The following is a 56558-nucleotide window of genomic DNA, read 5'->3' as shown; positions in this document are numbered from 1 at the left end:
CCCTTGGGGGCCTTGAGGCCGGCCGGGACCTGGTCCCAGTGCTTGGGCTGGTAGGGCTGCAGCACCCCGGCCTTGTCGGCCTGGATGCCGAAGGTCACCCCGTAGTAGACGACGTCGGCCACCGGGGCTTCGCGTTCGGCCACCAACTGGGCCAGCGACTGGCCGGAATTCTTGTTGTCCTGGGGGACTTCGATGCCGGTGTCGGCGGCGATGGCCTTGAGCTGGGCGCCCCAGTCGGCCCACTCCAGCGGGCAGTTGTAGCAGATGGCGGTTTCGGCGGCCTGGGCGCTGGCCAGGCCACAGGCCAGGACCAGGCCGGCCAGGAGGCGACGCACGGGGAAGAGTGATTTCATCGGTAGGGCTCCTTCAAGGGGCCGGCACTGGTGCCGGGACGGACGAGGCAGGGCAGACACTGCTGGTGGGTGGCACTGCCGGCGATCAGCGCCAGCAATTCGGTGACGAGCACGGCGCCCAGGCTCTGCAAGGGCTGCATGACGCTGCACAGGCTGGGTTCGAGGCGGGCGCCCATGGCGATGCCGTCGAAGCCCACCACCGAGAGGTCGGCGGGCACGGGCACCCCGTGGCGCTGCAGTTCGGCGATGACGCTGATGGCCAGCAGATCGTTGGTGCAGAGCAGGGCGGTCGGGGCGTGGCGCTCCAGTAGCGGCGCCAGCTCCGCCCAGTCGGCGTCGGTGTGACTGGCCAGTTCCAGGCGCGGCAGCGTCGGCAGACCGGCGGCGGCCATGGCCTGGCAATAGCCGGCGAACCGGCGCTCGCTGCGATCCGATTGCTGGGCCGGCCCCGAGACCAGGGCGATGCGGCTGTGTCCCAGGCCGAGCAGGTGCTCGGTGGCCATGGCCATGCCCTGGCGGTTGTCCACCGCCACCGCCGCATAGGGGCGCTGGGGTTCGTGATAGGCCAGGATGAAGGGCGTCTGCTCCTGGCTCAGCTCGGCCAGCACCTCGCTGCGGTCGGCATCGGCCACCGTCAGCACCAGACCGGCGACGCGCTGGCGCAGCAGTTCCTCCACCACCGCCGCCTCGCGCTCCGGCTGGTAGTCGGTGGTGGCGATCACCAGCGAATAGCCCTGGCTGCGCGCGGTGCGCTCCATGGCCTGCAGCTGTTCGGCGAACACCGGGTTGAGCAGGCTCGGCACCACCACGCCGATCAGCCGGGTGCTCTGCTGGCGCAGCTGGCGGCCCAGCAGGTTGGGGCGGAAATTGAGACTGCGCGCGGCGTCCAGCACCCGCTGCCGGGTGCTATCGCGCACCTGCTCGGGGGTGGCGAAGGCACGTGCCGCGGTGGCCCGGGAGACTCCCGCCTGTTGCGCTACCTGTTTCAGATCGGTCATGCCGGCCTCGTTTGAGATCGATCTCATTGGGGGCAGACAATGCCGGCGGCAGATGTCGGGACGATGACAGCGAGATGAAGCTTCTGCTCTGGCCCTGCGCGCCGGTAGGTCCTCCGGCGCGCAGGGCAGCAGGCGAGGGCGGGATATACCTTGGTATAGCCAAACGTCCATCGTTTCGATGGCTGGGACAGGGTGGCGCGCCTAGATTAGCCCGGTGTCCGAACCCTGCGCGGCAGGGCCGGCCGCTCTCCCAAGGCCCCCATTCAAAGAGGTACGCCATGAAGACCCTTCCTGGCCTCTACACCCCCGCCGTGGCGCCGCGCTCGCTGCGGCAACGTCCCACCTCCCTGTGGGCCGATGCCCTCTGCCTCGTCCTCGGGCTGATCGCCCTGGCGCTGATCTGGCATGGCGTCGCCGAGATGCGCGCGCCCCTGGCCGTGCTCGACGCCGATCCCATGACCCTCGACCTGGCGCGACTGCCCGAGTACGCCCTGCGCACCACCCTGCGCATGTTCATCGCCCTGGGCGCCTCGCTGCTGTTCACCTTTGTCTTCGCCACCCTGGCGGCCAAGAGTCGCAAGGCGGAGCTGCTGATCCTGCCGGCCATCGACATCCTGCAGTCGGTGCCCATCCTCGGCTTCCTGACCTTTACCGTGAGTTTCTTCCTGGGGCTCTTTCCCGGTCGCCAGCTGGGCGCCGAGTGCGCGGCCATCTTCGCCATCTTCACCAGCCAGGCCTGGAACATGGCGTTCGGCTTCTACCAGTCGCTGCGCACCGTGCCCGAGGACCTGCAGCAGGTGAGCCGCCAGTTCGGGCTGTCGCCCTGGCGCCGGTTCTTTCGCCTCGAGCTGCCGTTCGCCATCCCCGGCCTGGTGTGGAACACCATGATGTCCATGTCCGGCGGCTGGTTCTTCGTGGTGGCCTCGGAAGCCATCACCGTGGGCGACAACACCATCAACCTGCCTGGTATCGGCTCCTGGCTGGCGCTGGCCATCGCCCGGCAGGACATCGCCGCCATCGGCTGGGCGGTGCTGGCCATGGGCCTGGTGATCCTGGTCTACGACCAGCTGTTCTTCCGCCCGGTGGTGGCCTGGGCCGATCGTTTCCGCGTCGAGCAAACCGCCAGCCAGCAGGTGCCGCGCTCCTGGGTCTACGACCTGGTCCGGCGTGCGCGCCTGGGGCGCATGCTGGGCGGCTTCGGCAGCTTCTGCACCCAGCTCGCCACCCCGCGGATTCGCCGCGCATGGCCGCACTGGCACCTGGCGCCGCACCGCCGCGCCTGGCTGCAGCGCGGGCTGGACGTGCTCTGGTACGGCGCGCTGCTGGTGGTGCTGCCCTATGGCGTCTATGCGCTGTACCGCTTCATCGCCGCCGACGTCTACTGGGTGGAAGCGGTCGCGGTGCTCGGCCTGGGGCTGCTGACCATGGCCCGGGTGCTGCTGCTGATCGCCGTCGCCAGCCTGATCTGGGTGCCCATCGGCGTCTGGATCGGCCTGCGCCCGGGCTGGTCGCAGCGTCTGCAGGCGGTGGCCCAGTTCCTCGCCGCCTTTCCGGCCAACGTGCTGTTCCCGGTGGCGGTGGTGGGCATCGTCAGCTTCCACCTCAATCCGGACATCTGGCTGTCGCCGCTGATGGTGCTGGGCACCCAGTGGTACATCCTGTTCAACGTCATCGCCGGCGCCAGCGTGCTGCCCAACGACCTGCGCGAAGCGGCCCGGCTGTTCGGTCTCAAGCGCTGGCAGTGGTGGCGGCAGCTGGCCCTGCCGGCGATCTTTCCCTACTACGTCACCGGCGCCCTGACCGCCGCGGGCGGCTCCTGGAACGCCAGCATCGTCGCCGAGGTGGTGAGCTGGGGCAATGAACGCCTGCAGGCCCATGGCCTGGGCGCCTACATCGCGCAGATGACCACCGCCGGCGATTTCCCGCGGGTCGCCCTGGGCATCGTGGTGATGTCGATCTTCGTACTCGGTTTCAACCGGCTGCTCTGGCGGCCCCTGTATGCCTACGCCGAGCGGCGTCTGCGGCTCGACTAAGAGGAGAAGCGCCATGAACCTGACCACGCTGAATGCCCGTCCCCTGATCGATGTCCAGAACGTCCGCCAGCTCTATGGCAACGCCGGCGGCCCGGCCCGGATCGTGCTGGACGAAGTCTCCCTGACCCTGCACGAAAACGAGATCGTCGGCCTGCTGGGGCGCTCCGGCTCGGGCAAGTCGACCCTGCTCAGATCCATCGCCGGCCTGCTCACCCCCAGCGGCGGCACCGTCGACTTCCCGCCCAAGGACGACGGCCAGCGTGCCCGGGTCAGCATGGTGTTCCAGAGCTTCGCGCTGTTTCCCTGGCTGACCGTGCTGCAGAACGTCGAGATCGGCCTGGAAGCCCTGCACGTGCCGCTGGACGAGCGCCGTCGTCGCGCCCTGGCCGCCATCGACCTGATCGGCCTGGACGGCTTCGAAAGCGCCTATCCCAAGGAACTTTCCGGCGGCATGCGCCAGCGCGTCGGCCTGGCCCGTGCCCTGGTGGTGCACCCGGACGTGCTGCTGATGGACGAACCCTTCTCGGCGCTGGACGTGCTTACCGCCGAGACCCTGCGCACCGACCTGCTCGATCTCTGGGTCGAGGGGCGCATGCCGATCCGTTCGATCCTCATGGTCACCCACAACATCGCCGAGGCGGTGCTGCTCTGCGATCGGGTACTGATCTTTTCCAGCAATCCCGGGCGCGTCGCCAGCGAGATCCGCATCGACCTGCCGCAGCCGCGCAATCGCCACGATCCGGCCTTTCGCGAACTGGTGGAGGAGATCTATGTGCGCATGACTGGCGAGGCCACCCCGGCACCCCACGACGCAGGGGTTCCCGGCAATGGCCTGGGCATGCGGCTGCCGACGGTCTCGACGAACGCCCTGGCCGGCCTGCTGGAGGCGGTCCAGGCCGCGCCCTACGACGGTCGCGCCGACCTGCCGGAGCTGGCCGGCGGGTTGGGCTATGCGCTGGACGAACTCTTTCCCCTGGCCGAGGTGCTGCAACTGCTGCGCCTGGCGGTCCTCGAAGGCGGCGATCTGCGCCTGCTGCCGGCCGGGCGCGCCTACGTCGAGGCGGGGGTGGACGTGCGCAAGCAGCTGTTCGCCCGCCAGTTGCTCAACTTCGTGCCGCTGGTGGCCCATATCCGCCGGGTGCTGGACGATCGCCAGGGCCACACGGCGCCGGCGCGGCGCTTCCGCGACGAACTGGAGGACTTCATGGACGAAGCCGACGCCGCCCGCACCCTGGGCAGCGCCATCCAGTGGGGGCGCTATGGTGAGCTCTTCGCCTATGATCAGGCGGCCGATATGTTCAGCCTGGAAAATCCAGGTTAAGAGCGACCACGAACGAGAAACTGGCCATGGATCGACGCCCCTTCGCCACCACCACCCACTGGCTGCGGCTAGGGGGCCTCTGCGCCCTGGCGCTGGGCATCGCCCTGCTGGACACCTTTACCGACCGGGAGATCGCCATCGGCGTCTTCCAAGTGGTGGTGGTGCTTCTGGCGGCCGGCTTCCTGTCCGCACGCGGGGTCACGGTCACCGCCCTGGGCTGCACGCTGCTGGTGCTCTGCAGCTATGTCGCTACCCGCAGCGGCGACCAGGAGGCGGGGCTGGTCAACTGCATCATCAGCCTGCTGGCCATCGTCGCGGTCGCCGCCCTGTCGCTGCGCCTGGAGGCCGCCAAGCGCGCCGCCGATGCGGCCCGGACGCGTCTGGTCCAGGCCGGGCGCCTAAGCCAGCTGGGTGAACTGGCCGCGTCCATCGCCCACGAGGTGAATCAGCCGCTCACCGCCATCGCCGCCAGTGGCAACGCCTGCCAGCGCTGGTTGAGCAATCAGCCGCCGCAGGTGGAGCGCGCCGTGCAGGCCGCGCAACGGGTCATCGACGACGCCCACCGCGCCAGCGCAGTGATCGCCCGGGTGCGCAGTCTGGTGCGCCAGGCGCAGGTGGCCAAGGATTGGCTCAACGTCGCCGATACCGTGGAGAAGGTGCTGGATTTCGTCCGCGCCGAATTGAGCCAGCGCCAGGTCGCCGTGGAGGTGCGCCTGCAGGAGGGCCTGCCGCCGCTGCTGGCCGACGAAAGCCAGCTGCAGCAAGTCATCCTCAATCTGCTGCTCAACGCCCTGGACGCCCTCGAAGGGATACCGCCCGAACAGCGGCGGGTGGTCATCCAGGTGGGGCAGGATACCGCCGGCGCCATCCGCCTCGGCGTCGAAGACAGCGGTCGTGGCTTGACGCCGGTGGCGCGCGAGCAGATGTTCGAGGCTTTCTACACCACCAAGGCGCAGGGCATGGGCCTGGGCCTGGCGCTGAGTCGCTCCATCGTCGAAGCCCACGGCGGGCGGATCTGGGCCACCTCGTTGCCGGAGGGCGGCACCGGGGTCTACTGCAGCCTGCCCAAGGATCCACAACCATGACCTCAGCGAGCATGACCGGCCAAACCCAGCCCACCCTGGTCCACCTGGTGGACGACGACGCCTCGGTGCGCGCCGCCGTGGAAGACCTGCTGGCGTCCGTGGGGCTCGATACCCGCAGCTATGTCTCGGCCGCCGACTTTCTCGAGCGGGCCCGGCTGGACGCGCCGGGCTGCCTGGTGCTGGACGTGCGCATGCCCGGCATGAACGGCCTGGATCTGCAGCAGGAGTTGCAGCGCCGCGGCCTGGCGCTGCCGATCATCTTCATCACCGGCCATGGCGACATCCCCATGTCGGTCCGGGCGATGAAGCAGGGCGCCCTGGAATTCCTCACCAAGCCGTTTCGCGACCAGGACCTGCTCGATGCCATCGACCAGGCACTGTGCAAGGCGCAGGAGGCCCATGCCCAGCGCCGCCAGTTGCAGGACCTGCAGAGCCGCCTCGACACCCTCAACGACGGCGAGCGAGCGGTGCTGGCGCGGGTGGTGACCGGGCTGCTCAACAAGCAGATCGCCGCCCAGCTGGGGGTCAGCGAGATTACCGTCAAGGTGCGTCGCGCCGCCCTGATGCGCAAGCTGCAGGCCGGTTCCCTGGCGGAACTGGTGAAGATGGTCGAGCGGCTGGAGGCGTCGCGCGGCTAGGCCTTTCCTGTCGGGCGTACAGCCGCTGGACAGACACCGCAGCCGGGTTGTCGCGCCAATCGCTTGCGCGCTAAAGAAAGGCAATAGTCAGTCGATACGGGTTTTAGAGGATCGCCTTTCGCCGATCCAAGGAGCTCGTCTTGAACCTACGTCAGCTACGCATCGCCCCTCGCGCCATCCTCTGCTTCGGTGCGGTCACCCTGTTCGTGATGCTGCTCGGGGCCTTCGCCCTGGTCCAGCTCAAGGCCCTGCGCGCCACCGAGCAGGCGATGGAGGCCGAGTGGCTGGCAAGCGTCCAGACCACCGATGACATCCAGATCGCCTTGATGCACACCCGGCTGGAGAGCATTCGGCTGCTGGCCACTGAGGACAGCGCCGCCATGGCCATGGCAGCGCGGAAGATCCAGCAGAATCGCGATCTGATGAATGCGCGCACGGCCTATTACCGCGACCATCTGATCTCCACCGCTGAAGAGCGCGCCAATTTCGAGCAGGCCGCGCTGCAGATGAAAGGCTACCTGGACGGGCTGGATCGCATCGTCACCCTGGCCGCCAGCGATCGCGCCGAGGCCCTCAGGCTGGCCAATGGCGAGCAGCGCCAGCGGGCCGAAGGCTATCAGGAGCAACTGACCCGCCTGCGCGATTTCAACGGCGAAGGCGCCCGTCACGCGGGGGAGGCGGCCACCGGCATCTATGACCGCAGCGTCAGCATCGTGGTCGGCATCATGCTGCTGGCGGTGCTGGTGACCCTGCTGCTGGCCTGGCGTCTGACCCGTAGCCTGGCTCAGCCGATCGGCGACTCCCTGGCCGTGGCCAATGCCATCGCCCAGGGTGAGCTGACCGGCCGGATAGATCCCACGGGCAAGGACGAAGCCGCCGGCCTGATGCGCGCCCTGGCGCAGATGCAGGACAATCTCAAGGATACCCTCCACGGTATCTCGCGTTCGTCCGACCGCCTGAGTGATACCGCCCGCACCATGCACGCCGTCACCGACCAGGCCAGTCGCGCCCTGGCCAGCCAGAACGCCGAGATCGACCAGGCCGCCACCGCGGTCACCGAAATGAGCGCCGCCGTGGAAGAGGTGGCGCGCAACGCCTCGTCCACCTCCCAGGCCGCGCGGGAATCCAGTGCTGCGGCGGAAAACGGCAACACCAAGGTCGGCCAGGCCCTCGACGCCATGCAGCGTCTCACCCAGCAGGTGCAGTCGACCTCGGTCCAGGTCGAAGGCCTGGCCGGGCAGGCCCAGGACATCAGTCAGGTGCTCAGCGTGATCGGCGCCATCGCCGAGCAGACCAACCTGCTGGCGCTGAACGCCGCCATCGAGGCCGCCCGCGCGGGCGAGCAGGGCCGCGGTTTCGCCGTGGTCGCCGACGAGGTCCGCGCCCTGGCGCACCGCACCCAGACCTCGACCCGCGAGATCGAGCAGATGATCCAGGCGATCCAGAAGGGCTCAGCCGAAGCCGTGGATTCCATGCAGCTCAGCACCACCCAGGCCCACGCCACCTATGTGATCGCCCAGGAAGCCGGCACGGCCCTGAGCGACATCCTCCAGGCCGTGCGCCTGATCGACGAGCGCAATCTGCAGATCGCCACCGCCTCCGAAGAGCAGGCCCACGTCTCCCGCGAGGTGGACCGCAACCTCATCAGCATCCGCGATCTGTCGGTGCAGACCAGCGATGGCAACCGCGAAACCGTGGGCGCCAGCGAGCAGCTGTCGGAACTGGCCGGTGAACTGCAGACGCTGGTGCGCCGCTTCAAGCTGGCGTGAGGGGCAGGGCGCGCTGACGGCGGTCGCGCGCCCGCTCTTCTTACATTCGGTTACCTTTGGCCACCCTGTTTCGCCGGTTCATCGGCGCAAGCCCGCCGGGCGCTTTCCCGAGTAGTGGCTTTTTGGTATCAATGGTTATTGTAATACCTATTTAGTTTCGTCCCTCGACGCTCTCGCAGAGAAACCATGGCGCTGCCCGAATACAGTCTCAGAGTACCTGTCTCCCAATTGCAGCTGGGCATGTACGTCTGCGAACTGGATCGACCCTGGGCGGGCACGCCCTTCCTGTTCCAGGGCTTTCCCATCCAGAACGCGCACGACCTGCGCACCCTGCAGGAGACCTGCGAATTCGTCTGGGTGGATCGCCGCCAGAGCCATACGGTGACGCCGCTGTCCGCCAGCCTGTCGGCAGGCGCTCAGGCCAAGACCTATGCCATCGACTACCGGGATGAGGTCAAGACCACCGAACCGGTGTGGCGTGAAGCCCGGGCCGTGTCGATGCGCATGCTCGACGCCGTCAAGTTCGGCAAGGAACTCGACGTCGGCGAAGTGCGCCGCGCGGTCGGCGAGTGCGTCGAAAGCGTGCTCAAGCACCCCGCGGCCAGCCTCTGGCTGGCGCGCATCAAGCAGCGCGACCACTACACCGCGGAGCACTGCCTGCGCGTCTCGCTCTATGCCATCGCCCTGGGCAAGGCGCTGGGCCTGCTGCCTCTCGAACTGGAAGAACTCGGGGTGTGCGGCATGCTGCACGACGTCGGCAAGATCAAGGTGCCCGACGAGATCCTCAACAAGCCCGGCCGCCTGACCGACGAAGAATTTCGCATCATGCAGGCCCATACCACCTACGGCTATCAGTTGCTGATGGCCAACAGCGAGGTGCCGCCGGCCGCCGTCGACGTCGCCCATACCCACCACGAGCGCATGGATGGCAAGGGGTATCCCCGCCAGCTGCCGGCGCACCGCATCCCCTTCAAGGCCAGGATCATCGCCGTGGTGGACGCCTACGACGCCATCACCAGCGATCGCCCCTACAGCGAGGGCCGCTCCAGCCTGGAAGCCCTGCGCGTACTGTTCGAAGCCCGGGGCACGCAATTCGACGAAGTCGTCGTGCTGGCCTTCATCCAGCTGATCGGCGTCTATCCGCCGGGCGAGATCGTCGAGCTGAGCACCGGCGAGGTGGGCATCATCATCGGCTTCGACGCCGGCAGCAAATTGAAGCCCCGCGTGCTGATCGTGCTGGACGCCAGCAAGCAGCCGCGCCCGGAGCGGGTGCTCGACCTGGCGCGCAATCCGCTCGATGAGCAGGGCCGCCTGGTCAGCGTCCGCGAAGTGAAACCCTCGGGTGCCTATGGCATCGACATCGACGCCTACCGCGCCAAGGGACTGGTGGTGCCGGGCTGAACGGATGAGGGGTCGCCGTTTGGGGGCCGACCGTCAGAGGGTCTTCAGACCCGTCGGCGTCTCCAGGTAGGCCAGCAAGCCGGGTCTCTCCCCAGGCAGCACCGCGACGGGACCGGCAAAGCCGATCGCCTCCAGCTGCTGCCCGAGCCCCGCGGCATCGGGATGCCTGAGCTCCAGGCGCTGCAGGCGACAGCCCTGATCGATCAGCCCAGCCGCCGGGTGCCGGGCGTCGCCCCAGTCGATCAGGCTGGGCAGGACCCCGCCCAGTGGCAGCTGCCCATCGGCATGGATCGAGATCTGCCAGGCCAGCGCGCCGCGACTCATCGACTCGATGCGGCCGAAGGTCCGCGTGAGGTGCGCATCCGCCTGCGCCAAGCCCTGGGTCCCGGCCACCCAGTGGGCCAGGCGGGGCGCAGCGTCCGGTGCCAGCTGATCCAGTTCGAACCAGCGCGGTCTGGTCGGCGGCGGCGCGTCCGGGTCCGGGGCTATGACTTCCAGATAGCCGTCCCCCAGCCCCAGCAGCAGGTTGTGGGTACCCATGCGCGCATGCTGGCCGCCGGGCTGCAGCGCCACGCCGAGGCGCTCCCCGACATACCGGGCGCCCGCGGCCAGGGTCGGGGCCACGATAACCAGGTGATCCAGGCGGGAATGTCTCATGGGGAAGGCTCCTGAGCGGACAAGGTGGAGCACGAGAGAAGCGGCATTATCCGCCCAGGGCTCACTGGTGGGCCCGACTCAGGACACCAGCTGCCGTGGAGCGCGGTCGGTGGTCCTGGCGGTCCCACTCAGGTCCGAGGGTCTTCGCCAGTGGGCTCGTTCGGCATTGGTCTGGGCGATTGTCACGCAGGCTTCTCCGGGCCTCGCTCATCGAAGGCGCGGCGCGCGGCCCGGAAATCTTCCACATTCTCGATAACCCAGGTCCAGATGGGCGTCATCCGGAGCAGCAGGCTCATGCCCAGCGGCGTCAACTCGTATTCGACCCGGGGCGGGACTTCGTCGAAGTCGTGCCGCAGCAGCAGGCCGTCACGTTCGAGGGCGCGCAGGGTCTTGGTCAGCATTCGCTGAGTGATGCCCGACAGTTGCCGCGCCAGTTCGGCGTGCCGCATGACGCCATAGACCCCCAGCGCATGCAGGACCCCCAGGGACCAACGACTGCCCGCATGGGTCAGCACCTCGCGGCGTACGCCGTCTTCGTCCCGCCTGAGTGTCTGGCAGATGGCTTCGGACTGTTGGAGGAGTTCCAGATCGGTCATCTCGTCCCCTGGTATCACGCGTGTGCCTTCTTCTGAGCGCCGCTGGCGTCTGCCAGCATTCGCTCATCTTATACCTGACGTCAGGAGTCATGATGACTAACCAATTCCCTACCGCTACCCAATCCATTCTCGTGCTTGGCGCGGGCGAACTCGGCTTGCCGGTACTGCGCAATCTCGCCCGGCTTGCCAAGGAGAAACCCGGTTCGAAGGTGAGCGTGTTGCTGCGCCAGTCGACCCTCGACAGCCAGGACGCTGGCAAGAAAAGGGAGCTGGGCGAGCTGCGCGCGCTTGGCATCACCCTGGTGGCGGGCGACCTGGTCAAGGATTCCATCGCCGAACTGGCGGCGGTCTTCGCGCGATTCGATACCGTCATCGGCTGCGCCGGCATGGTCGCTGGCCGGGAAACCCCCATGAAGCTGGCGCGTGCGGCACTCGCCTCGGGTGTGAAGCGCTACTTTCCCTGGCAATTCGGGGTGGACTACGACGTCATCGGCCGCGGCAGCCCCCAGGACCTGTTCGATGCGCAACTCGAGGTGCGCGAATTGCTGCGCGCCCAGAGCCAGACCGAGTGGGTGATCATTTCCACCGGGATGTTCACCAGCTTCCTGTTCGAACCCGCGTTCGAGGTCGTCGATCTCGTGACGGACACGGTCAGGGCGCTGGGCAGTCTGGATACCCAGGTGACCCTGACGACGCCCGAGGATATCGGCAGGCTGACGGCGGAGATCGTGTTTTTCGAGCCGCGCTTTCGTAACGAGATCGTCTATCTCGCCGGTGACACCCTGGCCTATGGCGAGCTGGCCGGGCTGCTGGAGCGGGTGCTGCAGCGGCCCTTCAGCACCCAGGTGTGGACGCTTCCCCAGCTGCTCGATGAGCTGGAGAAAGAGCCTGACGAGCAGCTCAAGCACATCTGGAAGTATCGCGCCGTCTTCGCCCAGGGCCGCGGCGTCGCCTGGCCGATGGAGACCACCTTCAATGCCCGACACGGTTTCCCGGTGACCAGTGCTGAGCAGTGGGCGCGAGAGCACCTGGTCGAGGCCGGACGGGCCGAGTGAAGCATGCAGGACTTCGGGTCATTCCTTTCCTGCATAGCCAAGATTCCCTAGAGACGTAGGGCGGCTTCGGGTATTTCCGATAACGCCTTACCCGTCGCTTCTGCCCGTGCCGACCCTTCCGCATGCCGCCTTGGCCGAACGCGGCACCGAGATCTGCCCCCGGCAGCGGCGACTGGCGGACGAGGGGCGCAGGTTTCTGGACGCCTGAGTCGCGCAGAGCACCCTGAACGACGCCACATATCCGAGAGCGTCCCGTGCTTTGACCTTTCGTGTGCGGACACCTAGGGTCAGGCAGGGCGCATTCGTCTGACGATTGTGCTCGCTCGGAATACCACCTAGGCAATGGGAGTGTCAGATGTCTTTTGCTCGTTCGGCTTTGGCCAATCGCTTGTCCGCTATTCTTTTCGCCGCCGCGACCGCCACCCTGGCGTTGCCCCTGGCTGCCGCGCCTGGCGTCGAGGGTGCCTTTACCGCCGTGCAGGGCGATGCCCGGGTAACCAAGGCGTTGGAAGCGCTGCGCGCCGATGATGGGCGCACCTTCGAGGAACAGAAGCACATCGCCCAGATTCCCGCGCCGCCGTTCAAGGAACAGGTGCGGGCGGAGTATTACCTCAAGCGCTTCCAGGCGCTGGGACTCAAGGATGCCAGCATCGCCCAGGAGGGCTATGTGATCGCCACCCGCAAGGGCAGTGGCCAGGGGCCGCAACTGGTGGTGTCGGCGCATCTGGATACGGTGTTTCCCGAGGGTACCGACCTCAAACTCAAGGAACAGGACGGCAAGACCTTCGGCCCCGGCATCGGTGATGACGCCCGGGGACTCGCGGCCTTGCTGTCGGTGATCGACGCCCTCAACAAGAGCGGCATCGAGACGGTGGGCGATCTGATCTTCGTCGGCACCGTGGGCGAGGAGGAGCTGGGCAACCTGCGCGGGGTGAAGGCGCTGTTCAAGGATCGCCAGGGCATCGATGGCTTCATCTCGGTGGATGGCATCGACGTGCGCCGGGTGGTCAATCGGGGCACCGGCAGCCACCGCTACGAGATCACCTTCAAGGGGCCGGGTGGCCACAGCTTCGGTGAATTCGGTCGCCCCAGCGCCATCCATGCCATGGGCCGGGCCATCGCCAAGATCGCCGAGGTGCGGCCGCCCAAGGAGCCCAAGACCACCTTCACCGTGGGCACCGTGCAGGGTGGCACCTCGGTCAATGCCATCGCCGCCGAGGCGCGCCTGACCCTGGACATGAGATCCAACGAGGAGGCCGCGCTGCTGGCGGAGGAAAAGGAAATTCTGGCCCTGGTGCAGGACGCGGTGAAGGAAGAAAACCAGCGCTGGGATACCGACCAGATCTCCGTCGAGGTGAAGCTGATCGGGGATCGTCCGGCCGGTGGCACGGCGGAGGATTCACCCATGGTACAGACGGCGCAGCGTTCCATCGCCGCAGTCACCAGTGGTGCCAAGGTCACCCTCAGCGGCGGCAGTACCGACTCCAATACCGCCATGGCCCTCGGCGTGCCGGCCATGACCATCAGCGGTGGCGGGGAGGGCGGCAGCGCCCACTCGCTGGCGGAATGGTACAAGCCGGTCAACGCCTACCAGGGCCCGCAGAACGTGCTGCTGACGAGCCTGACCCTGGTGGGCATCAAGGGCGTCAGCGAGCCGGTGCTGCAGGCGCACGGCCAGTAGTGGCAGGCCGGCCCTGACACCCGTCCCTTGCCGGCAGGGTCAGGGTCGGCGGCCCCTCATTCGCGCGCTGGCTTCAATCTCAGGCAAGCCAGGGAACTGATCAGGATCGCCAGCCCGGACAGCGGATACAGCAGGGTGGATGGCACCAGCGGAATGAGAAAGCCGGCCAGCAGCGGACCGACGCTGGCGCCCACGTCGCGCCACATGGCGTTGGAGGCCAATGCCGGTACCCGCGCCTGACCGGGATGCCGTTCGGCGACCATGGTCACCACCAGCGGAATCTGCAGCGCGCGCAGGATGAGCACGCCGCCGGCGCCGAGGATCAGCCAGTGAAAGCCGAACGCGGTCAGCGACAGGGCGGTCAGCGTCGAACAGGCCACCAGCATCTTCGCCGCCCCATAGCGGTCCGCGGCCCGACCGCCCAGAGGGCTGAGCAGCATGTCCGATACGTAACGCAACGCCATGAGCAAGCCGGCGATCAGGACGGCATCACCGCCCAGCACCGCCTGGGAAAAGGCCGATAGACCGAAGATGAACAGGCCATCCAGGGTCACGCCCTCGATGAAGGACCAGGTGACGATGCGGTCCGGCCAGCGCAGGCGGCGTCCGGGTTCGGGCAGCTGGTGCCCGGCGCTGGGCAAACCGGCGGCGAGGGCCAGGCCGACCAGGCAGAGCCCGCTGCTCAGCAGCAGGACCGCCCGCGGACCATAGTGCAGGGTGAGCCAGGCACCCGCGGACAGGGCGAGCATCGGGCCGATGGCGATGAGGGCACGCGAGGTACCGGTGCGGCGGGCGGCACCGGCCGGGTCGGCGGTGGCCAGCACCTGGGTGGACAGGTTGAAGGTGGCGAAACTCAGGCCCCAGGCCAGGCGCAGCCCGAGCAGCGCCCAAAAGCCCGAGAGGTTGGCATTGCCAAGGGCGCAAAGGGCGGCCACCGCGGCCGCCACCATCAGGCTGCGGCGATCACCGTAGCGGGCATAGAGCCGCACCACGTAGCGATAGCCGACGATGCGGATCACCCGGTTGGCGGCCAGCAGGATGCCGGCCTCAATCAGGGTGATGCCGAAGGCTTGGGTGTACATGGGCAGCACGAGGTAGAGCAGAGTATCGCTTGGCAGGCAAAAGGCGAGGACGATGGCGGCGCGCCGGGAGGCCTGGTCGACGGACCGGGAAGAGGTCATGCGCAAAGAATTCCTGTAGAGGCGGTGAGATCCAGCCTACCGGGCAGCGGATCGCAAGGGCGGCGGTAGCGGACGGGCGCTAGGCAGACGCCGTGGCTGTAACAAGAGCGTCATTATCTCTTCTTTTGCAAGAGGTGTCCGCCAGGCGAAACGGCTGAACTAACCCGACGCGCGCGCAATCCTTTTCAGTGCGTCTTGCGCTACGCAGAGGCTGCCCGGCCCCTGCACCGTTCCGTCATGAAAAGGAGTCGTCAGTGACCGTAGCTGCCCACCATTACTACCCTGTCCGGCCCGGCCCGCTGCACGCGCTGCTGCTGGCCGGTTCCGTGCCGTTGTTCATCGGCGGCTTGCTCAGCGACATCGCCTACTACCAGACCATGCAGATCCAGTGGGCCAACTTCGCCGCCTGGCTGATCGCCGGGGCCCTGTTGCTGTCCGGTCTGGCCCTGCTGTTCGCCCTGGGTAATCTCTTCGGCGCCCGTTTCCGGGGCCGGCGACCCGCAGCCTATTTTCTCTTGCTGCTGCTGGCCTGGGTGCTGGGGCTGGTCAACGCCTTCGAACATGCCAAGGACGCCTGGGCGGTGATGCCCGCCGGGCTGATCCTCTCGGTGGTCGTCTCGGTGCTGAGCCTCGTCGCGGCCTGGATCGGCCTCTCCAACCTGCGTTCGGAGGTGGTTCGATGAGTACTCCAAGAGCCTTGAGCGTCCTCGGTCTGGCTATGCTGCTAGCCGCCTGTGGCAACGAGGGCGGTGCCGACACCCAGGCCCGTGGTCCGGATCCCAAGCTGCCCGAACCCCAGCGCGGCCTCTTGCCGAGCATGAAGATCGCCGAGCCGGCGCCCTGGGGGGATCGTGTCCCCACCGTGCCGCAAGGCTACAAGATCACCGCCATCGCCACCGACCTGCGCATTCCACGGCAGATGCTGGTGCTGCCCAATGGCGACATCCTGGTGGCCGAGGGCCGCGGCGGCAATGCGCCCAAGCTCAAGCCCAAGGACGTCATCGCCGGCTACATCAAGGCCCAGGGCAACACCCAGGTGAAGGGTGGCAATCGCCTGACCCTGTTGCGCGATGCCGATGGCGACGGTACCTACGAACTCAAGACGGTGTTCGCGGAGAACCTCAACGCACCCTATGGCCTGGCCTTCGCCAACGGCCGCATCTACGTGGCCAACCAGGATGCCCTGGTGAGCTTTCCCTACCAGGACGGCCAGACCCAGGCCAGCGGCGCGCCAGCCAAGCTGGTGGACCTGCCCGCGGCGATCAATCACCACTGGACGAAATCCCTCACGGTGAGCGCCGATGGGCGCTACCTCTATGTCGGGATCGGCTCCAACAGCAACGTCGGCGAGCGCGGCATGGACGTCGAGGTGGACCGTGCGGTGATCTGGCAGATCGATGCCCAGAGCGGTGCCCACAAGAACTATGCCACCGGGGTGCGCAATCCCACGGCCCTGGCCATGCAGCCCGACAGCGGCCAGCTCTGGGCCGTGGCCAACGAACGCGATGAAATCGGCCCCGACCTGGTACCGGACTACCTGACCTCCATCCGCGAAGGGGGCTTCTATGGCTGGCCCTACAGCTACTGGGGGCAGAACGTCGATACCCGAGCCCAGCCGCAGGACCCCGCCAAGGTGGCCGCCGCCATCAAGCCCGACTACAGCCTGGGCTCGCACGTCGCCGCCCTGGGCGTGACCTTTTCAACCGCGGCGGTGGGCGGGCAATTCACCGATGGCGTTTTCGTCGGCGAGCACGGCAGCTGGAACCGTGACAAGCCTGTGGGCTACCGCGTGGTCTTCGTACCCTTCCAGCAGGGCCGTCCGGCCGGCGAGCCCATCGACTTCGCCACCGGGTTCTACGGCGACGACGGCAAGACCCGCGGTCGCCCGGTCGGGGTGGCGGTGGATCAGCGCGGTGGCGTCCTCATCGCCGACGACCTGGCCAACACCGTCTGGCGCGTGACGCGTACCCAGTAAGGTGCGAGATGGATCGGCTTGTCGCGCAGTCGGGCGGCAAGCCGATCAATGCATGCGGTGCTGCAGATCGCCGAGCACCACCAGGCTGCCCACCACCATCAGCACCAGGATCAGGCTGGTGAACAACAGCAGATAGAGGTCGTGGCGGTGCGAGCGGCCCAGGCTGACGTGCAGGAAACAGCGCAGGTGTACCAGGATCTGCAGCAGGCCCAGGCCGAAGACGATGCCCAGGGTGGTTCCGCGCGGCCAGGTTGGGAATTGCACCAGGGCGATGGGGATCAGGCTCAAGGTCACGGCCAGTCCCAGGCCGATCACATAGCTCGCCAGCTCACGGCGATAGTCATCTCGCTTCATGGCAGGAGTCCTTGCAGGTAGACCACCGAGAGGATGGCGACCCAGACGATATCGAGAAAATGCCAGAACAGGCCCAGGCGCATCAGCCGGGTCTTCACCGGGGTATCCAGGCCGAACACCCGGAGTTGTACCAGCATCACCACCAGCCACAGGCAACCGCTGGCGACGTGGACGCCGTGCATGCCCACCAGGGCGAAGAATGCCGAAAGAAAGGCGCTGCGCTGGGGCAGGGCGCCCTTGTCCGCCATGCCCAGGAAGTCGTGCAGCTCCAGGCCGAGAAAGACCAGGCCCAGGGCCAGAGTCACCAGCAGCCAGGTCACCAGGGGTCTCAGGCGACCCTCGTGGTATTTCATCGCCAGTGACGCCAGGCCATAGGTGAAGCTGCTGGCCAGCAGCACCAGGGTCTGCAGGGTCACGCTGCCGATCTCGAACACGTCGCGGGCGACCGGACCGCCAGCGGTAGCGTGCTGCAGCGTCGCGTAGATGGCGAACAGCAGCGCGAACAGCAGGGCGTCGCTCATCAGGAAGATCCAGAAGCCGAATAACGAATACTCGGCCTCGGTGTGGGTGGCGTGATCGGTGGCACCGACGTTGAGGCCGGCGTGGTTCATATCGCGCGGACTCATGGGCCCATCTCCGCCAGGCCGCGATTGGCCGGGGTGGTTTCCTCGTCACGATTGACCGCACGTGTGGCGGCGACCCTATCTAGCCAGGCCTCGTGTTCACGCCGGATCTCGGCCGCCGAGATCAACCGCTCGGTGTCGCGCTGGAAGCTGCGCGCTATCACTGCGCCCCAGGCCACCACCAGGCCGAGCACGGCCAGCCAGCCGATGTGCCAGACCAGGCCGAAGGCGCAGGCGAAGCCCGCCGCCCCGACGATGGCTGGTACGGCGCTGTTCTTCGGCAGCTCGATGTCGGCATAGGTACGCGGCCGGTCATAGGCCAGGCCCTGTTCCTTGAGCCAGGTGAAGGGATCGCGGTCGTTGATCGGCAGGGGCACGGCGAAGTTGTATTCCGGCGGCGGCGCGGCCACGGCCCATTCCAGGGTGCGGCCATTCCAGGGGTCGCCCACCGGCACCCGCGTACTGTCGCGGCGGCGGATGCTCACCACCAGCTGGATCACCAGGCTGGCCAGGGCGGCGAGCAGGATCAGCGCACCCAGCTCGGCGACCCATAGCAGCGGGGCGAAGTCGGGATTGTGGATAGCCTGGCTGCGCCGCGGCAGGCCGGAGACGCCCAGCACGTACAGCGGCATGAAGGCGAGCAGGAAGCCCAGGCCGAAATTCAGGGCGGCGATGCGGCCCCAGCGCTCGTCGAGGCGAAAGCCGAAGGCCTTGGGAAACCAGAAGTGATAGCCGGCCAGCATGCCGAACAGCATTCCGGGGATCAGCATGTTGTGGAAATGGGCGACCAGGTAGACGGTGTTGTGCACCTGGTAGTCCACCGGCGGGGTGGCCAGGGTGATGCCGGTGAGGCCGCCGATCACGAACAGCATGATGAACATCACCGCATAGATCAGCGGCGTGGTCAGGCGGATGCGCCCGCGGAACATGGTGGCCATCCAGTCGTAGATCTTCACCCCGGTGGGGATGCCGATGAGCATGGTGGCGATGCCGAAGGCGGCATTGATCTTCGGACTCTGGCCCATGGTGAAGAAGTGGTGCAGCCAGACGGTAAAGGACAGCACCGCGATCACCAGGGTGGCCCAGACCAGGGAGTGATAGCCATAGAGCCGCTTGGTGGAAAAGGTGGCGAAGACCTCGGAGAACACCCCGAAGGCCGGCAGGATCAGGATGTACACCTCCGGATGGCCGAACAGCCAGAAGAGGTTGATGTAGTTCATCAGGTTGCCGCCCTGGGTGTTGGTGAAGAAATGGAAGTCCAGGTAGCGGTCCAGGGCCAGCAGCAGGGTGGCCACGGTCAGCGGCGGCATGGCGAAGATCATCAGGATGCTGGTGCACAGCGCCGTCCAGCTGAACAGCGTCATATGGAACAGGCGCATGCCCGGCGTCCGCTCCTTGTAGAGGGTGACGGCGAAATTGAGGCCGGTCAGGGTGCTGCCGATGGAGCTGAGGGTCAGTGCCCAGATCCAGTAGTCGGGGCCGACGCCGGGCTGGTATTCGGCGCCGGTATAGGGCGGATAGCCGCTCCAGCCACCGGTCGAGAAGCGGCCCAGCACCAGCGAGACCATCACCAGGGCCGCACCGGCCACGGTCAGCCAGAGGCTGATGGCGTTGAGCAGCGGAAAGCGCACGTCGCGGGCACCGATCTGCAGCGGCATGACGAAGTTGATCAGCCCGGTAAGGAAGGGCATGGCCACGAAGAACACCATGATGGTGCCGTGGGTGCTGAACAGCTGGCCGAAGTGCTCCGGTGGCAGATAGCCCGGGGCATCGATGGCCAGGGCCTGCTGGGTGCGCATCATCACGCCTTCCACCACGCCGCGGCTGAACATCACCAGGGCCAGCACCACATACATGACGCCGATGCGCTTGTGGTCCAGGCTGGTGAACCACTCCTGCCAGAGATAGCGCCACTTGCCGAGCCAGGTGATCACCCCGGCGGTGGCCAGGGCGCCAAGGATCACCACGCTGGCGCCGCAGGTGGCGACCAGGCTGTAGAAGGGCAGGGCATCGTAGCCCAGGCGACCGAACAGCAGGTGCCAGAGGGCCGAGGAATCAGTCATGGGTGGCTCCCTGGAAGGTGGCGCAGGCGGGTACCGGATCCTGGCGATAGCGCGCCAGCACCCAGGCGAAGAGGGCGGGTTGGGTCAGGCGCAACGCGGCGGCCCGCTCCAGGGTGCCGGGGCGGGACAGCACCTGGTAATGGGCGCAATCCAGCGCCTCGCGGGTCTGGCTGACGCCTTGGGTCCAGCTGGCGAAGTCCTGCGCATCCAGCACCCGGATCGGGAAATGCTGATCCTGGAAGCCTTCGCCGCTGTACTGGGCGTTGCGGCCCTCGAACTGGCCGGGCGCGGGAATCTGCAGGTAGCGCTGGGTCTGCATGCCGGCCATGGCGTAGATCTGGCCACCGAGGCGCGGCAACAGCAGGGATTGCATCACCGTATCGCTGGTGAGTCTGAGCTGCACCGGGCGTCCGGCTGGCAGGACCAGTTCATTGACCGTGGCGATGCCCTGTTCGGGATAGAGAAACAGCCACTTCCAGTCCAGGCCGATCACCTGGACCTCCAGCGGCGCCTGGCTGGGCGTCGGCGAGCGATAGGGATCGAGGCTGTGGGTGCGGGTCCAGACCAGCACCGCCAGCACCGCGACAATCAGCGCCGGCACGCCCCAGGCGAAGACGTCCAGCAGCCAGGAGAATTCCCAGCGCGGCCGGTAGGCGGCGCGCGTGTTGCCGTGGCGATAGCGCCAGACGATCAGCGGGGTGAGCAGGATCACCGGCAGGACCACCACCAGCGCCAGGCCGACGATCCACAGCAGCAGGTCGCGTTCGCCACTGGCGGCGAGACCGGCCGGGGCGAGAAAGCCGTGCTGTAGCGGCGAACAGCCAGTGAGCGAAGCGGCCAGCAGCAGGCCAGCCAGGGACCCGACCGCCAGGCGGCGCCTCGATGTGCTCCCCGGGCAGGGAGAAGAAGGACGCGACTTTCGCGCAAGGGACATGAGCGGACTCGACCGTAACCAGTTGTTGCAGCCAACAGACCGCCCGAGCAGGCGGGCCGTTCACTGGATACTGGCGCTTGGCCGCCCCGCCTCAGGACGCGCTGGCGTACAGGCCGCGAGCTAGGGCTGTTCGGTCTTCCACTGGCCGAGCAGGATGGCGACGAATTTTTCCGCGGCGGGCGACAGCGAGGCGCCGCGACGCGAGACCAGGCCCAGCGTCCGGGTCACCTCCGGATCACTGAGGGGCACGCTGACCAGGGTCGGGTGGTCGGCATCCGGCATGGCCAGACTGGGCATGGCCGAGACGCCGAGGCCGGCTTCCACCATGCCCAGGGAGGTGGACAGGTGCTGCACCTCATAGAACCACTTGGGGCGGATGCCACGGGCGGAGAGGGCATGGTCGAGCAGCACCCGATTGCCGCTCAGGCGTCCCACGCCGATCAGCCGGTGCTCGACCAGCTCGGCCCAGCTGATCGACGGGCGCCCGGCCAGTTCGTGGTCGCGCCGACAGGCCAGCACGAATTGCTCCTGCACCAGGGGCACGAATTCGATGTCCGGGTGCTGACCGCTGAGCATGTTGATGCCGAAGTCGGCTTCGCCGCGCAGCACGGCCTCCAGGCCGTCGTTGGCGCTGAGGTCCAGCAGGCGGATGCGGATCTTGGGGTACTGCTCGTTGTACTGGCGGATCACCGAGGGCAGGAAGTAGAAGGCCGCGGTGGGGATGCAGGCCAGGGTGACCTGACCGGTCTGGCGCTCGGCCAGCTCGCGGATGCTGAGGATGGAGTCCTCGAAGTCGTCCAGCAGCCGCCGCGCCTTGGGCAGGAAATCGCGCCCGACGCTCGTGAGGCCGACGCGACGAGTGGTGCGTTCGAGCAGGGGCGTGCCCAGGCCGTCTTCCAGCTTCTTGATGCGCCGGCTCAGGGCCGGCTGCGACAGGTGCAAGGCATCGGCGGCCTCGTGGAAGCTGCCCAGTTCGGCGATTTTCACGAAAGATCGAATATCTTGCAGCTCGTAGTCCATGAACGCCCCGTTTCGTAAAGCCGGCTTTATTAATTATCCAAGTGGAATAATAGCGCTGATATTTGCATTGGATAGATTTATATCCGGCTGCCAATCTTGTTCCCAGAACATCAATAACCGCTATTGATCAACAAGAGTCAGCAGTCATGCAACGTATTCCCTGCGTTCTCATGCGAGGTGGCACCTCCAAGGGCCCCTTCTTCCACGCCAGTGACCTGCCCAGCGATCCCGCCGCGCGCGACGAGATGCTGATCGACCTCATGGGTGCCGGCCACGAGCTGGAAATCGACGGCATCGGTGGCGGCAGTCCCCAGACCAGCAAGGTGGCCATCATCAGCCCCTCCAGCCACGCCGATGCCGACGTGGATTACCTCTTCGTCCAGGTGATGGTCGCCGAGCGGCGCGTCGATACCGCACCCAACTGCGGCAACATGCTCTGCGCCGTGGGGCCCTTCGCCGTGGAGCAGGGGCTGGTTGCCGCGAGAGACGGCAAGACCCTGGTGCGTATCCGCAACCTCAACACCAACAGTTTCGTCGATTCCCTGGTGCATACGCCCGGCGGCCTGGTGCGCTATGAAGGCGACACCGCCATCGACGGCGTGCCCGGCACCGCCGCGCCGGTGCAGCTGACCTTTCTCGACGCCGTGGGCAGCAAGACCGGCCAGCTGTTTCCCACCGGCCAGGCCACGGATGTCTTCGACGGCGTGCCGGTGACCTGCATCGACATGGCCATGCCGATGATGATCGTCGAGGCCCGCCACCTGGGCGTGACCGGCAGCGAGCGGCCGGCCGAACTGGACGCCAACGCGGCGCTGCTGGCCCGGCTGGAAGCCCTGCGGCTGCAGGCGGGTCGGGCCATGGGCCTGGGCGATGTCAGCGGCAAGGTGATCCCCAAGCCGGTGCTGATTTCCGCGCCCCAGCAGGGCGGCACCCTGCAGGTGCGCTATTTCATGCCGCACAGCTGCCACCGGGCGCTGGCCATCACCGGCTCCATCGGCCTGGCCACCGCCTGCGTCACCCCGGAGACCGTGGTGATGGCGCTGCTCGGCGAGTCGGCGCGTGACCTGACCCACGTCCGCCTGGAGCATCCCAGCGGCGGGATCGACGTGGTGCTGTCGCGCGGCGGCGCGGACGGCACTACCATCCAGGCCTCGGTCGTCCGGACCGCGCGCCGTCTGTTTTCCGGTCATGTCTATGCGCCTACCGCGCGGAGGCTCGCCGGCTAACGCGACACCCCCAACCACCAGCGCATCCGCACAACTTCAATAAACGGTGATGCCCCATGAAACTTGCCAAATCGCTGTACTTCCAGATCCTCTGCGCCGTGGTCCTCGGGGTGCTGGTCGGTCACTTCTGGGCGCAACAGGCCGTCGCGCTCAAGCCCCTGGGTGACGCCTTCATCAAACTGATCAAGATGATGATCGCCCCGGTGGTGTTCTGCACCATCGTCACCGGCATCGCCGGCATGACCGACAAGAGCACCCTGGGCCGGTTGATGGGCAAGACGCTGCTGCTGTTCCTGGTGCTCACCGTCATCAGCCTGTTCATCGGCCTCGGCGCGGTCTATCTGTTCCAGCCCGGCGTGGGCATGAACATCGATCCCGCGACCCTGAGCACCGCCAGCATCGCCCAGTACACGGCGTCGGCGGCCAAGCTCAGCGTGGTGGACTTCTTCATGCACATCATCCCGGACACCTTCATGGGGGCGTTCAACAAGGGTGAGGTGCTGCCGGTGCTGTTCATCGCCGTGCTCTGCGGCTTCGCCCTGTCCGCCATGGGCGAGCGCGGCCGGCCGGTGCTGGACGTGCTGGAGTCGGCGTCGCAGATGGTCTTCCGCATCTTCGGCTACCTGATGCGCTTCGCCCCGGTGGGTGCCTTCGGCGCCCTGGCCTTTACCGTGGGCCAGTACGGCATCACCTCGCTGGGCTCCCTGGCCAAGCTGATCGCCACCCTCTACATCGCCTGCGCCTTCTTCGTCTTCGTGGTGCTGGGCGCGCTGTGCCGCTCGCGCGGCTTCAGCCTGTGGAAGCTGTTGCGCTACTTCCGCGAGGAATTCCTGGTGGTGCTGGGCACCTCGTCCACCGAGCCGGTGCTGCCGCGCATGCTGCAGAAGCTCGAAGGCCTGGGCTGCAAGAAGGGCGTGGTCGGCCTGGTGCTGCCCACCGGCTACTCCTTCAACCTGGACGGCACCGCCATCTACCTGTCGCTGGCCGCGGTCTTCATCGCCCAGGCCTGCAACATCGACCTCACCGTCGGCCAGACCCTGACCATGCTGGCGATCATGCTGCTGTCCTCCAAGGGCGCGGCAGGGGTGACCGGCAGCGGCTTCGTCGCCCTGGCCTCGACCCTCACCGTGATCCACGACATCCCGCTGGCCGGACTGGCGCTGCTCATCGGCATCGACCGCTTCATGTCCGAGGCCCGCGCTCTCACCAGCCTGGCCAGCAACGCCGTGGCCACCGTGGTGATCGCGCTGGGCGAGGGCGCCTGCGATCGCGACAAGCTGATGCGCGCCCTGGCCAGTGGCAAGGCCGAACCCGTGGCGCTGCCCGAGGCCGCCGAGTGGACGGCACCGGACGTTCGTCCCCACGCCTGATCGTTCCAACCCCGCTACCGCTGCAATCCCACCTCCGCGCCGTCAGCTGGCCGGAGGCGGGGATCGGCTGGCCCGCGCCCGGCCAGACCCACAACAAGAACAAGGGATATGCCTATGCTCGCGCTTCTCGGTCTGATCATGGTGGTGACCTTCACCTACCTGATCATGAGCAAACGTCTGTCGCCCATCGTGGCGCTCACCGTGGTGCCCATCGTCTTCGCCCTCATCGGTGGCTTCGCCCCCACCACCGGCAAGATGATGCTCGACGGCCTGAAGATGGTGGCGCCCTCGGCGGCGCTGCTGCTGTTCGCCATCCTCTTCTTCGGCCTGATGATCGACGCCGGGCTGTTCGATCCGCTGATCCGCAAGATCCTCAAGCGCGTCAACGGCGATCCGGTCAAGATCGCCATCGGCACCGCGCTGCTCTCGCTGCTGGTGGCCCTGGACGGCGACGGCACCACCACCTACATGATCACCTGCGCGGCTATGCTGCCGCTGTACAAGCGCATCGGCATGAATCCCATGGTGCTGGCGACCGTCTCCATGCTCTCCCTGAGCATAATGAGCGGCATGAGTCCCTGGGGCGGCCCGGCCACCCGCGCCATCGCCGCGCTGGGGCTGGACGCCACCGCCTACTTCATTCCCATGCTGCCCACGGTGATCGGCGGAGCGGCCTGGGTGGTCTTCACTGCCTACCTATTGGGTCGCCGCGAGCGCGCGCGCATCGGCAACGTCGCCCTGGAGAGCGGCGGGGCGGCCGGCGGCAAGTGCTACATCGAGGAGATCCTCGGTGATTCGCCGACCAAGCGGCCGCGCCTGGCCTACGTCAACCTGGTACTGGTGATCGCGGTGATGACCGCTCTGGTCATGGGCGTGATGCACGCCGCCATCCTGTTCATGATCGGCTTCGTGCTGGCGCTGATGATCAACTATCCGCAACTGGAGCTGCAGAAGGAGCGCATCCTGGCCCACTCCGGCAATGCCATGACCGTGGTGCTGCTGGTGTTCGCCGCGGGCATCTTCGCCGGCATCTTTTCCGGCACCAAGATGGTCGACGCCCTGGCCCAGACCCTGGTCGACTGGATTCCGCCGGCCTGGGGCCACTGGTTCCCGCTGGTGGTGGCCATCACCAGCATGCCGCTGACCTTCGTACTGTCCAACGATGCCTACTACTTCGGCGTGGTGCCCATCCTGGCCAACGCCGCCGCGGCCTACGGCATCGATCCGGTGGAAATCGCCCGCGCCTCGGTGTTGGGCCAGCCGGTGCACCTGATGAGTCCGCTGGTGGCCTCGACGCTGCTGCTGGTGGGCATGGTCGACCGCGACATCGGCGACTTCCAGAAGGCCACCGTCAAATGGGCGGTGCTGACCTCCCTGGTCATCACCGCCATCGCCCTGCTCACCGGCGCCATCTCCTTCTTCGTCTGAAGCCGGTGGAGCAACTGTCTTTATCGCGGCCATGCCGGTACGCCGTAGCGGCCGCTCCTACGGTGGCGTCCGTGCCTGTAGGAGCGGCCCATGGCCGCGATATGCGATCAAGACAGTTGCTCCTACAAAAGCATCATCCGCTGTGGGAGCGGCCTTATTACTGCTGCGCCGGAATGGGCTTGAGACCGCTGTCCTCGATGGCCTTGGCGGCGTCTTTCGAGGCCAGGTACTGCAGCAGGGCGCGCGCGGCATCCGGGTGCGTGCTCTTGCTGACCACGGCGCCGGAATAGAGGGTCATCTTCTGCGCCTGGTCAGGGATCAGGCCGACGATGTCGATGCCCTGCACCGGCTTCAATTCGCTCAGCTGCTGGAAGCCCAGCTGCGCCTCGCCACGGGCGACGACTTCGCCCACCGGCTCGGCGGGGATCATGCGCGCCTTGGCCTTGAAGGCATCGCTCAGCTGCATGCGCGGGAAAAGGATGTGCGCCAGATAGACACCGCTGGCGCTGTCGGAATAGGCCACCGACTGGGCACTTTCCAGACTCTGCTTGAAGGCCTCCATGGTGGAGATGTCCGGCTTGGGCGCGCCCTTGCGCACCGCCATGGCGATGAAGGATTGCCCCAGGTCGACCCGGCTGTCCTTGAGCGCCTGGCCGTTGGCGACCAGCTTGTCCAGCGCCGAACCCACCATCAGCACCACGTCGGCCGGCTCGTTGCGGGCCAGGCGCTGGGGGATGGCCTGGGGCGTGTCGCCCATGGACGGCGCGGCGGCGATGTCCAGTTTCACGCCAGTGGCCTTTTCATAGGCCGGGGCGACTTCGCGGATGGCGCCCATGATGCCGCCCGAGCTCAGCACCGTGAGGGTGGTGACGGGTTGCGCGGCCAGCAGTGGCGTGGAGGCCAGCAGCAGGGCGCCAAGGGCGAGGGTGGGCAGACGTCGAAACATGGTGAAGACTCCAGGGTGAAAAGACCGACGATAGACCGCGGGCGAGGCGGAAGCGCGTTAGTCCGAATGAAGAAAAATTTAATTTACCGACCTGGTCGTTTTCCCTAGGGTGTCCGGTCCGCCAGACCGGGCGCCAGATCCAGAGGCCATCATGACCCAGGCTTTGGTCATCGAAGACGACGAGGTGACCGCCCACGCCATCGCCAGCGAATTGCGGGCGCAAGACTATCAGGTACGTTGGGAAAGCACCGGCCGCGAGGGCCTGGCCGCGGCCATCGCCGGCGGCCACGACATCATCACCCTCGACCGCATGCTGCCGGACTTCGATGGCCTGACCATCGTCAGCACCCTGCGTGGCCTCGGCATCGCCACCCCGGTGCTGATGCTCAGCGCCCTGTCCGATGTCGACGAGCGCGTGCGCGGCCTGAGATGCGGCGGTGACGATTACCTGACCAAGCCCTTTTCCCTGGTGGAGATGATGGCCCGCCTGGAGGCGCTGCTCAGACGGCCGGGCGCGCAGTCCGCCAGTCACCAGTTGCGTGTCGGCGAGCTGACCCTGGACCTGATCGAGAACACCCTGACCCGTGCCGGCGAGGCCATCGCCCTGCTGCCCACCGAATTCAAGATCCTCACCTACCTGATGCGCAACGCCGGGCAACTGGTGACCCGCACCATGCTCTTCGAGCAGGTCTGGGGCTATCACTTCGATCCGGGCACCAACATCATCGACGTGCACATGGGGCGGCTCAGACGCAAGATCGAGCGGTCGGGGCGGCCGCTGGTGCATACCGTTCGCGGAGCCGGCTATGTCCTCGTCGTCCCGGACTAGGCGCTGGCGCTCGGGCAGCAGCCGCCTGCTGGCGCTCTATGCGCTGCTCTTCGTGGCCTGGGGCGCGGTCTTCACCGGGGTGCTCTACTGGCAGATCTCCGGTTACCTGGGCGCCGTGGCGGAGCGCACCCTGCTGCAGCGGGCGCACTACTACGGCAAGGTGGCCGATGCCGACCTGCTGGGCGAGCTGCAGGCCAGCGAGGTCTATTCCATGCCCGGCATCGACGCCTACGGCCTGTTCGAGGCCGATGGGCGCCTTGTGGCCGGCAACCTGGTCAAGCTCCTGCGCAACCTGCCGGACGACGGCCGGGTGCACTACCTGCAGCGCGGCCTCAGGACCACCGACGCCCTGGACGAGACCCGCAGCAGCCATGCCTTTCTGCAGCGCCGCGCCGACGGCCGCATCCTGGTGCTGGCCCGCGACGGCGGCTCCATTTCGGCGGTGGGCGGCATCATCGGCCAGGCGCTGTTCTGGGGCCTGTCGCTGACCCTGATCCCTGGCCTGGTCGGCTGGCACCTGTTGCGGCGGCGACCGCTGCGGCGCGTCGAGCGACTGCAACGCAGCCTGGAACGGATCGTCGCCGGTCACCTGGAGGAACGCCTGCCACTGTCGCCGCGCCACGACGAGCTGGACATGCTGGCCGATGCGGTCAATACCACCCTGGCGCAGCTGGAGCGCTCGATGCACGAGGTGAAGGGCGTCTGCGACGGCATCGCCCATGACCTGCGCACCCCGCTGACGCGGCTGCGGGCGCGCCTGCACCAGCTGCAGCAACTGCCGCTGGCCGAACCCCAGGCCGACAGCCTCGGCGAGGCGCTGGCCGAGACCGAGGCCATCATGTCGCGCTTCCAGGGCCTGCTGCGCATCTCCGAGCTGGAGGACACCCGGCGGCGCATGGCCTTCGCGCCCCTGGACCTGGCCGCGCTGCTGCGCCAGGCCCATGACTTCTACGAACCCCTGGCCCAGGAAAAGGCCCAGACCCTGAGCCTGGAGCTGGGCGAGGCGCTGCCGGAGGTGCAGGGCGACGCCGAGTTGCTGTTCGAGGCGCTGGTCAATCTGCTCGACAACGCCCTCAAGTTCGCTCCCGAAGGGGGCAGGGTGCGGCTGGTGGCGCGTGGCGTTGGCCTGGCGGTGCGCATCGAGGTGATCGACGACGGCCCCGGCATTCCCGAGGCCGAGCGCGAGAGCGTGCTGCGCCGGCTCTATCGCGGCGATGCCAGTCGCCAGCAACCGGGCTATGGCCTGGGCCTGTCGCTGGTGGCGGCCATCGTGCGGTTGCATGGCTTCAGCCTGAGCATCGAGGCGGCCGAACCGGTGGGCGCGCGGGTGATCATCACCAGCGCCGGGTGAGGTGCGCCTTCCTAAATTTTTCTTCATTTTGCTTCATTTGAGACCGGGGCAGGGCTCTCCCAGGATGGCGGGCCCCTCCTGCCACACCGGATCTGCCGCTCGTGAAACACCCCTTGCTACTGGGCCTCGCCGCCCTGGGTCTCGCCTGGCTCGGCCAGGTCGAAGCCGCGCCCGCCGCTGCACCCGCCGCTGCGCCCGCCACCACCGTGCTGATTCCTTCGCCGCCCCAGCTCTCGGCCAGGGCCTGGGTGCTGATGGATGCCACCACCGGCCAGGTGATCGCCGAAGAGAATGCCCACGAGCACCTGCCGCCGGCCAGCCTGACCAAGCTGATGACCGTCTACGTGGCGACCCGCGACATCCAGGCCGGCCAGCTCAAGGCCGACGACCCGGTCACCGTCAGCGAGCACGCCTGGCGCACCGAAGGCTCGCGGATGTTTCTCGATCCGCGGAGCCAGGTGTCGGTGCACGATCTCCTGCAGGGTATCGTCATCGACTCGGGCAACGACGCCAGCGTGGCCCTGGCCGAGCACATCGCCGGCAGCAACGAGAGCTTCGCCAGCCTGATGAACGCCACCGCGCAGCGCCTTGGCCTGCACGACAGTCACTTCATGAATCCCACCGGGCTGCCCGACCCCGAGCACTTTTCCTCGCCCTACGACATGGCGCTGCTGGCCCGCGCCATCATCCAGGACGAGTCGGCCTACTATGAGCTCTATGCCAGGAAGTACTTTACCTGGAACGGCATCCGCCAACCCAATCGCAACCTGCTGCTGTGGCGCGACCACACCGTGGACGGCCTCAAGACCGGGCATACCGAGGCGGCTGGCTACTGCATGGTCACCTCGGCGCTGCGCGACGGACGCCGGCTGATCACCGCGGTGTTCGGTTCCAACTCGATCAACAACCGCGCGGCGGACACCCAGAAGCTGATGACCTACGGCTATCGCTTCTTCGACAACCTGAGCCTCGACAAGGCCGGCGTCGCCCTGGGCACCCCGGCGATCTGGGAGGGCGAGCAGGCGACCCTGCCGGTGGGCGTGACCGAGGACGTGGTGCTGACCTGTCCCAAGGGCCAGCAACCACCCGAGCGCCGCCTGGTGCTGAACGAGCCGCTGGTGGCGCCCATCGCCCAGGGCGCGGTGGTCGGGCGCCTGGAGCTGGTGGAGGGCGACCGCGTCCTGCAGACCCGCCCGCTGGTGGCCCTGGAGGCGGCGGCGCAGGGCGGTTGGTGGTCGCGCTGGCCGGAGCACCTCTACCGGCTGGTGCTGCACTGGTTCGGCCGGGTCTGACCCGCGCGGGCGGCCTCAGGCCGCCTGCTGCAGGTGCTCGCGCAGAAAGGCATTCATCCTTTCCAGGGTCCAGCGCACGCCTGGCAGCACCCCGAGCATCTCGATGAAGCCATGGATCATGCCCGGCAACTCGTGGTACTCCACGGCATTGCCGGCGCCGATCAGCGCCTGGGCGTAGAGGCGCGCGTCATCGCGCAGGGCGTCGCATTCGGCGCCGAAGATCAGCGCCGGCGGCAGGTCGGCGTGGGAGGGGGCATAGAGCGGCGAGACGCGCGGATCGCGGGTGTCCACGTCCTGGAGATACATCCCCGAGAAGTAGTCCATCATCGGCCGGGTCAGCGGCGGGACCTGGGCGTTCTCGATGCGCGAGGGGTGATTCCAGGCCTCGGGCGTGTTGTCGACGCCGGGGTAGATCAGCACCTGGGCCTTGAGCCTGAGCGGTCCTTCGCGCAGGTGCAGCGCGGCCATGGCCGCCAGGCCGCCGCCGGCGCTGTCGCCGGCCACGGCGACGCGGTCGAGATCGAGATTCAGGGCGCTGCCGGCCTCGGCCAGCCAGTGCAGGGCGGCCAGCACATCGTCGGGGCTCGCCGGTGCCGGATGCTCGGGGGCGAGGGCATAGTGCACCGCCAGCACCGCGAAGCCGGTGCCCAGGGCGATCTGGCGGCAGAGCGAATCATGGCTGTCCAGGTCGCCGATCACCCAGCCGCCGCCGTGCAGATAGACCACCAGCGGGCGCGGTCGATCGTCTTCCGCATAGGGGCGGTAGAGACGCAGCGGGATGGGGCCGAGGGGACCGGGAGCGCTGAGTTCGTCCACCCGCGTCACCGGCGCCGGCGGCAGGCCAAGGGCACGATTCAGCTGCACATAGGCGGCGCGCGCCTGCGCCGGGGTGAGGCTGTCCAGCGGCGGCTGCGGGTGGGCGGCCAGCTGCGCCAGCAGGCCGGCCACCTCGGGAGTGAGGCGCGCGAAGACGTCGGGCATGGGGCTTCTCCTGTGGTCCCGGGCGCCAGGATGGACGCCGGGTCGCCGCCAGCCTCGCCGCAGGCTTGGGGCGGGTCTATCGATCAGATGAACGATGGCGGCGGCTGTTGGACCCCGGCTAGCCCGCGGCCGTTGCGTGGGCGCGCCCGTGGCTGAGGGCGGCCTATCCTGCATCTGAACGATAGGCGCGCCGCCGCGGTACGGTAGACTCGGACCCAAGCCAGGCCCCGTCAGGGGGCCGGCATCCTACCCAGACAATCAAAACAATGGGGGTAGCATGGATCAGTCAGCCGTCGTTTCCTGCAGTGTGCCCAGCGACGTGGTCGCGCGCTTCAGCCAGGTCGTCCTGGCGCTGCAAGCCCGCCTGCGGGGCGGGGCCATCACCGAATTCCATGCCCAGGCCCTGGTGCAGCTGCAGCGCCTGGTCGCCTTCGACAAGGCCTGGTGGGGCAACTCCGCCTGGCGCGACGGCGTCCCCGTGGCGCACAGCACCTTTCTGCTGGGGCTGCCCGGCAGCTATACCCGCGAATGGGATGCCCTCAAGGCCGACGACCGCACCCTGGGCGACCTGCACCTGGTGCAGGGGCGCTGCCAGGTGTTCGACTGCCGCGACCTGACGGCTTCGCCGAGCCTGGCCGCCCTGGGGCAGCGGTATGGCCTGGCCCACGGCCTGCGCATCGTGCTCACCGACGACCAGACCCGCCTGGGCGTGCACCTCACGCTGTTCCGAGAAGATCCCGCCACCCCCTTCACCGCCCTGGAATGCCAGCTGGTGGAATGGCTGATGCCGCACCTGCTGCATGCCGAGCGCGAGAGTTGCCTGCGCACCCTGGCGACCCTGAGAGACAGCCAGGGCAGCTTCGACGAACTGGCCCTGGCGGTGTGCGATCGCTATGGCGTGCTGCTGTCCATGGAGCCCGGCTTCGCCGCCCTGCTGGCGGGGGAGTGGGAGGGCTGGCAGGGCAATCGCCTGCCGCCCGCCTGCGACCCCCAGGGCACCTACCAGGGCCGTACCCTGCAGCTCGAGGCCCAGCCGCTGGGCGATCTGCTGCTGCTCAAGGCGCGCCGGCGCAGTTCGGCGGAACGCCTCAGTGCCCGCGAGCTGGAAGTGGCCCAGTGCTTCGCCCTCGGCCAGACCTACAAGGAAGTCGCCCGCAACCTGGGCATGGCGCCGGCCACGGTCCGTCATCACCTGAGGCGCATCTACGAGAAGCTCGGCGTCAACCGCAAGGCGCAGATCGCGCAACAGGTCGCCGCCGCGCCGGACTGATCTCCCCCTGATCCCTACGCCAAGACCGGGCGCCTCGCGCGCCCGGTGAGGCCTCGCTCGCCCGCTCGAAAGCCCTGAGGAATCCCGCCATGCCGTCTCTGCCCGGAATGCTGACCCGCGCCGCCGTCCTGTCACTCGCGGCGCTGGCCGCCACCACCCACGCCACCGAGAAGGGCATGCCGACCACCGCCGCCGGGGTGCAGGACTTCGGCGCCGGCTTCATGCCGCCGTCGACGCCCGTCGGTACGATCGGCATGCGCTTCAGCGACTACCAGGCGCGGGTGATCAAGGACAGCCATGGCCGGGACGATGGCAACGATTTCAACATCAACGTCCTGGCCATCGGCCTGGCCTATCTGCGCATGACCGATCAGCAGCTGTTCGGCGCGCGCTACGGCTTCGGCGCGGTCTCGGTGTTCTTTCGCATGGATGCGGACCTCGGTATCAACGCCGGCGGGCAGCGGGTGTTCAGCGACAGCGCCGAGCTGTTCCGCCCGGCCGATCTGCAGCTGATCCCGCTGATCCTCGCCTGGGAGCCGGCGCCCGGCGTCGGCATCAACACCCAGCTGTCGATCCAGGCGCCCACCGGTGACTACGACAAGAATCGCCTGGTCAGTCCCGGGACCAACCATTGGACGGTCTCGCCGATCTTCAACGCCAGCTACATCAGCCCCAGCGGACTGGAGCTGTCGTCCAGCTTCCAGGTAGACATCAATGCGCGCAACTCGGCCACCGACTACCGCAGCGGGGTGGAGTATCGCCACGAATTCGCCGTCGGGCAGCACGTCGGTCCCTGGACGGCGGGGCTGGGTGGCTACTATTACCGCCAGCTCAGCGACGACGACGCCCCCGGCCTGACCCGCGGCAACCGCGCCCGCACCCTGGCGCTGGGGCCGGCGCTCAGCTACTTCGACCCCGCCTCGGGGCTGCCGGCCATCTGGCTGCACGCCTACAAGGAATTCGAGACGCGCAACCGGGCGGAGGGCTATACGGTGGCGCTGAAGATCGGCGCCAGCTTCTAGCGGGGCGGGCTAGCCGCCCATCATCTCGCGCACCCGCGCCGCCAGGGTGTCCACGGCGAAGGGCTTGGTCAGGATCTCCATGCCGGGGTCCAGGTGGCCGTTGCCGATGGCGGCGTTCTCGGCATAGCCGGTGATGAACAGGGTCTTGAGACCCGGGCGTGACTGGCGTCCCGCATCGGCCATCTGCCGGCCGTTCATGCCACCGGGCAGACCGACGTCGGTGATCAGCAGATCCAGGTGCACATCGGACTGCAGGATCTTCAGGCCGGTGAGGCTGTCGGCGGCTTCGATCACCGCGTAGCCGAGGTCTTCGAGGATATCCACCACCAGCATCCGTACCGTTGGCTCGTCGTCGACGATGAGCACCGTCTCGCCCTGGGCGCTGCCGGCCATGTCCAGGCGCGTGGCCAGGTCTTCGTCGGCCGGCGCCTCGCCCAGGTAACGCGGCAGATAGATGCACAGGGTGGTGCCCTGGCCGACTTCGGAGTAGAGCCGCACCTGGCCGCCCGATTGGCGGGCGAAGCCATAGATCATCGACAGGCCCAGGCCGGTGCCCTGGCCGATGGGCTTGGTGGTGAAGAAGGGCTCGAACACCCGGGCCGCCACCTCGGGCGGGATGCCGACCCCGGTATCGGTCACGCACAGCGACAGGTACTGGCCTTCCGGCAGATCCTGGGCGCGGGCGGTCTCGCGATCCATCCAGCGATTGGCGGTCTCGATGGTGATGCGGCCGCCGTCGGGCATGGCGTCGCGGGCATTGATGCACAGGTTGAGCAGCGAATTTTCCAGCTGGCTGGGATCCACCAGGGCGGGCCAGAGGCCGGCGGCACCGACCGTCTCGACCTGGATGCTCGGACCCACGGTGCGCTGGATGAGGTCGGTGAGGCCATCGATCAGCTGGTTGACGTCCACCGGTCGTGGCGCCAGGGTCTGACGCCGGGAAAAGGCCAGCAGCCGGTGGGTGAGGGCGGCGGCGCGCTTGGCCGCGCCCTGGGCGGCCACCAGGTAGCGATCGAGTTCGCGCAGCCGACCCTGGGCGATGCGCGTCTCCATCAGTTCCAGCGCGCCGGAGATACCGGCCAGCAGGTTGTTGAAGTCGTGGGCGAGGCCGCCGGTGAGCTGGCCGACGGCTTCCATCTTCTGCGCCTGGCGCAGCTTTTCCTCGGCCTGCATCAACTCGGCCGAACGTTCGGCCACGCGCACCTCCAGGGTGTCGTTGAGGGTGCGCAGGGCGGCCAGGGCCTTGTCGCGCTCGGCCTCGATGGCGCGCCGCTCCTCGACGTCGATGAGCACGCCGGGAAAGCGCAGCGGCGTGCCGTCGGCGGCATGGTCGACCCGGCCGTTGGCCTCGATCCAGTAGTAGTGGCCGTCGGCGCGGCGCACCCGGTACTGATGGGCGAAGGATCCGGCCTGGGCGATCACCACCTCGATGGCCCGGGCGAGGCCCTCCTTGTCATCGGGATGGACGTTGGTGACCACCTGCGCCAGGCTCAGGCCCTCGCGGCCCAGCTGCGGGTCGAGGCCGAAGACCGTGGCGAAGGCTTCGTCCACGGTGAATCTGTCGGTCGGCAGGTCCCAGTGCCAGGTGCCGATGATGGCGCCCGCGGAAAGCGCCAGCTGCACCCGCTCGATGTTTTCCCGGGCCAGGGCCTCGCTGATGCGCAGCCGTTCCTCGGCGTTGCGCCGCTCGGTCACGTCGCTGAAGAGGATGGCGATCTGGCGCTCGTCCGGGTCGCCGACCCGCACGGCGCGCACGTCGAACCAGCGTTCGAAGGTATTGGCGTAATTCTCGAAGGTCGCCGGTTCGCCCGTCTTGGCCACATGGCCATAGGTGTCGAACCAGAACTGCTCCAGGTTGGGGGCGAACTCGGTCACCCACTTGCCGCGCAGATTGACCCCAGCCTGGCGTTCGAAGGCCGGATTGGCCTCCAGGAAGCGGTAGTCGATGGGCTTGTCGTCGGCGTCGAACTTGACCTGGACGATGGCGAAGGCCGAGCCGATGGTCTCGATGATGGCGCGAAAGCGCTCTTCGCTCTTGCGCAGGGCGGTTTCCGCCGTCTGCAGCTGGCTCATGTCCAGCATGGCGCCGATCATCCGCGTGGGGCGGCCGTAGACATCACGGATCACCCGACCGCGGTCGAACACCAGCGCATAGGAGCCGTCCGCACGCAGAAAGCGGTATTCGTCGGTCCAGACCAGGCCGTCGCTATCGATCACCCCATGGATGGAGGCGTCGATCCGCGTGCGGTCGTCCGGATGGATCTGGGCGAGCCACCAGTTGCCGGTAGAGTCCACCGCTTCCGGGGCGTGGCCATAGGCCGTGGTCAGGGCTTCGTTCCAGCGCACCTGGCCGGTGCTGAAGTCCCAGTCCCAGATGGCGTCGTTGGTGGCTTCGGCCACCAACCGGTAGCGTTCCTGGGTTTCCTTGAGCGCCAGGCCCGCCAGGTGTTCGACAGTACGATCGCGGAGGATCTTGACGAACCCCAGGGGCTCGCCGTCGTCGTCGGTCAGGGCCATCATCTCGCCCGAGGCCCAGAAGCGCTGGCCGTCCTTGCGCAGGTGCCAGCGCTCGTCCATGGCGCTGCCATCCCGCAACGCCTTGGCCATCTCGTACGCGGCACGACGGTTGGCCCGGTCCTCAGGGGTGAAGAAGCGCGAGGCATCCTGGCCGATCATCTCCTGGGCGGTCCAGCCCATGACCTGCTCGGCGCCCGGATTCCAGTCCGTGATGAGCCCCTCGCGGTCGCAGACCACGATGGCGAACTGGGTGGTGCTTTCCAGCACGGCGCGGCTGCGTGCCTTGCTGGGGCGGCGGGGGGCGTCTTTGTCCGGCAGGGCCTCCTGCAAGGCGGCGCGCAGGCGCAGCACCTCGGCTTCGAGTTCGGCGCGCGTCAGCGTGGCCAGGGGTCCCTCACTCATCTTGCTGGGCATCCTCGGGGGAAGGGATCTTCAGGGTCGTTCGACCGCAAAAAGTCGGAGAGTGTGGCAAGGGCCCGCGAGGGCGAAAAGGCCCTGCCGCTGATCGGCAAACCCGGCGGATCGGTGGCTTGCCGGTGGCCGGGCAAAACCGCTGCATGCCAGCGAAACGGTGCGCTCGCGCGGGCTCCCGGGCTAGACGAGGGCAAGCGCAGCGGCGGCTGGCCGGCAGCCGGGGCCCAGGATCGCGCTGTGCCCGCGCGCCTGACCGTCCGGCCCGGGGGACGAACGGTCAGGGGCTGGAACCCGGTCGGCGCGCGGGCTCTCTACGGTTGCACGCGACGGGTTCGGCAAGGGCCCGCGTCCGTCTCTTCGACCGCTCCAGGAGCACCACGCCATGGCCACGGAATCTTCCCCTGCAACCACAGCGCTCAAACGCGCCATCACCCTGCCCATGCTGCTGTTCTTCATCCTCGGCGACGTGCTGGGCGCGGGTGTCTATGCCCTGGCGGGGACGATCGCCGGGCGGGTCGGCGGTGCCATCTGGGCGCCGCTGCTGATCGCCTTGCTGTTCGCCCTGCTGACCGCCGCCTCCTATGCGGAGCTGGTCACCAAGTACCCGAGGGCGGGCGGCGCGGCGGTCTTTGCCGAACGCGCCTTCGGCCGGCCCTGGCTGTCCTTTCTGGTGGGTTTCTCGATGCTGGCCGCTGGCGTCACCAGTGCCGCGGGGCTGGCGGTGGCCTTTGCCGGTGGCTATCTGCAGGCCCTGGTGCCCTGGCCGGCCGGCTGGGTCTGCCTGGCCTTCCTGGTGCTCATCGGCCTGCTCAATGCCCGGGGCATCAAGGAATCGCTGTCGGTCAACCTGGTGATGACCCTGGTCGAGTTGTCGGGCCTGGTGATCGTCATCGTGGCGGCGGCCTGGTTCGTCGCCCAAGGGCAGGGTGAGCCAGCGCGGCTGCTGGAGGTGGATGCGCCCTCGGCCACGGTGGCCATTCTCAGCGCCTCGCTGCTGGCCTTCTATTCCTTCGTCGGCTTCGAGACCTCGGCCAACCTGGCCGAGGAGGTGCGCGATGTCAGCCGCGTCTATCCGCGGGCGCTGTTTGGCGCCCTGGTCATCGCCGGCATCGTCTACATGCTGGTGGGGGCGGGCGCCGCGCTGGTGCTGCCGGTGGCGCAGCTCAAGGCCTCGGGCGCGCCGCTGATGGACGTCCTCGGCGCCTCGGGGCTGGGCGTGCCGACCCGGCTATTCGCCGTCATCGCTCTGATCGCGGTAGCCAATGGCGCGCTGCTGACCATGATCATGGCCAGCCGCCTGGCCTACGGCATGGCCCGCCAGGGGCTGCTGCCGGCGGTGCTCGGTCGGGTACTGCCGCGGCGACAGACCCCGGGGGTCGCCATCCTCGCCACCACCGCGGTGGCCATCGCCCTGACCTATACCAGCACCCTGGATGTGCTGGCCGAGACAGTGGTGCTCTTGCTCCTGGTGGTGTTCATCAGCACCAACCTGGCGGTGCTGGTGCTCAAGCGCGACCGGGTCGAACACGCGCATTTCCGCGTCCACTGGCTCTTTCCGGTGCTGGCCCTGGCCTCCTGTGCGCTGCTCCTGGCCCAGCAGGGCGCGGCGACCTGGTGGCGTGCCGCCCTGATGCTGCTGGTCGGCGCCGCGCTCTATGGCCTGACGCGGCTGGCCGGCGCGCGCCGGGTCACCGCCTAGCCGCCCACCAGCGCATAGAGGGTCTGCATGTCGGCCGGCTTGGTCAGATGATGATCGAAGCCCGCCGCCAAGGCCTCGGCCTTGTCCTGGGCCTGACCCCAGCCGGTCATGGCGATCAGCTTGACGGCCTGCCCGGCCGGGATCTCGCGGATCGCCCGGGCCAGTTGGTGACCGGTCAGCCCCGGCATGCCGATGTCGGAGATGACGATGTCGGGGCCATAGCTCTGGAATAGCGTGAGCGCCGCCTGGCCGTCGTAGACGACCCGTACCTCGTGGCCATCCAGCTCCAGCAATTCAGCGATGGTGTCGGCGATGTCGGGGTTGTCGTCCGCCACCAGGATCCGCCGGGTGGCCGGCAGCGTTGGCGCCGCTGCGACGGGCTCGGCAATTGCCGCCGGAGGCGCCACGGTCAGCGGCAGGCTCACGGTGAAGCGGCTGCCCTGACCCAGGCCGGCGCTGGTCGCAGTGATGTCGCCACCCTGCAGCCGCGCCAATTCGCGGGACAGCGCCAGGCCGATACCCAGGCCCGGCGAGCGTTCCGCCAGGCGCGGATCGATCTGGCCGAACATCTGGAAGAGATCGGTCAGGCGTTCGGGCGCGATGCCGATGCCGTTGTCGGCGATCTCCACCCGCACCTCTTCGGCGCCCGCCTGCACGGCGAGGGTGATCCGACCGCCCGCCGGGGTGTAGCGGGCGGCGTTGCCCAGCAGGTTGATGAAGATCTGCTCCAGGCGCAGCGTATCGGCGTAAAGCCAGAGCGGCGCCTCGGGCAGTTGCAGCATGAAGCTCTGACCCTTGTCCTGCATCGGCGCCTGGGCCGCGTCTGCCGCCGCCTGGAGCACCGTCTGCAGGGTAACGAAGGCATTGTGCAGGGTGATGCGCCCAAAGGTGATGCGTGAGATGTCCAGCAGGTCGTTGAGCAGGGCGCCCATGCGTTCCACCTGCCGCTCGATGGTCTGGCAACTGCGCTGTTGCTGTTCGAGCGAGGCCTGGGGCGCGGCGATCAGCGCCGCCGCATGGCGGATGGGCGCCAGGGGATTGCGCAGCTCATGGGCCAGCACGGCGAGGAATTCATCCTTTTGCCGATCGTTGTCGCGCAGCTGCTGTTCCTGGCGCTTGCGCTCTGTGATGTCGAGAAACCAGACCGCCACGTTGCCGTCGAAGGGCGTGGCGCTGATCTGCAGCCAGCGGCTGGTGCCACTGGCATCGGCGCCCTGTAGTTCGACGGACCAGGCCGCCTCGTCGGCCTGGTGCTCACCACAGGCCTGCAGGATGCGCGGACCGGCCCAGGGCAGGCTGGGATGCGCGGCGCTGCCGTCGTGGCCCAGGGTGGCGGCGCCGATGGGGTTGAGATAGTCCCAGACGAAGCCGCCTTCGGCGGCGGGCACGGCGATGCCGAAGGACACCTGCGAGCTCTCCAGCGCCACTCGCAGACGGCGTTGCGAGTGCAGCGCGGCCTCCTGAATGCGGGCGCGATCGATCACCAGCGCCGCCTTGGAGGCGCACAGATCGGCCAGGCGCTGCTGGCGCGGCGTGGGTTCCCCGGCCTCCGGCAGGTGCACGGTGAGCGCGCCGAGGGTGCCGTGCAGGGTACTGCGCAAGGGCACGGCATGCAGGGCGGCAAAGCCCAGGCGGCGGCCAAGCGTGGCCAGGGTGGCGAACTCCGGCGCGGTCGCTAGCTCCGGTATCACCACGCGGGTACCGCTGCGCAGGGCGGCGGCACAGGCGCTGTCCGCGGGCTGCAGGGCGGCCAACTGGTCCTGCTCCTCGACCGCGAAGCCCGGCGCGAAATACAGCTGCGGCGGCTTGCCGTCTTCCAGCAGCGAGACGCAGCCCAGGGACGTCTGATGAAAGTGGCAGAGGACCTCGAGGATCTCCCGCAACTGTTGCGACAGCGAGGGCAATTGCAGCAGGCGATGATTGAGCCGTTGCAGGACCTCCAGATCGGCGACCTGCAGCTGCAACTGTTCCTGACTCCGCTGCAGGCCCCGCAGGTAGTCGTCCCGCTCCTCTTCCAGCAGCCGGCGGGCGTCGGCTGCGGCCAGCAGGGCTTCGCCGACCTGGCGGATTTCCAGGACGTCACTGTCCGGCAGCACGGGTGGCTGGCGCTGGCCCAGCGCCTGGGCGGCGGCCTGCAGCGCCTGTACCGGCTGGCTGATGCGCCGCGACAGCAGCAGGGCCATCGCCCAGGCGAAAGCCACCGACAGCACCAGGCCACCGCCATAGATGGCGAAGGAACGATTGGCGGCCGCGGTCACCTCTTCGGTGGGGATGGCGGTGGTCACGGTCCAGCCGGAATCGGGCAGGCGCACGAAGGCGGTATAGACCTGGCGGCCTTCGCGGGTACGGGCGGTGCCGACGCCTTCCTCACCCGGTTGCGTCAGGATCGCCGCCAGGCCTGGCAGGGCGGGCTCGCCCAGGCTTTCCTCATGCAGACTGGTACGGGCAATGCGCAGGCCATGGCGATCGAATACCGAGCCCACCCAGTCCTTGGGCAGGGCGCGGGCCAGACGCGCCGCGCGGATGCTTTCCGGTGTCATCACCGCGGTCAACACGAAGCTCAGCTGACCCTCACGCAACACCGGGACCCTAATCGGAAAGGCGAGCAGGCCGGAGGGGCCACGGCCCAGTTGCCCAACCACTGGCCGGCGCTGGGCGATCACCTCGGCGAAGCTGTCCGGCTCGGCGACAGGCCCCCCCGGCGCCCGTTTGAAGCTCGATATCCGTTTGATGACCTGCCCATCCGGTGTGGCGAGCAGCACCGAGCGCCATCCCGGCGCCAGCGGCAGGACCCGCTCGACCAGGGTGGCGAAGCCCTCCAGGTCGCCCGCCGCCAGCAGGGGCGACTCGGCCAGGGCCTGGAGGATGGTCACCGAACGGCGCAGTTCGCTCTCGATGGTGGTGGCGGCCTGGCGGCTGGATTCCAGCGCCCGCTGTTCAGCTTCATGCTGCTGGTGATGGACGAGCAGCCACAGCCCCAGCCCGGCAATCAGCGCCAGGGGCACGATCCCGGCGAAGGCGATGGCCAGCAGGCGGTTGCGCAGCGGGACCAGGTGCGCAGGGCGGGACTTAATAGGCGACATGGGCATTTCGATGGTGGAGAAGGCTCATTCTAGCCTGAGTTAGAGTGGTCCTTTGCCAGGCTTGAGCTCCCGTCGTCGGGCCGGTGTATATCGCTGCAGGCCGCGCCAGCTCTAGCCTGCAGCTTATCGAGGGGGTGCCGCTGATCGGCGATGGGTGGCTATTCAGTCAAGGGACGGTGACGCCGAACAGAAGGAGGTGAATCTGCCCTGTCTGCCCGGAGTCATTCCATGCGTACCCTGAGATTGTCGGCCCGTTCGGCCGTGTGTTTTGCCGCCGTCACCCTGTTGCTGCTGGTCCTGGCGGTCACCTCGGCCGTCGGCCTGAATTCGCTCTATAAAGCGGAGCAGGACGTCGAGACCAATTGGATGGCCAGCATCGCCCAGACCGCCAAGATGGATACCCTGGTGCTCCGTCTGCGCCTGGAGACCTTGCGCATGGTGGCCTCGGAGGACGACCAGATGAAGCAGACCGCCGCGGCGACCATCGCCCAGACGCGCGGCCAGCTGCAGAAGGAGGTGGCGGCCTATCAGGCCCTGGTCGCTTCGCCTGAGGAGCAGCGGTTGGCCGATGCCGTGTCCGCCGGCGTCAAGGCCTACGACGCCCGGCTCGACGAGATCGTTGCCATCGCCCGGACGCGTCCGGCCAGCGAAGGGACCGCCTACGTCAATGCCAACATCCGTCCGCTGACCAACGACCTGCAGGAGAAGATCGTCGCCCTGGGTGACTTCAACCAACGCGGCGCCAAGCAGGCGGGCGAGCTGGCCAACCAGACCTATAGCCGTAACCTCTGGCTGCTCGGGATCATCTCCGCCGTGGCCGTGGTCCTCACCGTGGTGCTGGCCGTGCTCTATACCCGCAGCATCCTGCAGCCGCTGCGCCAGGTGCTGGCCATCAACAAGCGCATTGCCGAAGGCGATCTGCGGGTGTCGGTTGTGGCAGAGGGTCGCGACGAGATGGCCGACCTGATGCGGGCCACGGTGCAGATGCAGCAGACCCTGCGCGACACCGTCAGCCACATCGGCGAAGCCTCGACCCAGCTGGCGTCCGCCGCCGAAGAGATGAATGCCGTGACCGAAGAAGCCAGCCGTGGCCTGCAACGCCAGAACGGCGAGGTGGAACAGGCTGCCGCGGCGGTCAACGAGATGACCGCCGCCGTGGAGGAGGTGGCGCGTAACGCCGCCTCGGCCTCGACCTCGGCGCAGCAATCCGAGCGCTCCACCGGCCTGGGCGCGGCCCGCGTCACCGAGACCGTCAATGCCATCAACTCCCTGACCAGCACCGTGTCCCACACCAGCGAGCAGATCGTCGCTCTGGCCGGACAGGCGCAAGGCATCGCCACCGTGGTCGATGTGATCCGCGGCATCGCCGAGCAGACCAACCTGCTGGCGCTGAACGCCGCCATCGAAGCCGCCCGCGCCGGTGAACAGGGTCGCGGCTTCGCCGTGGTCGCCGACGAGGTGCGCGCCCTGGCCCACCGAACCCAGGAATCCACCCGCGAGATCGAGCAGATGATCGGCGGCATCCAGAGCGGTTCGGAAGGCGCCGTGCAGGCCATGCAACGCAGCCGCGACGAGGCCACCGCCACCCTGAAGATCGCCCACGAAGCCGGTGCCGCCCTGGAGGAGATCGCCCGCTCCATCACCGAGATCAACGAGCGCAATTTCCTCATCGCCACGGCGTCGGAAGAGCAGGCCCAGGTCGCCCGATCGGTGGACCAGAATCTGGTCAGCATCCGCGACCTGTCGATCCAGACCTCGGCCGGTGCCCACCAGACCGCCGCGGCCGCCCATGAGGTCTCGCGCCTGGCGGTGGACATGAATCGCCTGGTCGGTCGCTTCTCGGTCTGATCCAGCTGAACGCCTGGAAAGGCCCTGCCGAGAGCCCCTCGGCAGGGCCTTTGCGTTGCCAGCCTACCGGCAGGCAGGCATGGCAGGACCAGCGGCCGGGAACCGGTCAGGGGTGCCAGGGGGTCTGCAGCGAAAGATCCCAGGAGAAACGGCCATGTACCTCATCCAGTTGCTGCTACCCCTGAACGACAACGACGGCCAGCGCCTGCCCGGGGCGCTGTTCCAGGAGGTCCGTGAGGAACTGGTGCCGCGCTTCGGCGGGCTGACCGCCTTCAGCCGGGCGCCGGTGGAGGGCCTGTGCCAGGACGAGGCGGAGCGCGTCGAGGACGACGAGTTGCTGGTCTACGAGGTCATGACCGAGGCCCTGGACAGGGCCTGGTGGGCGGACTATCGGCGCCGGCTGGAAACGGCCTTTCGCCAGCGCGAGATCCTGATCCGCGCTCAGCCGACCGAACGCCTCTAGGCCTCGGCCAGCACCACCCGCGCCCGGCCGGCGCGCTTGGCCTGGTACAGGGCGCCGTCGGCGCGGCGGATCAGTTCATGGACATTGAGGCTGCCATCGGTGCAATGGGCGATGCCGATGGAGGAGGTGGTCTCGAGGCTGATGCCCTGCAGCTGCCAGGGTTGCTGCAGCGAATGGCAAAGGCGCTCGGCCAGGGCCAGGGCCGCATCGGCGGAGGTCTCGCGCAGGAAGACGATGAATTCGTCGCCGCCGATCCGGCCGAGCAGATCCGCGGCCCGCAGGCAGGCGCTGACCCGGGCGACGAAGGCCACCAGCAGCAGATCGCCGAATTCGTGGCCGAATTCGTCATTGATGGCCTTGAAGCGGTCGAGGTCCAGATAGAACAGGGCGCAGGGCAGGTGGCCAGCAGCGCCAGCCCGGTAATGGGCGATCTGGTCGAGGATGCTGCGGCGGTTGGCGATGCCGGTCAGGGCGTCCAGGTAGGCCAGTGACCGGAAGCGCCTTTCGCTTTCCTGCAAGGCGGTCTCGGCCAGTTTGCGTTCGGTGACGTTGCGACTGACGATGGTCAGCAGCCGCCGTCCACCCTGGGCATCGAAGTGCGGGGTCTTGACCACTTCCCAGGTGTTGATGCGGCCGTCCGGGCCCAGGAAGGACTTTTCGATCTGGGTGGGCGCGCCGTTCTGCCAGGCCTGCTCGTCGGTGTCGATGTTGTAGCGGAAGGCCTCGGCATGGGTCGGAAACAGCTCGATCAACTCGACATCGGTGATGCCCACATAGTCGAAGCCGACCATGGCATAGGCTTCGAGCACGATGCGATTGACGAATAGCCAGCGCCCCTGGCCGTCCTTGGCGACGATGAACTCCTGGATCGAATCGAGGAGGGTGCGCAGATCGACGTCGGAATCGGCGGGGGACATGGGCAGGGCCTGGCGGTCGCATGGGTTTCCAGGCTATCGGCCTGTCAGGGTGGGAAATGAGGTCCCTCGTCGGGTCACCCGTCGCCTGGCCAGGAAGGTGGCAACAGGCGAAGCGGCGCGGACCGGCCGCCGACGAATGGCAGTGTTCCCGAGCCTGCGCCTTTGACGGCCACAAGCGAGGCGGCACGCTACAGCGCGGGTTCGGTCAGGAACCTAGGTCTCTCCCATGGGCCGAATGAGGTATTCATCAGCTGCCAGATGTGCCCCTCATGCAGACCACGACAAGAGCCGTTACCGGCCAGCACGCCGCCTCGAACCCGGTCACTCTCGAACCCGCCAAGGCGCTCTACCAGGCGTTGCTGGTAGACCACCCGGGTGCCCAGGCGCAGGAGCGGGCGCGTCTCTTTCTCGACGACCAGCTGCAGGCGGTAGCCGGTATGACCGCCGACCTGCCGGAAGACTCCGACGGCCTGGAGGCCTGGGTGCTGGAGAACAACGCCCGGGTCGGCGCCCAGTACCGCGACTACCTGGCCGCACGCAAGGCCGGGGCGCCGCGCCGCTATTTCGGCAGCAAGGCCCATGCGCTGTATTTCCTGCGCGGCGTGGCGCCGACCAAACTGGTGGATGGCGCCTGGCTCTATGGCACCCTGGCCCACTGGGACGACCTGCGCTATCGCGCCGCCATCCAGATCTACCTCGAAGAACTGGGCGACGGCCAACCGGACAAGAATCACGTGGTGCTCTATCGCAAGCTGCTGGCCAGCCACGGCTGCGAGGACTTCGCCGACCTGAGCGACGACCACTATGTGCAGGGCGCCATCCAGCTGGCCCTGGCCCATAACGCCGATCACTACCTGCCCGAGGTGCTGGGTTTCAACCTGGGCTACGAGCAACTGCCGCTGCACCTGTTGATCACCTCTTACGAGCTCAACGAACTGGGCATCGACCCCTATTACTTCACCCTGCACGTGACCGTCGACAACGCCGGCACCGGCCATGCGCGCAAGGCCCTGCAGGCGGTGCACGACGCCATGCCCGCCGAAGGCCGCGCGGCCTTCTACCAGCGCGTGGTGCAGGGTTATCTGCTCAACGAAGTGGGCGCCAGCACCACCTCGGTGATCGCCGGCTTCGACCTGGAGCAGGCGGTGATCGAGGTGCTGGCGGAAAAGAGCAGCGTCGGCCGCTATGTGCATTCCGACTATTGCCGCATCGGCGGGCGCAGCGTCAGCGACTGGCTATACGATCCGTTGCAGATTCCGGACTTCCTCCAGGTGATGCAGGAACAGGGCTGGATCAAGCGCCACGAGGACCCCACCAACAGCCGCTTCTGGCGGCTGATCCAGGGCGAACGCGCGGAGATGTTCGGCGTCTTCACTGCCTACGAGCAGCAACTGATCCACGACTGGATCGCCGGCGATTTCGTGCACAACGGCGCCCGCAAGCAGGCCACTGGCGAGCGGGTGGCCGTGCTGCCGCGCCGCGAGGTGAGCTTTCGCGCCCGCCAGCGCCAGCAGGAACGCCTGTGCCCGGCGCTGGAAGCGGAGCAGGGCGGGGCGGCCAATGCGAGCAGGGCCCAGACCAGCGACTTCGACAGCGAGGAAGCCGCACTGGAGCAACGGCTGGCGAGCCAGCCCAGTCGCGCCGCCGCCATGGCGCTGCTGATCGAGCAGCTGTCGCCGGCGCGCCATCACAGCCGCGCCGGCCTGCTGGCGACGCGGCTGTTCGTCTCGCTGTTGGGCTGACGCCCAGGCCAGGACCCGCGAGGGTCCTTTTTTCATTTCGATTGCCACCTAAGGACCTGCCCGTGACGGCCATGGAACACCCCGAACACCCCGAACACCCCGCGACGACCCCGGACCCGACCAAGGCGCTGGAGCTGCTGGTCGAGACGCTGCTTGCAGCCGACTATCACTTCATCACCCCGACCCCGGCCTCTCACGCCCGGGTCAATGCCCGACCCGGCAATGCCTGGGCGCGGGATCTGCAAGGCGTATTCGGCTGGAGCCGGCCGTTTTCCCGCGAGGTGCTGCCGGAGTCGCTAATCGAGGCCCTCGCGGCCGCCGAGCTGCTGACCGAGGTACCGGGCGGCTGGCGCAGTCGGGTGCGGGTATCGAGCCTGGGCGATCAGCTGTTCGTGCATTCCGCCTATCCCACCGACGAGGCCGATGCGGTGTTCTTCGGCCCCGATACCTATCGCTATGCCAATGCCCTGGAAGCCCAGTTGCGCTTCGAGACCGGAACCATCCGCCGCGCGGTGGACATCGGCAGCGGCGCCGGTCCCGGTGCCATCCTGGTCGCCCTGGCGCGGCCCGATGCCGAGGTGCTGGCGGTGGACATCAACCAGCGCGCCTTGGCACTGACCCGGGTCAATGCCGCGCTGGCCGGAGCCGACAATCTGCAAGCGTGCTACAGCAATCTGCTCAAGGACGTGGACGGAGACTTCGACTTCATCCTGTCCAATCCGCCCTATCTGGTCGATCCGGGCGAGCGCGCCTATCGTCATGGCGGCGGCGCGCTGGGTGCTGGCCTGTCGCTGGCCATCCTCGACACGGCGCTGGAGCGCCTGGCCCCGGGTGGCACCCTGCTGCTCTACACCGGCGTGGCCATGGTCGAGGGACGCGATCCCTTCCTGGAGGAAGTCCGCACCCGCCTGGCCGACCAGGACGTGGCCTGGCGCTATCGCGAGCTGGACCCGGATGTCTTCGGTGAAGAACTGGAGAGCGGCGTCTATGCCCATACCGATCGCATCGCCGCCGTGGTCCTAACGGTGACCCGACCGCACTGAGGGCGTACGCCAGCGGCTACACTGGCGGGCACGTCTTTATTGCCCACCCGTGTCCCGGAGTCCGCCATGCAACTGCTGCTGAACCAGACCTCGCCCTATGCCCGCGCTGCGCGCGTCACCGCCCTCGAAGCCGGCTTCGGCGCGCGACTGACACTGGTGTGGAGCGATCCCTGGAACGACGATCCGACCTTGCTGGCGGCCAACCCGGGCAACAAGGTTCCGGTCCTGATCACCGACGAGGGCCTTGCCCTCAGCGAGACCCTGCTGATCTGCGTCCATCTGCACCAGTTGGGTGGCGGCAGTCCGCTCGCGGCCGAACGGCTGCAATTGGCCGGCCTGGGCCAGGGCCTGATCGACGCCGCCTTCGGCACGGTGATCGCCCGCAAGCATGGCGGTGCGGCTCAGGATGACTCGGTGCTGGGTGCCCGCCGACTGGCGGCCATCGACCGGCTGCTGGCGCGCTTGGCGGAGACGTCTGCGCTGGATGCACAGGACCTCGATTTCAGCCACTACCTGGTGGCCGTCGGCCTGGACTACCTGAGCTTTCGCCTGCCGGAGATCGACTGGTCCGCGCACCGACGGCTGGTGGCCTTCCACCAGCGCCTCACCGCACGCCCGAGCTTTAGCGCGACGACCTTCCAGTAGGGCGAGAAAAACCCCACGCGGCCGGCCGCGTGGGAAAGCCCTACAACTCGATCAGGATCTTCAACTGGGTCCCGGCCTTGTCCAGCAAGGCCTCGAAGCCCTGTTCCACCACGTCGTCCAGGGCGATATGGCGGGTCACCACCTTTTCCGCCGGCAGCTGGCCACTGGCGATCAGGGCCGCCACCTGGGGCCACATCAGTGTCGAGTAGCACCAGGAGCCGCGCAGGTCGACGTCCTTGTAGGTCAGGGTGAAGCCGTCCAACGCTGGCGGCTTGCCCTGCATTCCCACCTGCACCACCACGCCCTGGCGGCGCACCGCTTCCAGGCACAGCCCCAGCGGGGCCTCGGCGCCGACGCATTCGAAGGCCACGTCCACTCCAACGCCACCGGCGGTGTGGGCGCGCACCTCGCGTAGCACATCGGTGCTGCCGGGATTGAGGGTGATGAGGCCGTCCACCAGGCGCCGGGCCATATCCAGGCGGTTGTCGTTGAGATCCACCAGGAAGATCCGGGTGGCCCCGGCGGCGCGCGCGGCCATGACCTGCAACTGGCCGATGGGCCCGGCACCGGCCACCAGCACGCTGTCGCCGGGTTTCACGCCGCCCCTGTGGGTGGCGTAGACGGTTACCGCCGTGGGTTCGATCAGCGCCGCGTGCGCGGTGCTGAGGTCGTCCGGCATGGGGATGGCGTTGTAATCCTCCACCAAGGAGTACTCGGCCATGCCGCCCCAGGGATGGGACAGGCCGATGATCGCCAGCTGTTCGCTGAGCTGGTACTGGCCGCGGTGGCCGTAGTAGTCGTCCCGCGGCGAGACCATGGGCTGGATGGAGACCCGGTCACCGGGTTTCACCGCGGTCACCTGGCTGCCCACGGCTTCCACCACGCCCGAATACTCGTGGCCGAGGATCTGCGGCACCTGGCCGCCGGTGTAGCTGTGCGGCGCGGTGGGAATGAAGATGGGCCCGCCCAGGTATTCGTGCAGGTCGGTGCCGCAGATGCCACAGAACTGGTTTCTGACCAGCACCTGGGTGGGGCCCGGTTCGCCGGGCGGCGGGACGTCTTCCACCCGGATGTCGCGGGCGGCATGGAAACGGGCTGCTTTCATGACGAGGCTCCTCTAGCGTTCGCAGCGGGGCAGAAAGGCCTGGATCAGGGCATTGACCCGGTCGGCGGCCTCCATCTGCACCATATGGCCCTGGCCCTCCAGGATCTCGACCTGGACGGCCGCGGGCAGGCCATCGGCATGCTGGACCGGAATGATGGCGTCGGCCTTGCCCCAGATCAGCAGCGCGGGAATCTCGCCGCCCAGTACCTGGCGCAGCACCTGGGCTTGCTGGCCACTGGGGAAGAGGTTGCCCGCCAGCTGGTGCAGCGCCTGGTCGACGCCTTCCAGCCGCTTGTACTTCAGCAGGTCCTCCAGCAACGGCCGGGTGACCAGGCCCGGATCGCTGAACAGCAGGCTGACCGGGCCCTTGAGCTGGTTGCGGCTGGTGGCGGCGACGAAGCCTTCGAGGTAGTCACCGTTGATCTCCGCACCCAGCCCGGCACTGCCGATCAGCACCAGGCCAGCGACCCGCTGCGGCGCTACCTGCGCCAGGTGCAGGGCCACGGCGCCCCCCATGGAGTGACCGACCAGCACGGCGCGGGGGATGTCCAGGTGGTCGAGCAGTGCCAGCACCGCGGCGCCCAGCTCGGCGAGGTCGCCCGTGGCCAGCGTCTTGCCGGACTGGCCATGGCCGGGCAGGTCCAGGGCGATCACCCGGCGCTCGGCGGCCAGGGCCTCGTGGTTGAACAGCCAGTTGTCCAGATCGCCGGAGAAACCGTGGATCAGCATCACGGGCAAGCCACCTTCACCGCGCTCCAGATAGCGCAGCGGCCGGCCGTCGAGTTCGATGCGCTGGGCCTGGGGACCGGCCTCGGCGGCGTCTTCGCCACCGGGCACGAAGTCTTCCTCGAACCGTGCGATCACGGCGTCGATCTCTTCGTCGCTGGCCTCGCCTTCCACCACGATGGCCAGCAGGGCGCCCACCGCCAGGGTCTCGTCCTCGCGCGCCAGGCAGCGGCGCAGGGTGCCGGAGAAGGGCGCCTCGACGCTGCTGCTGATCTTGTCGGTCTCGACGTCGAGCACCTCGTCGCCCTTGGCGATGGGGTCGCCTTCGGCCTTGAGCCAGGCGTTGACCCGGCCCTCGCTCATGGACAGCCCCCACTTGGGCATGGTTAGGGTATGGATCTGGCTCATGCGGCCTGCCTCCCTTGGGTGATCTTGACCACGGCGCGCTCGATCTTGGCCGCGTCGGGGATATAGAGGTCTTCTAGGGCATCGGAGAAGGGCACCGGGGTGTGCGGCGCCGTCACCAGCTGCACCGGGGCGCGCAGGTCGTCGAAGGCCTGCTCGGCGAGCAGGGCGGCGATGTCGGTGGCCACCGAGCAGCGCGGGTTGGCTTCATCGATGACCACCGCGCGACCGGTCTTTTCCACGCTTTCCAGGATGCTGTCCCTATCCAGCGGGCTGGTGGTGCGCAGGTCCAGCACCTCGCAGGACACCCCCTGGCGCGCCAGGTTGGCAGCGGCGTCCATGGCCAGGTGCACCATCCGGCCATAGGTGATGAGGCTGACGTCGTCACCCTCGCGCAGGAAGCTGGCCTCGCCGAAGGGGATGGCATAGGACTCCTCCGGCACCTCGCCCTGCATGCCGTAGAGCAGCTTGTGCTCGCAGAAGATCACCGGGTCGTTGTCGCGGATGGCCTGGATCAGCAGCCCCTTGGCGTCGTAGGGGGTGGCCGGGCAGACCACCTTGAGCCCGGGGATGTGGGTCCACCAGGAGGTGAGCATCTGCGAATGCTGGGCCGCGGCCCGCAGGCCCGCGCCGACCATGGTCCGCAGGACCAGCGGGGTGACCGCCTTGCCGCCGAACATGTAGCGGAATTTGGCCGCCTGATTGAGGATCTGGTCCAGGCAGCAGCCTGCGAAATCGACGAACATCAGTTCGCACACCGGCCGGGTGCCGCGGGCGGCGGCGCCCACCGCCGCGCCGACGTAGCCGATCTCCGACAGCGGGGTGTCCAGCACCCGCCCGGGAAACTTGTGATAGAGACCCTTGGTGACGCCGAGCACGCCGCCCCAGGCGTCCTGTTCGCCGGGTGCCCCGGCGCCGCCGGCGTTATCCTCGCCCATGAGGAAGACGGTGGGATCGCGGCGCATCTCCTGTTCCAGGGCTTCGTTGATGGCTTGCTGGTAGCTGATCTTTCTGGCCATGGTGGCGCTCCTTGTTGTTTTCCGATCAGGCGTAGGTGACGTAGACGTCGGTGAGCAGGTCTTCCGGGCCGGGCTTGGGATCGGCCTTGGCCTTGCGCACGGCGTCCTCGATGAGCTGCTCCACTTCCTGGTCGATGCTGTCGAGCAGGGCGGGCTGCAGCTGGCCGGAGCGCGTCACCCGCTCGCGGAATTGCATGAGGCAGTCGCGCTGCTCGCGGGCCTGCTTGACCTCGTTGGGATCGCGATAGGTCTGGGCGTCGCCTTCGAAGTGGCCGAAGTAGCGGGTGAACTTCACCTCGATCAGCGAGGGGCCTTCGCCGGCCCGGGCGCGGGCCACGGCGGCCGCGGCGGCTTCATGGACGGCGAAGAAGTCGAAGCCGTCCACCGTCACCCCGGGCATGCCGAAGCCGGCGGCGCGGTCGGCGATGTGGTCGCAGGCCACCGACCAGTTCGAGGCGGTGGCCTCGGCATAGCCGTTGTTCTCGGCGACGAAGATGCAGGGGAGATTCCACACCGAGGCCAGGTTCATGGCCTCGAACACCGCGCCCTCGTTGGAGCCGCCATCACCGAAGAAGGCCACGGCCACGGCGTCGCTGCCCTTGAGCTTGGCCGCCAGGGCGGCGCCGGCGGCCAGGGGTGCCCCGGCGCCGACGATGCCGTTGGCGCCGAGCATGCCCTTTTCCAGGTCGGCGATGTGCATGGAGCCGCCCTTGCCCTGGCAGACCCCGGTCTTCTTGCCGTAGATCTCGGCCATCATGCCGTAGACGTCGACGCCCTTGGCGATGCAGTGGCCGTGGCCGCGGTGGGTGGAGGCGATGCTGTCCTCGTGGCCCAGGTGGGCCATGACACCGGCGGCCGAGGCCTCTTCGCCGGCATAGAGGTGGACGAAGCCGGGGATCTCGCCGGTGGCGAATTCCACGTGCAGCCGCTCCTCGAAGGCGCGGATGGTGCGCATCACCCGGTAGGCATGGCTCAGTTGGTCGACGCTTACGGTCTCGCTCATCTTATTGTTCTCCAGGATTGCCGAGGGCCGACGCGGGCCGGCGGCGGACCAGCAGGCGCTGTTGCGCCGCCAGCTCCAGCACCCGCTCCACGTCGATGCTCAGGGGGCCGTCGAGGTCCAGCGTCACCTGCGGACGCGCCTCGGGGCCGAATTCGATTTCCCGCTCGCCGTCCAGCGCCAGGGTGCCGGCGGCCAGCGACAGGGTGCGTGGCTCGTCCGGCAGCAGCAGGCCGCTGGCGGCGATCCCGGCCTGGGCCAGCACACCGGGAGCGAGGGGGACGGTCAGTTGCGCCGGCGCCTCGGGCTCCAGGCGCACCCAGCCGCCATGGGGGGCGCTGCGGGCGACCGGATGCCAGAGACCGCATAGGGCCGACAGGCCGATGGCCCAGGGTTCGGCAAAGGTGGTGAAGACCTCGGCCAGATCCTCGACCCGGGTCACCGCCCGGGCGCCGAGATAGGCCTGGCGACAGACCGCCACGTCCACCAGCGCCCAGTCACGGATGCCGCGCTCCGGCACCTCCACCCGCAGCCGCTTGTTGCGCCGCAGCGCCAGCGCCGGATCGACCCGACCACTCGCCACCAGGCCGCCGGCCAGGCCCGCGCTGGTGGCCTCGCGCAATTCGGGAAAGGCGTTGTTGGTGCCGGTGGACAGGGTCAAGAGCGGCAGGTCACCCACCTCGGCGGCCACCGCTTTGTGGGTGCCGTCGCCGCCGAGCACGGCGATCACCGCCGCGCCCTGGGCCAGCAACAGCCGCGCGGCGCGGCGGGTGTCGTCCACGGTCTGGGTCAGCGGCAGATTGAGAAACACCAGCTCCGGCCAGCGCTGCTCGCGGGCCTGGCGACTGCCGCTGGCCTTGAGCACGGCGGCGGCGATACCGGTCATGTCCGGCGGCAGCAGCACCCGCTCCACCCCGGTGGCACCAAAGGCCGCCAGCAGGCGCATCACCACCCCGGCCTTGTCGGTGCTGGAGGTGAGGGCGGCATTGCCGGTCAGCCGGCGCAGGTCACGCCCCGAGGCGGGGTTGGGCAGGATGCCGACGGTTATGGGCATGGCTGACTCCCGAGGCCTGGACCATCGGTCAGGGCAGCCGTGCGGCGATGCCGGGGTGCGCTCATGGGTCTGGCCCTCTTGTCGTTGTCTTGGGAGCGTCGCAGAGCCCTGAGCAAGGCGGGTGCCAGGTCGCTATAGTTTCGCTGCAGGCCAGGCTGGGTGCGGCTTTGCGGGGGGATGGCCAGGTCCGGGGGGATGGGCGCGTCGCGCCGGGGCGTCTCAGGGCTGCGACGGCAGGGCGAGACGCTGAGACGATTCGTCTCAGGCCGCGGCGGACTTGAAGGCCGGGGCCAGGGGGCGCTAAATGAAGGGCAGAACAATGACCGGCCTTCCATGCCATGACCGGAATTCAGGGAGAGACGCCCATGTTGTCTACCCAGGCCCGCTATCACGCCCGCGCCATCGACCAGGCCCTGCGTGCGCCCTTGCGCTCGGCCAGTCCGCCCGTGCGCATCCTCGATTCCTGGCGTCGTTCCTTCGAGCAGTATCAGCTCGACCCGGGCAGCCTGCGCGGCCCGCGCATACTCTCGCGCTACGAATTGCGCCAGCACCAGCAGGCGGCGGAAGACTTCCTGCGCGTCGCCGATGGCGAGCTGGGCGCCCTGCATGCGCGGGTCGAGTCGGCCGACTACTGCGTGCTGCTGGCCGACGCCCAGGGCCATACCCTGGATTACCGGGTCAGCGATCGGCTGGACGACGAATGCCGCCGCGCCGGGCTCTACCTGGGCACCTGCTGGTCCGAGCAGGAGGAGGGCACCTGCGGGGTCGCCGCGGTGCTCACCGACCGGGCGCCGGTGACGGTGCACAAGGCCGATCACTTCCGCGTGGCCTTTACCGGCCTGACCTGCACCGCCGCGCCGGTGTTCGCGCCGAGCGGCGAGTTGCTCGGGGTACTGGACGTCTCGGCGCCGCGTTCGCCGGACGACCGCCGCAGCCAGCTGCTGATCCAGCAGTTCACCCGCGACAGCGCCCAGCGCATCGAGAATGCCTACTTCATGCACAGCGCCCGGGGTGACTGGGTGCTCTGCGGCCATGCCCAGGCCAGCTATCTCGACACCCAGCCGGACTTGCTGCTGGCCTGGGATCAGAGCGGACGCCTGACCGGTCTGAATCGCCCGGCCCGGCAACTCTGCCTCGCTCAGCTGGGCTATCTGCCGCAGCGCCTGGACGAGCTCTTCGGTCGCGATGCCCCTGCGCGGTTGCAGGAGGACCATGGCGAACCCCTGCGCCTGGGTGAAGCACATTTCCACGCCCGGGTACGGGCGCCGCGTCAGCGTCTTGGGGTGGTGATCCCGCTGGTTCGCGAGCCGCGTGCGGCGGACCCCGAGGAAGAGCCCCGGGTCAGCCAGGCGCTCGCGACCGCCCTGCGGCTCTATCGCCATGGCCTGCCGATCCTGGTGACCGGCGAGACCGGCACCGGCAAGGAGGTGTTTGCCCGCGGCCTGCACCAGGGTGGCGATCGTGCCGGGCGACCCTTCGTCGCCCTCAATTGCGCGGCGCTGCCGGAAAGCCTGATCGAGAGCGAATTGTTCGGCCATGCCGCGGGGGCCTTTACCGGCGCCCAGCGCCAGGGTCGCGATGGTCTGATCGTGGCGGCCGATGGCGGCACCCTGTTTCTCGACGAGATCGGCGACATGCCCCTGGCGCTGCAGACCCGGCTGCTGCGGGTGCTGGCCGAAGGCGAGGTGCTGCCGGTGGGCAGCGCCCAGCCGCGGCGAGTGGATGTGCGGCTGGTCTGCGCCACCCACCGCGACCTCCAGGTGCAGGTCGCCGCCGGGCTGTTTCGCGAAGACCTGCTCTATCGCCTCAATGGTGCCGTCTTTCAGCTGCCGCCGCTGCGCGCGCGTGCCGACCGCCTGGCGCTGGCGCGGCGGCTGCTCGAAGAAGAGTGCGGCAAGCGTCCGGCGCCAGAGCTGGCGCCCCAGGTGCAGGAGGCCATCCTGGCCCATGACTGGCCGGGCAATGTGCGCGAATTGCGCAATGTGCTGCGCTACGCCTGCGCCCTGTGCGATGGCGCCCTTATCACCCTCGATCATCTGCCGGTCAGTCTGCGGATGGGTGACGCGCCGGCCGCCGAGCCGCCACCCGAGATCGACAGCCCCGAGCGGCGGGCGATCCTGGCGGCCCTTGTCCGCCATCGCTGGAAGGCGATTCCGACCGCCCGGGCGCTGGGGATGTCCCGGGCCACCCTCTACCGGCGGCTCAAGTTGCACGGCATCGCGATGCCGCATCGCCAGTCCGAGGACTGAGGCGTTCCGCCGAACGGTCATGGCCAGCAGGGGCTGCCCTGGCACGGTGGTTACCGCAGACAACCGAAACGGCGGGCGCCGGCATCGCTGGCCCCGGTCGTCTCGCTGCGGGACGTCAGCGCGGTCGCCCAGGAGTCACACCTCAGACACAGACCCTGAGGAAGCCCCCCTGATGCGTACCCTGCCGCTGTTGCTTGCCCTGCCTGCCGCCCTGGCTCTGCTGAATCGCACCTCGTCCCGGCGTTCGCCGCAGATCGATCACCAGCAGCTGAATGGCCGGACTATCGTCGTGACCGGCGCCTCCAGTGGCGTCGGCCGCGGCGTGGCCCTGGCGCTGGCCCGGCACGGTGCCAACCTGGTGCTGGCCGCGCGGCGCAGCGAGGCGCTGGAAGCCCTCGCGGTCGAGGTCCAGGCCCTGGGCGTGGCCGCCCTGGCAGTGCCCACCGACGTGGCCGACGTGGCGCAGATGACCGCCCTGGCCGAGCAGGCCGAGCAGCGCTTCGGCCGCATCGACGGCTGGATCAACAATGCCGGCGTGGTGGCGGTGGGGCGTTTCGAAGAGGTGCCCCTGGAAGACCACCTGCGCCTGCTGGATACCAATGTGAAGGGTGTGGTGATCGGCAGCCACCTGGCCCTGCAGCGTTTCCGCCGCCAGGGCTACGGCCGGTTGGTCAACGTGGCCTCGGTGGACGGCGAGATTCCCCACGCCTACCAGGCGTCCTATTCGGCATCCAAGGCCGCGGTGCTCAGTCTCGGTCGGGTGCTGCAGCAGGAATTGCGCCGTGGACGACAGCCGAACATCCAGCTGTCGACAGTGCTGCCCTGGGCGCTGGATACGCCGATCTGGGGCCATGCCGCCACCTACACCGGCCACCGCGCCGACCTGCCCACCAAGGATTCGCCGGACAAGGCGGTGCAGGCCATCGTCGGCGCGCTGCTGCAGCCACAAAAGGAAATCACCGTGGGCTACAAGGCCAAGCTGGCCTACTGGGGGCATCGCCTGGCGCCGGAGCTCAACGAGCGCTTCACCGCGGCCGCGGTCCAGCGCGCCGAGATCGACTGGAATCCGGCCAAGGCCGCCACCTCGGGTAATCTGCAGCAGCCCGATCAGGCGGGACGGACTATCCGGGGTTCGAATTTCTAAGGCATGGACGTCCTAGCTAGTGCCAGGACGCGC

At 68.1% G+C, this 56558-nt stretch carries 47 protein-coding genes (2 of these 47 running past the window's edge); 26 read left to right on the top strand and 21 right to left on the bottom strand.

Annotation, left to right across the window (positions count from 1 at the left end):
• Both PSK12I2_RS0118870 and PSK12I2_RS0118865 read right to left on the bottom strand, forming a co-directional pair.
• A protein-coding gene (locus PSK12I2_RS0118870; protein ID WP_027599603.1) for an ABC transporter substrate-binding protein crosses the window boundary here: on the bottom strand, window positions 1–353 show its start. It extends 661 nt beyond the left edge of the window; only the first 353 of its 1014 coding nucleotides appear in the window; it begins with the start codon at window positions 351–353; the stop codon falls past the left edge of the window.
• Complete coding sequence (locus PSK12I2_RS0118865; protein ID WP_027599602.1) at window positions 350–1351, bottom strand: substrate-binding domain-containing protein; 1002 nt, start codon at window positions 1349–1351, stop codon at window positions 350–352. Before PSK12I2_RS0118865 ends, PSK12I2_RS0118870 begins: the two co-directional genes overlap by 4 nt.
• Window positions 1352–1629: 278 nt before the next feature.
• Here PSK12I2_RS0118865 and PSK12I2_RS0118860 point away from each other — a divergent pair, with 278 nt between their 5' ends.
• From PSK12I2_RS0118860 to PSK12I2_RS0118835, 6 genes are all read left to right on the top strand, one after another.
• Window positions 1630–3384: an ABC transporter permease subunit gene (locus tag PSK12I2_RS0118860; protein ID WP_027599601.1), complete on the top strand. Its 1755-nt coding sequence runs from the start codon at window positions 1630–1632 to the stop codon at window positions 3382–3384.
• Between the two features lie 13 nt (window positions 3385–3397).
• Window positions 3398–4705, top strand: coding sequence for an AAA-associated domain-containing protein (locus PSK12I2_RS0118855; RefSeq protein WP_027599600.1), 1308 nt, complete (start codon window positions 3398–3400; stop codon window positions 4703–4705).
• Between the two features lie 26 nt (window positions 4706–4731).
• Window positions 4732–5790, top strand: a complete 1059-nt coding sequence (locus tag PSK12I2_RS0118850) for a sensor histidine kinase (RefSeq protein WP_037007847.1) — start codon at window positions 4732–4734, stop codon at window positions 5788–5790.
• A complete protein-coding gene (locus PSK12I2_RS0118845; RefSeq protein WP_027599598.1) occupies window positions 5787–6428 on the top strand; it encodes a response regulator transcription factor in 642 nt (213 codons plus the stop codon). Before PSK12I2_RS0118850 ends, PSK12I2_RS0118845 begins: the two co-directional genes overlap by 4 nt.
• Before the next feature lie 140 nt (window positions 6429–6568).
• Window positions 6569–8197 (top strand): methyl-accepting chemotaxis protein, encoded by a 1629-nt coding sequence (locus PSK12I2_RS0118840; protein WP_027599597.1) that lies wholly within the window; start codon window positions 6569–6571, stop codon window positions 8195–8197.
• A gap of 186 nt (window positions 8198–8383) precedes the next feature.
• Window positions 8384–9598 (top strand): HD-GYP domain-containing protein, encoded by a 1215-nt coding sequence (locus PSK12I2_RS0118835; RefSeq protein ID WP_027599596.1) that lies wholly within the window; start codon window positions 8384–8386, stop codon window positions 9596–9598.
• A 33-nt stretch (window positions 9599–9631) separates the two neighbouring features.
• On the opposite strand, the gene PSK12I2_RS0118830 is transcribed toward PSK12I2_RS0118835, so the two are convergent.
• Both PSK12I2_RS0118830 and PSK12I2_RS24140 read right to left on the bottom strand, forming a co-directional pair.
• Complete coding sequence (locus tag PSK12I2_RS0118830) at window positions 9632–10255, bottom strand: VOC family protein (RefSeq protein ID WP_027599595.1); 624 nt, start codon at window positions 10253–10255, stop codon at window positions 9632–9634.
• Window positions 10256–10437: 182 nt separating this feature from the next.
• Complete coding sequence (locus PSK12I2_RS24140; RefSeq protein WP_037007948.1) at window positions 10438–10851, bottom strand: helix-turn-helix domain-containing protein; 414 nt, start codon at window positions 10849–10851, stop codon at window positions 10438–10440.
• 92 nt (window positions 10852–10943) lie between these two features.
• On the opposite strand from PSK12I2_RS24140, the gene PSK12I2_RS0118820 reads away from it, so the two are divergent.
• Both PSK12I2_RS0118820 and PSK12I2_RS0118815 read left to right on the top strand, forming a co-directional pair.
• Entirely contained in the window at window positions 10944–11906 is a 963-nt protein-coding gene (locus tag PSK12I2_RS0118820) for an aromatic alcohol reductase (RefSeq protein WP_027599594.1), read from the top strand.
• A 388-nt stretch (window positions 11907–12294) separates the two neighbouring features.
• A complete protein-coding gene (locus PSK12I2_RS0118815) occupies window positions 12295–13587 on the top strand; it encodes a M20/M25/M40 family metallo-hydrolase (RefSeq protein ID WP_256204001.1) in 1293 nt (430 codons plus the stop codon).
• 56 nt (window positions 13588–13643) lie between these two features.
• On the opposite strand, the gene PSK12I2_RS0118810 is transcribed toward PSK12I2_RS0118815, so the two are convergent.
• Window positions 13644–14768: an MFS transporter gene (locus PSK12I2_RS0118810; RefSeq protein ID WP_027599592.1), complete on the bottom strand. Its 1125-nt coding sequence runs from the start codon at window positions 14766–14768 to the stop codon at window positions 13644–13646.
• 254 nt (window positions 14769–15022) lie between these two features.
• Here PSK12I2_RS0118810 and PSK12I2_RS0118805 point away from each other — a divergent pair, with 254 nt between their 5' ends.
• The gene (locus tag PSK12I2_RS0118805) at window positions 15023–15451 is read left to right on the top strand and encodes a DUF2231 domain-containing protein (RefSeq protein ID WP_027599591.1); all 429 of its coding nucleotides are present in this window, start codon (window positions 15023–15025) and stop codon (window positions 15449–15451) included.
• The gene (locus tag PSK12I2_RS0118800; RefSeq protein ID WP_027599590.1) at window positions 15448–16743 is read left to right on the top strand and encodes a sorbosone dehydrogenase family protein; all 1296 of its coding nucleotides are present in this window, start codon (window positions 15448–15450) and stop codon (window positions 16741–16743) included. The genes PSK12I2_RS0118805 and PSK12I2_RS0118800 overlap by 4 nt, the downstream gene beginning before the upstream one ends.
• A 45-nt stretch (window positions 16744–16788) precedes the next feature.
• Here PSK12I2_RS0118800 and PSK12I2_RS0118795 read toward each other — a convergent pair whose 3' ends face one another.
• The 5 genes from PSK12I2_RS0118795 to PSK12I2_RS0118775 form a co-directional block, all read right to left on the bottom strand.
• Window positions 16789–17097, bottom strand: a complete 309-nt coding sequence (locus PSK12I2_RS0118795) for a cytochrome o ubiquinol/quinol oxidase subunit IV (RefSeq protein ID WP_027599589.1) — start codon at window positions 17095–17097, stop codon at window positions 16789–16791.
• Window positions 17094–17723, bottom strand: a complete 630-nt coding sequence (locus PSK12I2_RS0118790; protein ID WP_027599588.1) for a cytochrome (ubi)quinol oxidase subunit III — start codon at window positions 17721–17723, stop codon at window positions 17094–17096. The genes PSK12I2_RS0118795 and PSK12I2_RS0118790 overlap by 4 nt, the downstream gene beginning before the upstream one ends.
• Entirely contained in the window at window positions 17720–19753 is a 2034-nt protein-coding gene (locus PSK12I2_RS24135) for a cbb3-type cytochrome c oxidase subunit I (RefSeq protein WP_371100809.1), read from the bottom strand. Before PSK12I2_RS24135 ends, PSK12I2_RS0118790 begins: the two co-directional genes overlap by 4 nt.
• Before the next feature lie 22 nt (window positions 19754–19775).
• Window positions 19776–20717: a ubiquinol oxidase subunit II gene (locus tag PSK12I2_RS24130; RefSeq protein WP_027599587.1), complete on the bottom strand. Its 942-nt coding sequence runs from the start codon at window positions 20715–20717 to the stop codon at window positions 19776–19778.
• 120 nt (window positions 20718–20837) lie between these two features.
• Window positions 20838–21737: a LysR family transcriptional regulator gene (locus PSK12I2_RS0118775; protein ID WP_007158583.1), complete on the bottom strand. Its 900-nt coding sequence runs from the start codon at window positions 21735–21737 to the stop codon at window positions 20838–20840.
• 146 nt (window positions 21738–21883) lie between these two features.
• On the opposite strand from PSK12I2_RS0118775, the gene PSK12I2_RS0118770 reads away from it, so the two are divergent.
• The 3 genes from PSK12I2_RS0118770 (at window position 21884) to PSK12I2_RS0118760 (ending at window position 25761) form a co-directional block, all read left to right on the top strand.
• Entirely contained in the window at window positions 21884–22963 is a 1080-nt protein-coding gene (locus PSK12I2_RS0118770) for a 4-oxalomesaconate tautomerase (RefSeq protein WP_027599586.1), read from the top strand.
• Window positions 22964–23019: 56 nt separating this feature from the next.
• On the top strand, window positions 23020–24333 hold the full coding sequence (dctA, locus tag PSK12I2_RS0118765) for a C4-dicarboxylate transporter DctA (RefSeq protein ID WP_007158581.1): 1314 nt from the start codon (window positions 23020–23022) through the stop codon (window positions 24331–24333).
• A gap of 114 nt (window positions 24334–24447) precedes the next feature.
• The gene (locus PSK12I2_RS0118760; protein ID WP_007158580.1) at window positions 24448–25761 is read left to right on the top strand and encodes a CitMHS family transporter; all 1314 of its coding nucleotides are present in this window, start codon (window positions 24448–24450) and stop codon (window positions 25759–25761) included.
• Window positions 25762–25918: 157 nt separating this feature from the next.
• On the opposite strand, the gene PSK12I2_RS0118755 is transcribed toward PSK12I2_RS0118760, so the two are convergent.
• A complete protein-coding gene (locus PSK12I2_RS0118755) occupies window positions 25919–26707 on the bottom strand; it encodes a substrate-binding domain-containing protein (RefSeq protein WP_027599585.1) in 789 nt (262 codons plus the stop codon).
• Between the two features lie 151 nt (window positions 26708–26858).
• Here PSK12I2_RS0118755 and PSK12I2_RS0118750 point away from each other — a divergent pair, with 151 nt between their 5' ends.
• The 3 genes from PSK12I2_RS0118750 to PSK12I2_RS0118740 all read left to right on the top strand — a co-directional run bounded on the left by PSK12I2_RS0118750 (window position 26859) and on the right by PSK12I2_RS0118740 (window position 30179).
• Window positions 26859–27536 (top strand): response regulator transcription factor, encoded by a 678-nt coding sequence (locus PSK12I2_RS0118750; RefSeq protein ID WP_027599584.1) that lies wholly within the window; start codon window positions 26859–26861, stop codon window positions 27534–27536.
• Window positions 27514–28887 (top strand): HAMP domain-containing sensor histidine kinase, encoded by a 1374-nt coding sequence (locus PSK12I2_RS0118745; protein WP_027599583.1) that lies wholly within the window; start codon window positions 27514–27516, stop codon window positions 28885–28887. Before PSK12I2_RS0118750 ends, PSK12I2_RS0118745 begins: the two co-directional genes overlap by 23 nt.
• Before the next feature lie 134 nt (window positions 28888–29021).
• Window positions 29022–30179, top strand: a complete 1158-nt coding sequence (locus tag PSK12I2_RS0118740) for a D-alanyl-D-alanine carboxypeptidase family protein (RefSeq protein ID WP_051398777.1) — start codon at window positions 29022–29024, stop codon at window positions 30177–30179.
• 15 nt (window positions 30180–30194) lie between these two features.
• On the opposite strand, the gene PSK12I2_RS24125 is transcribed toward PSK12I2_RS0118740, so the two are convergent.
• Complete coding sequence (locus tag PSK12I2_RS24125; RefSeq protein WP_037007844.1) at window positions 30195–31160, bottom strand: alpha/beta hydrolase; 966 nt, start codon at window positions 31158–31160, stop codon at window positions 30195–30197.
• A gap of 277 nt (window positions 31161–31437) precedes the next feature.
• On the opposite strand from PSK12I2_RS24125, the gene PSK12I2_RS0118730 reads away from it, so the two are divergent.
• On the top strand, window positions 31438–32430 hold the full coding sequence (locus PSK12I2_RS0118730) for a helix-turn-helix transcriptional regulator (RefSeq protein WP_037007843.1): 993 nt from the start codon (window positions 31438–31440) through the stop codon (window positions 32428–32430).
• Window positions 32431–32537: 107 nt separating this feature from the next.
• Window positions 32538–33452 carry a transporter gene (locus PSK12I2_RS0118725; RefSeq protein ID WP_027599580.1) on the top strand — a complete coding sequence of 305 codons (915 nt, stop codon included), beginning with the start codon at window positions 32538–32540 and terminating at the stop codon, window positions 33450–33452.
• A 9-nt stretch (window positions 33453–33461) separates the two neighbouring features.
• Here PSK12I2_RS0118725 and PSK12I2_RS0118720 read toward each other — a convergent pair whose 3' ends face one another.
• Window positions 33462–36371 carry a PAS domain-containing protein gene (locus PSK12I2_RS0118720; protein WP_084222118.1) on the bottom strand — a complete coding sequence of 970 codons (2910 nt, stop codon included), beginning with the start codon at window positions 36369–36371 and terminating at the stop codon, window positions 33462–33464.
• Between the two features lie 394 nt (window positions 36372–36765).
• On the opposite strand from PSK12I2_RS0118720, the gene PSK12I2_RS0118715 reads away from it, so the two are divergent.
• Window positions 36766–38082, top strand: coding sequence for an APC family permease (locus tag PSK12I2_RS0118715; RefSeq protein WP_027599578.1), 1317 nt, complete (start codon window positions 36766–36768; stop codon window positions 38080–38082).
• Here the strand turns inward: PSK12I2_RS0118715 and PSK12I2_RS0118710 are convergent.
• Window positions 38079–41165, bottom strand: a complete 3087-nt coding sequence (locus PSK12I2_RS0118710) for an ATP-binding protein (protein WP_027599577.1) — start codon at window positions 41163–41165, stop codon at window positions 38079–38081. The genes PSK12I2_RS0118715 and PSK12I2_RS0118710 overlap by 4 nt on opposite strands.
• Before the next feature lie 228 nt (window positions 41166–41393).
• On the opposite strand from PSK12I2_RS0118710, the gene PSK12I2_RS0118705 reads away from it, so the two are divergent.
• Together PSK12I2_RS0118705 and PSK12I2_RS0118700 are read left to right on the top strand one after the other, a co-directional pair.
• A complete protein-coding gene (locus PSK12I2_RS0118705; RefSeq protein ID WP_007158569.1) occupies window positions 41394–43013 on the top strand; it encodes a methyl-accepting chemotaxis protein in 1620 nt (539 codons plus the stop codon).
• Window positions 43014–43167: 154 nt separating this feature from the next.
• Window positions 43168–43476 (top strand): hypothetical protein, encoded by a 309-nt coding sequence (locus PSK12I2_RS0118700; RefSeq protein ID WP_027599576.1) that lies wholly within the window; start codon window positions 43168–43170, stop codon window positions 43474–43476.
• Here the strand turns inward: PSK12I2_RS0118700 and PSK12I2_RS0118695 are convergent.
• A complete protein-coding gene (locus PSK12I2_RS0118695; RefSeq protein ID WP_027599575.1) occupies window positions 43473–44393 on the bottom strand; it encodes a GGDEF domain-containing protein in 921 nt (306 codons plus the stop codon). The two genes, PSK12I2_RS0118700 and PSK12I2_RS0118695, sit on opposite strands and share 4 nt — an antisense overlap.
• 269 nt (window positions 44394–44662) lie before the next feature.
• Between PSK12I2_RS0118695 and PSK12I2_RS0118690 the strand changes: the two genes are divergently transcribed.
• The 3 genes from PSK12I2_RS0118690 (at window position 44663) to PSK12I2_RS0118680 (ending at window position 47823) form a co-directional block, all read left to right on the top strand.
• Complete coding sequence (locus PSK12I2_RS0118690; protein ID WP_027599574.1) at window positions 44663–46135, top strand: iron-containing redox enzyme family protein; 1473 nt, start codon at window positions 44663–44665, stop codon at window positions 46133–46135.
• A 71-nt stretch (window positions 46136–46206) separates the two neighbouring features.
• Complete coding sequence (locus PSK12I2_RS0118685; protein WP_051398757.1) at window positions 46207–47178, top strand: class I SAM-dependent methyltransferase; 972 nt, start codon at window positions 46207–46209, stop codon at window positions 47176–47178.
• A gap of 66 nt (window positions 47179–47244) precedes the next feature.
• Window positions 47245–47823, top strand: coding sequence for a glutathione S-transferase family protein (locus PSK12I2_RS0118680; protein WP_027599572.1), 579 nt, complete (start codon window positions 47245–47247; stop codon window positions 47821–47823).
• Between the two features lie 40 nt (window positions 47824–47863).
• Here PSK12I2_RS0118680 and PSK12I2_RS0118675 read toward each other — a convergent pair whose 3' ends face one another.
• From PSK12I2_RS0118675 to PSK12I2_RS0118655, 5 genes are read right to left on the bottom strand one after another with little or no spacing between them, the layout of a single operon-like run.
• Window positions 47864–48928 carry a 2,3-butanediol dehydrogenase gene (locus PSK12I2_RS0118675; RefSeq protein WP_027599571.1) on the bottom strand — a complete coding sequence of 355 codons (1065 nt, stop codon included), beginning with the start codon at window positions 48926–48928 and terminating at the stop codon, window positions 47864–47866.
• Window positions 48929–48940: 12 nt separating this feature from the next.
• Entirely contained in the window at window positions 48941–50062 is a 1122-nt protein-coding gene (locus PSK12I2_RS0118670; RefSeq protein ID WP_027599570.1) for an acetoin dehydrogenase dihydrolipoyllysine-residue acetyltransferase subunit, read from the bottom strand.
• The gene (locus PSK12I2_RS0118665; protein WP_027599569.1) at window positions 50059–51078 is read right to left on the bottom strand and encodes an alpha-ketoacid dehydrogenase subunit beta; all 1020 of its coding nucleotides are present in this window, start codon (window positions 51076–51078) and stop codon (window positions 50059–50061) included. Before PSK12I2_RS0118665 ends, PSK12I2_RS0118670 begins: the two co-directional genes overlap by 4 nt.
• Before the next feature lie 25 nt (window positions 51079–51103).
• Complete coding sequence (locus PSK12I2_RS0118660) at window positions 51104–52081, bottom strand: thiamine pyrophosphate-dependent dehydrogenase E1 component subunit alpha (protein ID WP_027599568.1); 978 nt, start codon at window positions 52079–52081, stop codon at window positions 51104–51106.
• Window position 52082: 1 nt separating this feature from the next.
• On the bottom strand, window positions 52083–53132 hold the full coding sequence (locus PSK12I2_RS0118655) for an ATP-NAD kinase family protein (protein WP_027599567.1): 1050 nt from the start codon (window positions 53130–53132) through the stop codon (window positions 52083–52085).
• Between the two features lie 365 nt (window positions 53133–53497).
• Between PSK12I2_RS0118655 and PSK12I2_RS0118650 the strand changes: the two genes are divergently transcribed.
• Together PSK12I2_RS0118650 and PSK12I2_RS0118645 are read left to right on the top strand one after the other, a co-directional pair.
• Entirely contained in the window at window positions 53498–55381 is a 1884-nt protein-coding gene (locus PSK12I2_RS0118650; protein WP_027599566.1) for a sigma-54-dependent Fis family transcriptional regulator, read from the top strand.
• Between the two features lie 172 nt (window positions 55382–55553).
• A complete protein-coding gene (locus PSK12I2_RS0118645; protein ID WP_027599565.1) occupies window positions 55554–56525 on the top strand; it encodes an SDR family oxidoreductase in 972 nt (323 codons plus the stop codon).
• Window positions 56526–56541: 16 nt separating this feature from the next.
• On the opposite strand, the gene PSK12I2_RS0118640 is transcribed toward PSK12I2_RS0118645, so the two are convergent.
• Window positions 56542–56558, bottom strand: partial view of a hypothetical protein gene (locus tag PSK12I2_RS0118640; protein WP_027599564.1) — the final stretch only. It continues 436 nt past the right edge of the window; the window shows 17 of its 453 coding nt (coding positions 437–453); the start codon falls outside the window, past its right edge; the stop codon is at window positions 56542–56544.

The sequence above is a fragment of the Pseudomonas sp. MOIL14HWK12:I2 genome (assembly GCF_000510745.1).
GTDB lineage: Bacteria > Pseudomonadota > Gammaproteobacteria > Pseudomonadales > Pseudomonadaceae > Chryseomonas > Chryseomonas oryzihabitans.
This window is presented reverse-complemented; position numbering and strand designations above follow the sequence as displayed.

Bases quoted from the DNA above. Each gene is read 5' to 3' on its own strand.
- PSK12I2_RS0118865 (WP_027599602.1), bottom strand. From the start codon at position 1,351: ATGACCGATCTGAAACAGGTAGCGCAACAGGCGGGAGTCTCCCGGGCC.
- PSK12I2_RS0118860 (WP_027599601.1), top strand. From the start codon at position 1,630: ATGAAGACCCTTCCTGGCCTCTACACCCCCGCCGTGGCGCCGCGCTCG.
- PSK12I2_RS0118855 (WP_027599600.1), top strand. From the start codon at position 3,398: ATGAACCTGACCACGCTGAATGCCCGTCCCCTGATCGATGTCCAGAAC.
- PSK12I2_RS0118850 (WP_037007847.1), top strand. From the start codon at position 4,732: ATGGATCGACGCCCCTTCGCCACCACCACCCACTGGCTGCGGCTAGGG.
- PSK12I2_RS0118845 (WP_027599598.1), top strand. From the start codon at position 5,787: ATGACCTCAGCGAGCATGACCGGCCAAACCCAGCCCACCCTGGTCCAC.
- PSK12I2_RS0118835 (WP_027599596.1), top strand. From the start codon at position 8,384: ATGGCGCTGCCCGAATACAGTCTCAGAGTACCTGTCTCCCAATTGCAG.
- PSK12I2_RS0118830 (WP_027599595.1), bottom strand. From the start codon at position 10,255: ATGAGACATTCCCGCCTGGATCACCTGGTTATCGTGGCCCCGACCCTG.
- PSK12I2_RS24140 (WP_037007948.1), bottom strand. From the start codon at position 10,851: ATGACCGATCTGGAACTCCTCCAACAGTCCGAAGCCATCTGCCAGACA.
- PSK12I2_RS0118820 (WP_027599594.1), top strand. From the start codon at position 10,944: ATGACTAACCAATTCCCTACCGCTACCCAATCCATTCTCGTGCTTGGC.
- PSK12I2_RS0118810 (WP_027599592.1), bottom strand. From the start codon at position 14,768: ATGACCTCTTCCCGGTCCGTCGACCAGGCCTCCCGGCGCGCCGCCATC.
- PSK12I2_RS0118800 (WP_027599590.1), top strand. From the start codon at position 15,448: ATGAGTACTCCAAGAGCCTTGAGCGTCCTCGGTCTGGCTATGCTGCTA.
- PSK12I2_RS0118795 (WP_027599589.1), bottom strand. From the start codon at position 17,097: ATGAAGCGAGATGACTATCGCCGTGAGCTGGCGAGCTATGTGATCGGC.
- PSK12I2_RS0118790 (WP_027599588.1), bottom strand. From the start codon at position 17,723: ATGAGTCCGCGCGATATGAACCACGCCGGCCTCAACGTCGGTGCCACC.
- PSK12I2_RS24130 (WP_027599587.1), bottom strand. From the start codon at position 20,717: ATGTCCCTTGCGCGAAAGTCGCGTCCTTCTTCTCCCTGCCCGGGGAGC.
- PSK12I2_RS0118775 (WP_007158583.1), bottom strand. From the start codon at position 21,737: ATGGACTACGAGCTGCAAGATATTCGATCTTTCGTGAAAATCGCCGAA.
- PSK12I2_RS0118770 (WP_027599586.1), top strand. From the start codon at position 21,884: ATGCAACGTATTCCCTGCGTTCTCATGCGAGGTGGCACCTCCAAGGGC.
- dctA (WP_007158581.1), top strand. From the start codon at position 23,020: ATGAAACTTGCCAAATCGCTGTACTTCCAGATCCTCTGCGCCGTGGTC.
- PSK12I2_RS0118760 (WP_007158580.1), top strand. From the start codon at position 24,448: ATGCTCGCGCTTCTCGGTCTGATCATGGTGGTGACCTTCACCTACCTG.
- PSK12I2_RS0118755 (WP_027599585.1), bottom strand. From the start codon at position 26,707: ATGTTTCGACGTCTGCCCACCCTCGCCCTTGGCGCCCTGCTGCTGGCC.
- PSK12I2_RS0118750 (WP_027599584.1), top strand. From the start codon at position 26,859: ATGACCCAGGCTTTGGTCATCGAAGACGACGAGGTGACCGCCCACGCC.
- PSK12I2_RS0118745 (WP_027599583.1), top strand. From the start codon at position 27,514: ATGTCCTCGTCGTCCCGGACTAGGCGCTGGCGCTCGGGCAGCAGCCGC.
- PSK12I2_RS24125 (WP_037007844.1), bottom strand. From the start codon at position 31,160: ATGCCCGACGTCTTCGCGCGCCTCACTCCCGAGGTGGCCGGCCTGCTG.
- PSK12I2_RS0118730 (WP_037007843.1), top strand. From the start codon at position 31,438: ATGGATCAGTCAGCCGTCGTTTCCTGCAGTGTGCCCAGCGACGTGGTC.
- PSK12I2_RS0118725 (WP_027599580.1), top strand. From the start codon at position 32,538: ATGCTGACCCGCGCCGCCGTCCTGTCACTCGCGGCGCTGGCCGCCACC.
- PSK12I2_RS0118720 (WP_084222118.1), bottom strand. From the start codon at position 36,371: ATGAGTGAGGGACCCCTGGCCACGCTGACGCGCGCCGAACTCGAAGCC.
- PSK12I2_RS0118715 (WP_027599578.1), top strand. From the start codon at position 36,766: ATGGCCACGGAATCTTCCCCTGCAACCACAGCGCTCAAACGCGCCATC.
- PSK12I2_RS0118710 (WP_027599577.1), bottom strand. From the start codon at position 41,165: ATGTCGCCTATTAAGTCCCGCCCTGCGCACCTGGTCCCGCTGCGCAAC.
- PSK12I2_RS0118705 (WP_007158569.1), top strand. From the start codon at position 41,394: ATGCGTACCCTGAGATTGTCGGCCCGTTCGGCCGTGTGTTTTGCCGCC.
- PSK12I2_RS0118700 (WP_027599576.1), top strand. From the start codon at position 43,168: ATGTACCTCATCCAGTTGCTGCTACCCCTGAACGACAACGACGGCCAG.
- PSK12I2_RS0118695 (WP_027599575.1), bottom strand. From the start codon at position 44,393: ATGTCCCCCGCCGATTCCGACGTCGATCTGCGCACCCTCCTCGATTCG.
- PSK12I2_RS0118690 (WP_027599574.1), top strand. From the start codon at position 44,663: ATGCAGACCACGACAAGAGCCGTTACCGGCCAGCACGCCGCCTCGAAC.
- PSK12I2_RS0118685 (WP_051398757.1), top strand. From the start codon at position 46,207: ATGGAACACCCCGAACACCCCGAACACCCCGCGACGACCCCGGACCCG.
- PSK12I2_RS0118680 (WP_027599572.1), top strand. From the start codon at position 47,245: ATGCAACTGCTGCTGAACCAGACCTCGCCCTATGCCCGCGCTGCGCGC.
- PSK12I2_RS0118675 (WP_027599571.1), bottom strand. From the start codon at position 48,928: ATGAAAGCAGCCCGTTTCCATGCCGCCCGCGACATCCGGGTGGAAGAC.
- PSK12I2_RS0118670 (WP_027599570.1), bottom strand. From the start codon at position 50,062: ATGAGCCAGATCCATACCCTAACCATGCCCAAGTGGGGGCTGTCCATG.
- PSK12I2_RS0118665 (WP_027599569.1), bottom strand. From the start codon at position 51,078: ATGGCCAGAAAGATCAGCTACCAGCAAGCCATCAACGAAGCCCTGGAA.
- PSK12I2_RS0118660 (WP_027599568.1), bottom strand. From the start codon at position 52,081: ATGAGCGAGACCGTAAGCGTCGACCAACTGAGCCATGCCTACCGGGTG.
- PSK12I2_RS0118655 (WP_027599567.1), bottom strand. From the start codon at position 53,132: ATGCCCATAACCGTCGGCATCCTGCCCAACCCCGCCTCGGGGCGTGAC.
- PSK12I2_RS0118650 (WP_027599566.1), top strand. From the start codon at position 53,498: ATGTTGTCTACCCAGGCCCGCTATCACGCCCGCGCCATCGACCAGGCC.
- PSK12I2_RS0118645 (WP_027599565.1), top strand. From the start codon at position 55,554: ATGCGTACCCTGCCGCTGTTGCTTGCCCTGCCTGCCGCCCTGGCTCTG.